Origin of the sequence: Neobacillus cucumis (genome assembly GCF_016908975.1) — a bacterium.
Taxonomy (GTDB): domain Bacteria; phylum Bacillota; class Bacilli; order Bacillales; family Cytobacillaceae; genus Neobacillus; species Neobacillus cucumis.
Window position 1 is genome coordinate 1 of sequence record NZ_JAFBEX010000033.1, and the last position, 46,635, is coordinate 46,635.

Here is a 46,635-nt window from a genome sequence, read left to right on the forward strand (position 1 = left end):
TCAGACGCTCCTACCCTTTTAAAAAAGTTGAATGAGCTGCGTCTATTTAAGTGTTGCCATTTTTCGGTCCTTACAGAAGTTAATTTTCATGGTAGCTTAATTACATTTCTTTACAAGCTTTTATAAAAATTAAGAACTGAAAAATCAGCTATTGTTCAATTAAGTTATAACGCCAATTATTGCATCGCATAAAGTTTCCTGGGGGATATTCAAATTCGCATTCAGAGATAAACTGAAAGTCGAGCTTCCGGCAAATTGCATTTGAAGATGAATTTTCAATCGATGGGAATGCGTGAATATATTTATATTTGTTCTGAATAGATGCTTCTTCAATTGCTAACTTTACCGATTCTGTAGCTATTCCTTTCCCTTGATAAGAGGGTAAAACGCTCCATCCAGTTTCATATACACTCTCATTATTCAAAGTAGTTTGCCAATAACCCACAGAACCTACTGGTTCTAATTCTGGTAATAATTTAATGCTGAACATACGTCCTCGATTACCAAGCTCAAGATAACGTTTATGTCGATTCAAAATCTGCTCTTTACTCTCTGGACCTCCGAGATGCTGCATCATTTCTGGAGCGTTTATTAGAAAAAGTAATTCAAGGTCATTATCCTCCCAAGGCTTTATCTGAATGGTATGGTTACTTGCTCCCAAATTTTCTTCATCCCCTCACTACTTATTATTTACTCTTTCTTTACGAAAGCTAAAAATCCTCTTTTTAATGATATTGTTGTTTAATTAAACTGCCCAAGCCCACTTCACCTAGCTACATACACGTTCAGGCTACTACCATTTCGTGCATGTAGGAGTATCAGATAACTCGTTTCAGCTCAACATGACGGCTTTCATTCCAGGTTTAGATTAATCAGTTGTAATACCATTTCGGCAATCCTCCTATTTCGTGCTTCGGCACTTATAAGAAAACGTTTCGCACAGGACAATTCTTCACCATCTACTTTGTAAGTTTAATCAAAATAAATGAAGTTCAGATTAAACAAAACCTAAAAAAGTGATTTGTATAAAAAATAATTTAATGTTATTAAAATCTTCATATATCACACAAATAATTATAATTTAGGCAATTACCCAAGACCTTTCTTCCGGGAATGAATATGCTCTAAAGTAAGATTAAATGAGGAGGATAATTGTGATTCCATATATAAATGAATATTATATTGCTTATCCAACAGATGAAAGGATTTATCCTGGCTTTGGTCTGGGTGGACCAGGCTCAGGTTATGGTTTTTATCCTGGTTTGGGATTTGGTGAACCTGGACTGGGTTTATGGTTTTATCCCGGAATTGGATTAGGCGGACCAGGCTCAGGCTATGGTTATTTTCCTGGTATCGGTTTTGGAGCACCTGGCATTCCACATCTATACCCACCATACCCAGTGCAGCTTCCAGCTCAACCACATCCACCACAGGGAGTGCAGCTTCCAGCTCAACCGCATCCACCTCAGGGAGTGCAGCTTCCAGCTCATCCGCATCCACCTCAGGGAGTACAGCTTCCAGCTCAACCGCATCCACCTCAGGGAGTGCAGCTTCCAGCTCAACCGCACCCACCACAGGGAGTACAGCTTCCAGCTCAACCACATCCACCTCAGGGAGTGCAGCTTCCAGCTCATCCGCATCCACCTCAGGGAGTGCAGCTTCCAGCTCATCCGCATCCACCTCAGGGAGTGCAGCTTCCAGCTCAACCACATCCACCTCAGGGAGTGCAGCTTCCAGCTCAACCGCATCCACCTCAGGGAGTGCAGCTTCCAGCTCATCCCCGTCCACCACAGGGAGCACTTTATTAATTACAATCAAGTCAAATCTCCATAGACTTCCCCTTACACATACATCTTGCTGATGAATGTTTCAGACACAAAAAAAGCCCACTTAAGGGCTTTTTTTGTATTTTTAATTAGTACCAGACCGTTGCTCCTACAATAATCAGCAAGATAAACAAAACAACGATTAAAACGAAACCACAGCCGTATCCCCAACCGCAACATCCGCCGTATCCGCCATAACCATATCCAAACAATTCATTTTCCTCCTTTCCTGTTCGCTTATCCAGTAACCTATACAGAAACAATCTAAAGGAACTACTCGTTGAAGATATTATCAAATTTTTAAATTTAAAAAATTAAGGGTGTCTGAACAAATTGTCATTTTATGCAGTATCCTTCAGCCATAAATCAAAAACCTTCAAATTCCCAACAAGAAACAGGCGATTCTACTCGTGTAGAAACACGCCTGTTTCGCAGAAGTTTCTGTTCCTTTTTATTTGAACGGCAAGTTTATTAGCAAATTTTAATACGGGTAGTGGTGGTGGTGGTACGGATAGTGGTAGTACGGATAGTGTTGATGATAGTACGGGTAGTGATGATGGTAGTACGGGTAGTGTGGGTGCGGATGCGGATAGCCTGGAGCTCCAAAACCAAGTCCTGGTGCAACACCAAAACCTGATCCTGGTCCACCTAAACCAACCCTCTCATTATAGGCGTTAATCATACAAGCATTCATCCTCCTCATTTCATTTTACATTAGAGCATATGCATGTTTGGGTAAAAGTTCTTGGGTATTTGTCTAGAATTATAGAAATTAAAGGGCAAATGCCTCATCCTCGTCGATTGCATGTGAAGCTCATCTGCTAAAATCAAAGATTTAAAGAGTTAAAAATTTGCATTCATTCATTATTTATTGAACATGTAAAAAAAAGAGAAATAGTAAGAATAACTCATATTTACACGTTTTCATGATGAATGTCAGCGTTTTTTTCATACATGTTTTCGTTTTCATCATGATTGCTAAAGAGACTCACAAGGTCCATTATTAAATTAACCAAATTATTCCTATGGAGGAATCATGATGAAAAGAATAATGGAATTCCTTAAACATACAATGCAATCTTTTAACAATTCAATGGATCATTATGGAGAGGCAAGGATCGTTTTTTATGAAAGTATGTCTGATTTAAGTAAAACAAAAATAATCTCATCTAACAAAGCCTATACAAAAAAACACGGAGCGGCCCTCTAGACCATCTCCGTGTTATGTTATTTATTTATTTTTAAGTTCAGCAACAGCATTTTTCTTACTCATCAAAGTGGTGTCAATTAGCACAAAATATAGTTGTTTTTTCATCCACAAACACTGAACGAAAACGTCCAGGTGAGATCTGCATCATCGTAGTAAAAACACGAGTAAAATATTGGACAGAAATAAAACCGGTTTCCTCAGCAATTTCTTTTAATGATAAATTCGACTTCTTAAGTAAGGTGACAGCTTTTTTGATTCTTTCATCCAAAACATACTTGGAATAACTTACGCCTAACTCTGACATAAATATTCGTGATAAATGCCTTCCTGATATGTGCAAATGTTTAGCTACTTCTGTCAGTTTTAAGGGACTTGATAAATTATCATGTATATATAATTTTGCTTGAGTCAGGAGTAAAGAATATCCCTCTGGAACCATGCGTTGTTTCATATGATTTAATGGTGGAACAAAATTTTCTATTATAGAAAGGATAAGGGAATGTGCCATGCTTGATAGCATTTCTTCGAAAAAAGAATGTTCTTTCATTGTTGCTTGGATCAGCAACGATTTCCAAAGTAAAGTAGTGGGTATATCATCACTATGATGTAAAACTACCACCTGTTGTTGTTTAGCCGCTTCTATAATCCTTATCCATTCTTCACTTGATTCAGATTCCATTAATTCAAATGCAACATAGAGTAGGAATAGACCTTCCTCACTTTTTATTTGATGTAAAACTTCTGGCCGTGATAAAAAAAGTGTGTTCTTATGGAGCGGATGACTACTATTATCTTCTATATAAGTTCCTTCCCCGTCAACCACAAAGCAAACTTCAAAAAAGGAATGTTTATGTAATGGATTGTCATAATGCTTCGGCATTACTCCCCAATAATGCACTTGAAAAGACGCACCATTTTGATTTAAATGATGAACATATTCATTCAGCGAACTTTTTCCAGATACAAATTTATTTAAATCCAACAAGAGCACTCCCCTTCAAAGATATAAATACTGAATGTCCCACCTAAAAAAGTAGAGATGTCATGACCATCTCTACTCTATTAGGTGTAATTCTATTTTAATAACTCCATCTAAATCGAGAATAAAGGTTAATCTCAAAAACTAAGAGTTTGTCTTAAAGCATCCACTGATGTTCTGATACCTGCCTCAACGGACATTGTTAGATCTTCCATTTCAAGTGACACTTCACCGTTATATCCCATCATGCGAACAACAGAGAAGAATTCTTTCCACCATTGCAAGTCCCGGCCGCAGCCGACAGCCACATAATTCCATGCTCTATTTGCTATATCCGTAACTTCTTTTGTTTCCAATACGCCATTTATAGCAGATAAATGTCTTTCAAGTCTTACATCTTTACCGTGAACATGGTGAATGGCAGCTCCTAATTCTCTTGCTGCAATGATTGGATCTGCCCCCATCCAGATTAAATGGCTTGGGTCTAAATTCAAACCAACCATAGGTCCGACTGCATTCCGCAATCTAAATAATGTTGCTGGATTATAAACTAATTGCGAACTAAAATTTTCCAGGGCAATTTTTTCAACACCGCATGATTCAGCTTTTTTCACTAACTCTTTCCAATATGGGATAGCTACTTCATTCCATTGATAATCCAAAATCTCTTTTAATACAGGGGGCCAGCTGACTGTATAAGTAATCCAGTTAGGGATTTTATCTTCCGGGCTTCCTGCCGGCAGACCGCTCATCATAATGACCTTCTTCACACCAAGTAAACCGGCTAATTCCATTGTTTTTTCAGTTACGTCTCGGTGCTCTTTGCCAAGTTCACCTGGATCTAAAGGATTCCCGGAACAATTCAATGCGCAAAGCCTAATATTCCGCTTTTCTAATTCACCTAAAAATTCACTTCTTTTTGCTTCACTTTCCAGCAATTCATTTAAACGCAAATGTGGAGCCGGTGACCAGCCTCCCGTTGTCATCTCAATAGTATCAATACCCATTTCAGCGACAGTATCTAACATTTTTTCAAAAGGCAAATGGCCTAAGCTATCCGTTACATATGACAATCTCATGTTAAAAACCTCTCTCAATCTAGTTTATTTTTATGCCAAAACTAAGCTATTTTTATATAAAGCTGGACATTCATCCAGTTGAATTTGTACACGTTCCCCGGTATCTCTTGCCTTTGAACAAGCCGTAGAAGTAATCGCCGCCACATATCCATCCCAAGCATTAGGTCCATTTAATTCATCTGCTTTCACGGAATCAACCCAAAGCTGAAACTCTCTATCATATGCCTTTACAAAGCGATCCTTCCAATCGGATGATACTTTTGTAAAATCTTTCCCTTCCGTACGAACACTTGAAAAAGCTGGATCGGTTAGAGATACCATTCCATTTTCACACATTACTTCACATTTGATATCATATCCGTAATGGCAATTTACAAAGATTTCAATATCAATATGGATGCCCGACTCTGTTTCTAAAATGACAATCTGAGGATCATGTAAGTCCTTATGTGCACTTGAGGTTCTTTTTGGCAATATCACTTGTGCCGCTACATAGTTCTCTTTCAGTAACCATCTTAATACATCAATTTCATGAACAACTGAATTTTCAACAGCCATAGGGGTCGTATAGCTTTCATCTACGCCAGGATTTCGGTGAGCACAGTGAAGCATTAATACTTCTCCAAGTTTTCTATTATCAAGCAATTCTTTTATTTCTTCGTATCCTTGGTCATATCTTCTCATATATCCTACTTGAACTAATTTTTTCCCTAGTTTTATTTCTTCATCAACGATTCTTTTACAGCCCTCCACTTCAACAGCTAAAGGTTTTTCACAAAATACATATTTTTTATTTTTTATAGCTTCTAAGACGTACCCCTCATGTGTTGGATCCCAAGAGGTAACGACTACTGCATCAACCTCAGGCAATCTGATTAGCTCTTCTCCAGATTCGACAAATTTAGCTCCAACCTCTTGAGCAATTTGTTGCGCTCTTTCCACATTAATATCAGAGACTGCAACGACCTTTGCTCCCTTTGTTTTATATGTAAGTCTTTGAATATGATCCATCCCAATTGCACCTGTACCAATAACTCCAATCTTTAATTCCACAATAAACACTCCTTATTAATAATTTTCTTATATTAAGCACTTTCCTATAAAAAATCTCACTAGTATTTTTATAGGAAAGTTAGCAATCTATCAAACACAAGATTTTTGTAGACGCATACATATTTATATGTAACTCGCCTTTTTTCTTTTTAGACAACAGAAGTTGTTATTTTGATGCTGCAGTTTTCTCATCAACATGAACTTCATCATAGGTGCGGAAATAACTTTCAATCTCCTCAAGAGAGCGACCCTTTGTTTCAGGCATCGTTTTCCAAATAAAAATGATAGATACCAACCCTATTGCCGCGAAAGCATAGAATGTTCCTGATAAACCAACTTTTTGGATTAGAATTGGGAACAAGAGACCAATGACGAAATTGGTTATCCAGAGAAAGAAAACGCTGATCCCCATGCCGAGACCTCTCAGTCTTAACGGGAATATCTCTGAAAGTGAGACCCATAATACCGGTCCAATGGCTCCTTGCATGATTGCTAGAAACGTGACGGTCAGGGAAAGGATTACATATGGAAGGGATTCATTCCCTTTCAGAAGGGAAGAAAACACCCCAATAAGTAAAAGTACCGTTGTTGTTCCAGTTAACCCCCATAACATCATGGATCGACGTCCCACTTTTCCAAGCAGCCAAATTCCGACGAAAGTTGCCAATACCGAGATGACTCCATTTGCAACATTACCGATAAGAGCGGCCTTTGTAGCAAACCCTGCTTCTTTCAGAATTTCGGAACCATAATACATAATCGAATTGACGCCTGTAAGTTGTGACGACATGGCAATTCCAATCCCAAGAACAACGATGCGTCGCACCCAAGGCACGTTTAAATCTTTCATTGTTGCTTTCTGGATTTCAGATTCTGTAGCAATTGCAGCTTTAATTTCTTGCAATTCTGCTTGGGCCCTATTTTCTTCACGTACTTGTTGGAGGACACGTAATGCTTCCCCTACTTTGCCATGCGCAGCCAACCAGCGCGGGCTTTCAGGTACGATTAGCATTCCAAACCAAAGGACAACTGCCGGAAGTGTTGCTACTACTAGCATGTAACGCCAAACATGATCATTTTCTCCTAGTGTTGAAGCAATCGTGGCATTAAGAGCAAAAGCTAGAAATTGTCCAGTTACAATCATTAACTCATTCTGAGTAACCAACCTGCCCCGCCTTTCGACTGGTGCCATTTCGGCTAAAAAGGTTGGGACTGTAACGGAGGCTCCTCCGACAGCCAGGCCAAGTAGAAAACGAAAAACAAGCATAATACCTGCATTGGGTGAAAAGGTACATCCTAGCGCTGCAATAAAGAATAATAATGCCAGACTAAGAATATTCTTTCGTCGGCCGTTACGGTCTGACAGCCTACCGCCAAACACTGCCCCAAGCGCAGCTCCGAGAAGAAGTGAACTCGTAACAAGTCCTTCTGTTAACGGAGTAAGATTAAGCTGGTCGGGTTTCGCCATATATGGAAGTGCACCGTTGATGACACCCGTATCATATCCAAACAGCAGTCCCCCGAATGTCGATACTAAAGTAATAATCCGTAAAAATGCCTTTGGAGTACGCCCCTTCTCAGTTACCTGATTTGCCATAAGTATTTCTCCCCCACATTTTAATGTTAAATATGAACTTTCGAGCCATTTATGTATGATTCTTAGGGTCTTCTTAGGCTCCATAACAATGATTTTTTTAAAATAAAGCTAGCTATTTTGACCACAACACATACGATACAATCAAACAATCATGATTACCCATCAAAGTATCCTTCATCATTGCGCATACGCTTGCATTTTTGATTTTAAAAAAACGGTTAATTTAATCATGCCTTTTTACTAGTTTTCATAGATATCCTTCTAATTAGCTTCGTTTAATGCATACGGTTGCATTTTGCTCCTTAAAAAATAGTAAGTTACTAATTTTCATCTATTAGAAGAATCTTAGGGGTTTATGCATACGCTTGCATTGTTAAGAGAGAAAAAGGAGTAAGTTAGACTTTTCCTCCGCAAGAATCTCTGATCACTAATGTAGGACTAATTTCTAGTTTTTGTTTCATGGTGGATGTCGAATTTAGTTTCTCTAATAACCGTTTACATGTTAGTGTGGCAATTTCTTTTATAGGTTGATGGATGGTAGATAGATATGGTTTATAGAAAGTACATAACTCAATATCATCAAATCCTATAACGGCTATCTCATTAGGAACCTTTATATCCTGTTCCTGCAATGCCGAGATTGCCCCCAGTGCCATCAGATCATTCTGAGCAAAAATGGCTGTCACATCTTTTAAAATATCCGCATTTTCCTTTATCAAATGGTACCCCGATTGAAATGTCGTGTCACCATAAAATAATTTCTCATCATCATACTGAAGATGATGGTCTCGAAACGCTGCTTTAAAGCCTTCAGTCCGTTGTTCAAACTCGCCGCCGCTGATATTAGCTGACAAACACATGATGTTCCTATGCCCTAGTTTAATTAAGTGATCACCCGCAATATACCCACCTTTATACTGATCAACACAAACAAAATCTACATCCTTTGTTTTATAAAAGGGTGGTAAATACTTGCAGAATATGAAAGGAACTTCCGTTTTTTCTAGTGCTTCTATGGATTTATCATCTAAAGACGGCTCCATAATAATCAGTCCATCTACTTTCTTTGCAACAATGAATCTTTCGATATTATTTTGTTCTGTAAACCTGTTCTCAAAAAATGAGCTAATAACATCCATTTGCATCTGTTCAAGAGTTTCGATAATTTCATTCTGCCATGAGCTAAAGTACACTTCTATACCCTGTCCAAATAAACTCTTGGGTAAGATGACACCTATTGTATTGGTTTTATTCGCGCTTAAGCTTCTTGCATTAGCATTAAATTGAAAGCCATGCTCTTGTGCGATTTTCCAAACTTTTCTCTTGGTCTTCTCTGAAATCATGGGACTGTCATTTAAACATCTGGAGACAGTAGATTGACTTACATTTGCCATTTTTGCAATATCTTTCGTGGTGATTACCATAATAGCATTTTCGCCTCTTTATGATCTATTTTTATTAGACTACGCATACGTATGCGCTTTTGATAATAGTTTATACTATTCAGTCTATAAAATCAATAAAGAGTTCACTTTATCCAGCCCCCCTCTCTAGCAATTTTAAAGAAAAGTGATTCAACAATTTACTTTTTGGTTAACTGTTGAATAATCTATGGGTAAATATTAATATTAAAAACGTTTTCAGTCAATAGTTGTTTTCAAAATTTATCAAAAAATTTAAAAAGGTCCTTTTCATGAAGACGTTTTTATTGTCTGCACGAAAGGGACCCTATTAAATGAACATGTATACGTTTAACTTTGAAACGTATACAATCACATGCTCCAATACTACTATTCTATGCCTTCATTTTAAAATTTTCTTCTATTTGTTCAAGAGAAAGACCTCTTGTCTCTGGTAAGTTTTTCGCTACAAACACGACCCCAATAAACCCAAACACAGCAAATAAGAAGAATGTTCCTGAAAGTCCGAGTGTGTTTAAAAGAGTAGGGAACAGTAGTCCTACTATAAAATTACAAAGCCATAAGAATAATGTAGCAATTCCCATCCCAACACCACGTATGCGAGCAGGAGAAGTTTCAGCAATAATCAGCCATCCTAAAGGACCAATTGCCCCTTGGAAGAAGGCTAAATATAGAACTGTCAATGATAATACGACAAATGGCAAGGCAGGTGAACCAGCAAGTGCGAAAGTAGAAATGCCAATCGTAATTAAAACAACTGTTACACCCGTTAAGCCTGTAAGCAGCATGGACCGTCTGTTAACTTTGTTCGTGAGGGACATACCAACGATTACCGCAACAACAGCGATTAAGCCATTTGCCACGTTGGCAATCAAAGCTGTTTTGGTTCCAAAACCGGAACTTTCAAGAATTTGCGTTCCGTAATACATAATCGAGTTAATACCAACTAACTGAGATATGGATCCAATGATAACTCCTATTAATACCATCTTTCGAATCCAAGGTATTCTTAAATCTTTTAGTGATCCTTTTTCCATTTTTTGCTCTGCTTGGATATGTGCTTTTATTTCATTTAATTCTTGTTGGGCGATACTCTCATGACGAATCATTTGAAGCACTTTTAGTGCATCAGCCATTCTTCCTTTTGATGCTAACCAGCGAGGACTTTCTGGTAAAATAACCACGCCAATCCATAAAGCTACTGCTGGTAATGTTGCAATGACTAACATGTAACGCCAAACATGTCCTGTATCACCAAAGACATTTCCGATAACGGCATTAAAGATATAAGCTAGAAACTGCCCCGTTACGATCATCAATTCATTTCGCGTAACCATCATGCCCCTTCGGTCCGAAGGAGACATTTCTGCAAGATAGGATGGGATGATTACGGAAGAACCACCAACAGCAAGCCCCAGCAAAAAGCGGAAAATAATCATGATGGATGCATTTGGTGCAAGAACGCAGCCTATGGTTGAAAATAAAAATAAGATAGCTAGATACATAATGAGGCTTCTGCGTCCTTTTTTATCAGATAACCGGCCGCCCGTTATGGAACCAAAAGCAGCACCTAAGATTAATGAACTCGCTACTAGCCCTTCTGTAAAAGCATTAAGATTTAATTGGTCTGGTTTGGCCATAAATGGAAGTGCTCCATTAATGACTCCTGTATCATATCCAAATAATAGCCCCCCAAAGGTTGATACAGTCGTAATTAATTTCAAGAACTTTTTTGGGTTCTTTTCCTGAACATGTTCCAGTTGAACTGGATTCTCTGAAACGTTGAGATTTGGCATGTTAAATATTCCCCTTTGTCTAATTGTTTTTTTAACAAATTTCTTCTGACAGATTCTTTGATGAAATCAGAATGGAATTCGGGATTATTTTAAAACGCTTTCATTTTGTGTAAAAAGATAAAAGATATATTTTATTCTAACCGGGGAACAAACTATGGTAATTGTCCCCGGTCCTAGAGGTCATTCTTTTATAACGATGCTGTTTAATTTACACTAGCTGAGGTTTTTTGCTTTCGTATTCCACCCAAACGGATCCATTGTCTGCAGAGCGCACACAGTTTTCAATCCAGCGAATCCCTTCAATTCCAGCATTAATATCAGGGTATACGAGATTTTTCAATGTTTCCTCATCACCGCGATTTTTGGCATCAATGGCAATGGCAAATTTCAGATAAATATTTGCCCAAGATTCGGTTAATCCTTCTTGATGCAATGCACCTAAACGCTCATCCGCATTACATGTTTCATCCAAGTATGGCATGGCACGAATTAAGGTTTGAATAGGTTCTCCCTGCACTTCGTATCTAAGTTCATTTGGTTTGCTATCCCACCATTCTAGGCTTGCTTTAGAGCCAACAATGCGAATTCTGTGACCGTCCATACATCCTGCATTGATCGAAGATGTCCATAGTCTGCCTACTGCACCATTTTCATATTGCATCATAACAAAAGCATTATCCTCTAGAGGGTAACGGCTTCCAACAAAGCTCTGCCGATCACATAATAATTTTTTAATCTTCATTTGCGGCATAATCAATTCGGACATATAATAAGTGTGCGTGGATAGGTCTCCCAAAACAAAGCTTGGTCCAGCAACCTTAGGATCCACACGCCATTTTTGGGCAGCATTTGTTCTATCCCCTTGTTCAGTTGCACTAAAACCATGAGTGTACTGTAAATCAACCACACGAATATCACCAATTTTGCCTTGTTCAATCATTGCTCGCATTTGAAGTAGCAACTGATTTCCAGAAAAACCATATGTAACTCCGACAATTTTTCCTAGTTTTTCTGCTAGAGCTTTAATCTCCTCACCTTCTGCCACGGTAAAGAACAAAGGTTTTTCACAAATCACATGTAAACCGGCTTCCAATGCTGCTTTCGTAATTTCATAGTGGGTTCCGTTAGGAGTGGCAATGGATACAACCTCAATACCATCCTCACGTTTCGCTTCTTCTGCAAACAATGTTTGATAATCAGGGTAACAACGGTTTTCATTTACTCCAAGATTGACACCAAAGTCCTTGCCTCTTTCAGCATCAATATCAAAGGCACCTGCTACTAATTGAAAAGCGGTATTATCTCTTAGTGCACCAATACGGTGTTTGTAACCAACCTGTCCCGTTCTTCCGCCTCCTACCATAGCCCAGCGTAGTGGTCTTGCAATCTTTTTCTCTCCATTTAACATCGTAAAAACTCCTCTCAATTAAACAATTTTTATTTGATTTCAGAAATTTCTGTGAAATTAAAAGCTAAGTGTTTGTTTTAAAGCATCAATCGACGTTTTAATTCCTGCCTCAACGGACATGGTTAGATCTTCCATTTCCAAGGAAACTTCACCGTTATAGCCCATCATGCGTACAACAGAGAAGAATTCTTTCCACCATTGCAAATCTTGACCGCAGCCGACAGCTACATAATTCCATGCTCTATTGGCTGTATCGGTCACCTCTTTTGTTTCCAATACACCATTAACAGCTGATAAATGTCGTTCAATTCTTACATCTTTACCATGAACATGGTGTATCGCTGCTCCCAGTTCTCTGGCTGACAAGATTGGGTCAGCACCCATCCATATTAAATGGCTTGGGTCTAAATTCAAACCAACCATAGGTCCAACGGCATTCCGTAATCTAAATAATGTTTCCGGATTATAAACCAACATCGAACTGAAATTTTCTAGGGCAATTTTTTCAACACCGCATGCTTCCGCTTTTTTCACTAACTCTTTCCAATATGGGATTGCGACTTCATTCCATTGATAATCCAATATATCCTTTAAAACTGGAGGCCAGCTCACTGTATAGGTAATCCAGTTAGGAATTTTATCTTCCGGGCTTCCTGCCGGCAGACCGCTCATCATAATGACCTTCTTCACACCAAGTAATCCGGCTAATTCCATTGTTTTTTCGGTTACTTCTCTGTGCTCTTTGCCAAGCTCACCTGGATCTAATGGATTCCCGGAACAATTTAATGCGCAAAGCTTAATATTCCGCTTTTCTAATTCTCCTAGAAATTCACTTCTTTTTGCTTCACTTTCCAGCAATTCGTTTAAACGCAAATGTGGAGCTGGTGACCAACCACCTGTTGTCATCTCAATGGTATCAATCCCCATTTCAGCCACCGTATCCAGCATTTTTTCAAACGGCAAGTGGCCTAAGCTATCTGTTACATATGATAATTTCATCGAATTCTTTCCTCCTTGTTATGATCGCTGTGTATGAATAAATCAATTTTTAACTACAAGTGTTTGTTTTTACATATAAGGACATCTTACAAAATAACTAGTTTCCAGAGAATTCGTTTTCATTTTTTCATGTCTTTATTTTTCAATGAATCACCTTCTACGATATTGGAATGACCTTGTTTACATAGCTAATTATATAAAAGGAGTCCAGAATAGTAATTAAATTTTAAAGACATGTTTTTATACTTTAAGGACATCTTTGATTTAATAATTTATTTTTCAATACAAAAACACCCCCAACATAAATGGAGGTGTCAGCTATGTGAATATGTAGTTGTATTTTTGTCTACAAAGATAGATCGAAACCTTCCTGGTGATGTTTGCATCATCGATGTAAACACACGGGTAAAATAATGAACATTCATAAAACCCGTTTCCTCCGCAATTTCTTTTAACGATAAATTCGATTTTTTGAGTAAAATCATGGCCTTTTTTATTCGTTCATCTTGAACATACTTTGAAAAACTGACTCCCAATTCAGATACAAAAATTCGTGACAAATGTCTTCCGGATATGTGTAAATGTTTGGCTACTTCTGTAAGTTTCAAGGAATTTGATAAGTTATCATGAATATATAACTGCGCCTGTGTAAGGAGTACTGAATGCTGTTCAGGATCATGTTTATGATTACTCCTATTCAAAGCGGGAACAAAGTCTTGCAAGATCGAGAGAATAAGAGAATAGGCAATAGTTGAAAGCATTTCTTCAAAAAACTCATTATGGCGCTTTGTCGCCTGGATAAGCAGCGATTTCCATAATAAGGCTGTTTCCATTTCATCACTACCATGTAAAATGACTTCGGTGCATTGTTTGGCAGTCTCCATGATTTTAATCCAGCTTTCATTCGACTCTGATTCGAGAAGGTCAAAGGCAACGTATAAGAGAGACAGCCCCTTTTCGCTTTTTATTTGGTGCAAAATTTCAGGTCTCGATAAAAAAAGTGTATTCTCTTGAAGAGTAAAGGTATTTTGGTCGTCTATGTAGGCTCCTTCCCCCTCCACTACATAACACACTTCGAAAAAAGAATGTTTATGTAATTGATTGTCATAATGTTTTGGCATGACTCCCCAATAATGAATTTGAAAAGAGGCGCCATTTTGGTTTAAACGATGAACATAATCATTCAAAGAAGTTTTTCCGGATAGATATTTATTTAAATCCAATATTAGCACTCCTTTCCAAAGTGTTGTAAACGCTTAATATTATTTCAATTAAAACTGAATAGCCTTAGGGACTAGTCGACTTATCTTAGTTATTCAATTTTTATAGTCTATTGATCTCTTCATTATTCCGTCTTCTCTTGTACACTTTTTATATAGTTTAAATACATTCTAGACGCCAGCCATATTTTTTTCAATAGATTCTTAGACGAATCATGTTGCAGATTCCCCTTGACGCACCTCAAGGAAGAACCCGTTAAGAGTTCTTCCTCAGCCCATACTCATCACTATCGTTCTATTATGAAATGTTATTTTGACATGAGAGATATTTTTTCCCTTTACAGCCCTGCAGTTTCTCGGATGTACTTCCTTGCTTTCACAGCATATTCAAATGGATTGGCAATGGCCGGATCCTGTTCGGCCTCGACTACAAACCATCCTTTATAGTCTGCTTCACTTAACACTTCAAATACTGGTTTGAAATCAATAACGCCGTCTCCTGGTACGGTGAAAACTCCTGCTTTTACTGCCTGCAAAAAGCTCATTTTTTCACTATGTACTTTTTCCACAACATCCATACGGACATCCTTTAAGTGAACGTGATGGATCCGATCAACGTATTTTTTTAACACTGCCAAATGATCCTCGCCGGAGAAAACCAGATGACCTGTATCGTAAAGAAGGGATACCTTTTCGGGGTCGGTTCCTTCCATTAAGCGGTCTATTTCTGTTGTGGTTTGCACACCTGTCCCCATGTGGTGATGGTAGACAATTTTCATGCCCTTTTCAGCGGCCAATTCTCCAAGGCGAGACAACCCATCTAACAAACGCTTCCATTCTTCTTCAGTATTTACAGGTTTATTTTCAAATAGCGGTGTCTCCATTTGGCCTTGGATGCTGTTGCCTTGCTCTGAGACAACAATGACTTTTGCGCCCATTTCATGAAGAAAATCACGATGTTCGATAAAAGCTTTTGCGGTTTCATCAAAGGGTTTTGAAGTTAAAAAGGAACTAAACCAAGCACTTGCAATCTCTAATCCTCTTAATGAAAGGGCCTTTTTTAAAACCTCTGTGTCTCGCGGATACTTGTTTCCCACTTCACTTCCAGAAAAACCGGAAAGCGCCATTTCACTTATGCATTGCTCGAAGGTCACTTCACTTCCGAGTTCAGGCATATCATCGTTCGTCCAGCCGATTGGGGCAATCGCCAACTTTACTTGATTTGCGTTAAACATTGTCTTATCCTCCATCATTCATTGTCCTGTGTTTTTCAATATTGACCTATTAGGTTCATTGCCTTGTAGGTTAATAGAAAACTTCCTAACTGCATCAGATTAAACGGATGGCTTTTCTACTATTAGGAGGTTCGTAGTTTATTTCTTTATTTCTATTAAATGACTGGAGCAGCCTGATTTAATTGAACAGGGGCACCCTTTTCAAGCGATTCTTTTGCTGCCTTTGCAATTTTTTGAGCTTGTAAGCCATCAAATCCTGTGCAGGCAACTTCTGTATTTTTGAGAATAGCGGAAGCAAATTCTACCACTTCATCGATATATGCTTGATTGTAACGCTCAAGGAAAAAGTAAAGCGGCTTTTCTTTCGTAACACTCTCTGCTGTTGATACTTCAACATTAGTGGCACGATTGTTATCGGCTTGTGCTGCCCCTTTGGCACCGAAAACCTCAAGGCGCTGATCATACCCGTACACTGCCTGACGGCTGTTATCAATGACTCCTAGTGCACCATTTGCAAATTTCAATGTAACGATAGCGGTATCAATATCACCAGCTTCACCGATTGCCGGATCCACCAACACTGCTCCGGCAGCAGATACCTCAACAACTTCACTACCCATTACATAACGGGCCATATCGAAATCGTGGATCATCATATCCATAAACAATCCACCGGAAGCCTTCACATAGTCAACACCTGGTGGCTCTGGGTCACGAGATGTAATTTTTAAAATATGAGGCTCGCCAATTTGGCCGTCTTTCACAAGTGTTTGAATTTTGCGGAAATTCGGATCATAGCGGCGGTTAAAACCAATTTGCAGTTTTACACCGGCTTTTTCAACAACTGCCAATGCCTCTTCTGTTTCCTCCACTGAAAAGCTAACCGGTTTTTCACAAAAGATATCTTTGCCAGCTAGAGCTGCTTCTTTAATGATAGTAGCGTGTGTATTGGTTGGTGAACAAATGAAAACGGCTTGAATTTCCGGATCATTTAGCAACTCATGATAATCCGATGTTAAAAACTCAATTTGTTTTTCTTTCGCCCATGATTCAAGGTGATCTATAAAAACATCTGAAACACTTTTAATGCGAATTTGTGGTATCTTTCTTAAATTATCTACATGTAATTTCCCAATCCGACCTGCGCCAATTATTCCAATTGTTAATGTTGTCATGAAATGATTCCTCCAAATAAATATATTATAGGGTTAAGCGCTTACCCAAAATAAAGGAAAATCCGACCTCAACCGGTTGGTTTTCCTTTATTTATTTTTTAAGCTTCTTACAGAATTACGTTCTACCAGCATGGGTGAGAGCATGATCCGCTGCTGAGGCATCATTGGGTCTTTCATTAATTTTAAGAGCTGATCAATCGCATAGTGGGCTAATTCTTCCTTCGGCTGAGCAATTGTTGTTAAACCTGGGTCTGCTAATTCAGCGTAAATCGTATTATCAAAGCCAACAATTGATAAATCTTGCGGAATACGAATATTTACTTTCCGTGACTCATTAATAAGGATAGCAGCAATCAAATCTGTTGAGGCAAACACTGCAGTAGGTCTATCCTTTAAAGAAAATATTTTCCTTGCTGCGATTTTTGCCTCGTCAATTGTAGACATCGCGTTGACCGTCCATTCTTCCTTTAACGAAATCCCTTCACCAGCTAACGACTGTTTGAATCCCTCTAAACGCATGCGCCCGCTGGCTCGATTTAATTCGGCTATGATCGCAATATCCGTATGTCCTTTATCTAATAAATAACGGCCTGCCATATATCCGCCTCTTACATCATCAGTAGTCACAATGTGTGATGAAAAACGGAGGTTATCAATTGAAAACATTAAATGGGGTATATTTTTTCTTTGTAGATTTTTATATACCTTCCAATCCTCCTGCTCTGTTGCGATAATGATTCCGTCAACTTGCTTTTTTAATAAAAGATCCAAATATTCCTTTTCGCGCTCAATCTGGTAATCTGTACTGCACATCATAATTGCATAACCCATCTCGCGGGCATTGTTTTCCAACGCCCGCCCAACTTCTGCAAAGAAGGCATTTGAAATATCAGGAACAAGAACTCCAATCGTATAGGTTTGCTTTCCTGTTAAGGCCGCTGCAACACTGCTTGGTTGATAATCAAGTTCCCTCATTATTTCAGTCACTTTTTTCCTGGTTTTTTCACTGATCCGACCTGAATTATTCACTACCTTTGATACGGTTGCAATGGAGACCCCCGCCTTTTCAGCTACATCGTAAATCGTCGGCTTCATCCACTTTCAAACTCCTTCTAAACTGTCCTATTCTGATACCATTTTACCATGAAGGAATTTTGGGGGTAATACCAGGACTAATTATTTTGAAATACTCTTTAAGAAATCAAGTTGTTTTTGAGCATTATCCTTCGTAATAACTTGAATTCCACTGTCGATACGGTTTGAGATTTTTTTGCCATCAGCTACTTTTAAAGCATTTTCAACACCTTGGTATCCCATATTATATGGACTTTGTGCAATAGTACCAGCAAGACCGCCGCTAAGAATGGATTGAACTGCTTCTTGAGTTCCATCAGTACCGATTACTTTAATATCCAAGTGTTTTGCCTGAACCGCACGCAATGCTCCAAGTGCCATATCATCATTAGCTGCAAATACACCTTTTACATCACTGTGTTTCTCAAGAATATTTTCCATTACAGACAACGCTTTTGCTTTGTCGCTATCCCCAGGCTGTTGCGCAACGACTTGTATTCCTTCTTTAATAAGTTCGTTCTTAGCACCTTTAATCCGTTGGTCAGTCGCAGGGTTACCGAGTGCTCCTGCAATAAGGACCACCTTATCACCTTTGTGAAGCATGGAACCAAGCAATTTACCTGCTTGAGCACCTGCTGTTGCATTATCCGTTCCGATGAAGGTAGTTTTGCCATCAAATGAAGCGTCTGAATCAATTAAAAGCACCGGTATTTTCGCTTTTACTGCACTAGTTAATACTGGTACCACCGTGGTTGGCTGCGATGGTGATACAACAAGTGCACTTGGTGACTGGCTGATTTGGTCTTGAATCATGTTAACTTGTTCCATAACTTGTGATTCAGCTGATGGTCCTACTACATTTACATTAACACCCAGCTTCTTACCTGCTGCCTCAGCACCAGCCTGGACATATTGCCAATAAGGGCTTGATAATGTTTTTAATACAACAGTGACGCTTTTATTACTGTTATTACTTGCCGATGCGCTGGTGCTTTTACTAGCACTTGATGAACAACCGGCGATAAATGTCATGCAGGATAAGGCTACAGCAGCACCAACTATTTTGATTTTCTTCGTATTCATTTATATATTCCTCCACTTTTCCTGTTTTTAATGATGTTTTATGATTACCTCATAGTGATTAAGCAGTCGCGTTTTGTATAGATATTTGTCGACAAGCTAGAAACAAATGAATTACTTTTTCTTTGCTCTGCGTTGACGGATTACGTCCACATAAACTGCTGCAATGATAACAATACCGATTACAGCCATTTGTGAGTCTGCAGAAACGTTCAGAAGATTTAAACCATTACGAAGAACAGCAATGGTTAATGCACCGATTAATGTACCGGAAACTGTACCAACCCCTCCAAAGAAACTAGCGCCACCGATGATAACAGCTGCAATCGCATCAGATTCATAGTTAAGTCCTGCAAGTGGGAATGCTGAGTTAACACGTCCTACCATTACTAACCCTGCAAGACCAGCCATCAAACCACTTAATGAATAAACGATCATCAGCACGCGATCTACCTTGATCCCTGATAGGCGAGCTGCTTCTGGATTACCACCAATCGCATAAATATAGCGGCCTGTCTTTGTTCTTGTAAGGAAAATATGAAAGATTACATAAACAACAATTACTAGAAGAAAGCTTACTGGAATCGGACCCACGAATTGATTTCCTGCAAATTGAATCATAAGCGGGAAACCGGCAATTGGTGCAGCTGCAGTTACAATAAGTGCGATTCCACGGCCTATAAATTGTGTTCCAAGAGTTGAGATGAATGGATGTGGTAAATGAAGTTTTGTTAATAAGATTCCATTTATCCAGCCGAAGAAAGTGCCAACACCAAGACAAACAATGATACCGATAATCGGATTCATGTGCATGTTAACGGTTACAATCCCCATAATCATGATTGATACTGCAAGAATGGCACCTACTGACAAGTCAATCCCTGCAGTCAAGATTGCCAAAAGCATTCCTATGCCAAGGAGAGCATTAATGGAAGACTGACTTGCAATATTCATGAGGTTATTAATCGTTAAAAACTTATCTGATAGGGAAGTAAGGATTACAACCAAGATGATAAGAGCTAATAGAGGTCCCAGCTTACTGATTACTTTTTTAAATGTGTTTTTTTCCTTAGTTAATTCGGTTTCTGATTTTGTTACTACCTGAACTTGACTCATTTTTTCATCCTCCTGTAGCCGCTTTCATTATTCTTTCTTGTGAAGCTTCTTGAATCGGCAGATCTGCCGTTAATTTTCCTTCACTCATAACTAACACTCGATCACACATCCCAAGAATTTCAGGAAGGTCTGATGAAATCATTATGACAATAGAACCGTTTTCAACTAACTGGTTCATTAAACGGTAGACTTCGACTTTAGCACCTACGTCAATTCCTCTTGTCGGTTCGTCAAAAATAAATACCTTTGCCTGGGTGCATAACCACTTGGCGATAACAACCTTTTGCTGATTTCCTCCACTTAAGTTCCGAGAGTGAAGTTCAATGTTACCTGGACGAATTTTTAGCTCTTTCACATAATTTACTGCTTCTCTACGCATTGCTTTTAGATCGAGCAATCCTGTATTTCCTTTAAACTTATCCATATTAGCTATGGCCATATTAAAGTCAAGCGTCATATCAAGCAACAGGCCTTCACTTTTGCGATCCTCTGTTATAAAGGCAATTCCTGCGTTGATAGCGTCTCGTGGAGATTTAATTCGGATTTCCTGGCCATCAATAAAGACCTTCCCGCCTTTATGGTGATCAACACCGAAAATCGCTCTGGCCAATTCGGTACGTCCTGCACCAACCAGTCCTGAAATCCCTACAATTTCGCCATATCGAACTGAAAAATTGATCGGCTCCTTTGTGCCTGCTACTACTAAATTTTCAACACGGAATCCTTCTTTTCCCAGTTTAAAGGATTGCTTTGGAAACTTTTCATCCAGCGAACGTCCTACCATTAATTCTATCCAGTGGTCGGTTTCAGTTGTTTTTACTGGTAAAGTTTCAATTTTGAATCCATCGCGCAGAATGGTAATCCTATCACCAAGGTGCCTAATTTCTTCAAGACGATGGGAAATGAAGATAATCCCAATTCCTTTTTTCCTAAGTTCTTCAACAACCTTATATAACTGTTCTACTTCCTGGGCGCTTAAGCTGGAAGTTGGCTCATCCATAATAATTAATTTCGCATCCAGTGCGATCGCTTTCGCAATCTCAATCAGCTGCTGTTGCCCAATGCCTAGTTTCCCAAGCTGTTCATCAGCAAGTTTTGGGTTCTGGCCAAGCAACTCCAGACAGCGCTCTGCTTCTTTTCGCATTGCTCTGCGGTTAAGTAAGGACATTTTGCCGCCATGTTTTAATTCTCTTCCAAGAAAGATATTTTCATATACTTTTAGTTCTGGAATAACATTCAGTTCCTGATAGATTGTCGCAATACCTAATGCCATTGAATCAACCGGGTTATTTAGGTGAACCAGGTTCCCTTCCCAATAAATTTCTCCAGCATCCTTTTGATATGCGCCTGTTAAAATTTTGATTAAAGTTGATTTGCCTGCTCCGTTTTCTCCAAGTAACACATGAACTTCACCAGCTTTTACATCGAGGTCGATCCCCTTTAGGACATGGTTTTGATTGAAGCTTTTTTTAATTCCTTTTATTTCGAGGAGGCTCCTTGTATGTACAACCATATCTGATCCCCTTTCTTCGTTTCCCCTTAACTATAACGAAAATTAATTAGGGTAAGCGCTTTCCCTTTGTTTAGAATTATACCATTATATTCCCAACATGCAATAATATTTTGAATATTTTTTGAACGTATTTTGGATAAATGTTGTAAAAACTTAAAAAAGTACTTTACTAATGATTAATATTTGTCATAACAGACCCGTTCGACAATGACCAGTAGGCTTTTTCCAGATAGCGTGCCATTTGAAGGGAGTGAACTGAATTATAAACTGGATTTTCCCTGCTAAGTATACAGTCTTGAAAATGTTCAACTTGTCTTAAATATTGATCATCTTTCAATCTTTCAAAAAGAATAACATTATTATTTTCATCTCTGACAGTAACTTTTCCAAATTTATCATCAGAAACGTCAGGTCGAAAAGAGGAATCTACCGTTATGGAACCTTTTGGTCCAATTACTTCATAGCGATTAATAAATGGAAGTTCCATCGAAGCGGACACTTCAGCAATTCGATTTTGTTCGTCTTTTAAAACACAAACGGAAGTTGTATCAACACCATATTCAGGATGAATCTTTCCGCTCATGGAGATTTGAATTGGATTAAAGTCGATTATTTGAGTTACTGCATGAAGTCCGTAGCATCCTACATCCCTCATAGCACCTCCACCCAATTCCTGATTTAATCGAATATCCCCCTGATCCTCGAGCATCCATGAGAAATGGGCTTTGATATGGCTATACTCACCGATGACTCCCGAGTTGAGTAACTCTTTTGCACGGTTATGTTGACGATGAAATTGATACATAAATGCTTCCAAAAAAACTACGTTATTTTCTTGTGCAGCATGGTGGATTGATTCCATCTCGGCTTCCGTTAATGTAGCTGGCTTCTCAAGAAGAACGTGCTTGCCATTTTTCATTGCTTTTACAGCCCATTCAGCATGCAACGAATTTGGAAGTGGAATATACACAGCATCAATGGAAGAGTCCTCAATTAGCTGTTCATACTCCTGATAAACAATAGGACAATTAAAGCGCTTAACCTTTTCAGAACTCTTTGAAGCAATAGCAGTTACCACTGCACGGTTTGAACGGCGTAAAGCCGGAACAAGCTCATCGTATGCTATATTGGCTGCACTTAAAACTCCCCATCGGATTTTCCTCATAGCTTTCCTCCTTATTTTAAATCTATTAAAAAATAAATTATTATAAATTCACCAGGTTAAGCGCTTTCCTTTTTAATAATAACCTCTCATAAGAGATAATTCAATATTTATTTTTTAAGTATTGGAAATCCTTCGAAAGTTTTATTGGAATAATAAAATAATAAGAACATCTGGTCAAAAAGCAGCCGTTTATTGTAAATATCATTAGCCTTTTGCCCTCTTGAATATCCTTTTAGTCTTCCTGATCCACAAAGCAAGAATTTACGTTTTTCTTTGTCCCGTCACCACTACAGTTAGCGCTTTTCCTTATTTTTTAAAAATTTAGAGTACTGGAATTTGAAATTTTTAAACAGTTAGGATGAACTAATTCAATGATTATTGTATATCAACATGAGCACCAGCCTATTCTCGTAAAATAACAAAGAGAATGGGCTGGTGTATTTTTCATGACCTTTCGTTCTTCTACGAATTGTAATATATCTCCATTCGCCCCTTTTAAATGGATAGTTTTACGGCATTATTATGGAAATATTTTATATTTCGGCTGTATTAAATTTAGCTGTTGATTGTCGAATAATTAATTCCGGAGAAAGTAACAAACGTTCCTTATTCGTCTTTTCCTCCTTCATTTCCCCGATTAACAATTCAACCGCTTTCGCTCCCATTAGTTTAATTGGCTGTGAAACGGTTGTTAACATCGGGGAGGTTGTGGTAGAAAGCACAGTGTTATCAAAACCAACTACCGATAAATCTTGAGGTACGTTTAAACCAAGTTCTTTGGCAGCTTGTAAAACCCCCGCTGCTAATAAATCATTGCATGCAAAAATAGCTGATGGCCTCTCTTTCATTGAGAGAATTTTTTTGCCGCTTTGGTAACCTTTTAGAATGCTTGCTTCTGTTTTTACAATAAAGCCATCCGGTATTTGTAAGTCCGCTTCAAGCATCGCTTCCTTAAATGCATCCATCCGCGCGGTGTTACTGCGAACATTTTCGATGATGATTGCAATTTTTTTGTGACCCAAGGATAGTAAATGGGAAGTTGCTAAATATCCCCCTTTATAGTCATCCACAGTCACAGTATTTACGGATAATTTTGGAATATCTGAAGCTATTAATACCATTGGAAATCCTTTATCCAGCATCTCTTCAAGTAAATCCGGACTTCGGAAAGCTGATGCTACAACAAGACCATCTATCCTTTGACTAGTTAGCAGCGATAAATAGCTCTTCTCTTTTTCAGAATCATTATCCGTATTGCACATCATCACGTTATATCCAAAATCATGACTTCGATCTTCAATACTCCTTGCAACTTCGGCATAAAATGGATTCGTAACATCCGGAACTAGTAAACCAAAAGCTTTTGTTCGTTTTCCCCTTAATGAGGCTGCAGCTACATCGGGAGAATAATTAAGTTTTTTCATTGCTTCCAATACTTTTTTTCTAGTCTGCTCACTAATGCTGCCAGTATGATTGATCACCTTCGAAACAGTTGTTGTCGAAACACCTGCTTCCTGGGCGACACTATGAATGGTTACCTTCATTATAGACCCTTCTTTCCCAGTAACCTTTTTTGTTGTGATTATAACACTTTAAAGCCATGAACATCAGAAAAATAGACAGTGCTGCCCTAAAGCAAACTGTCTATTAATAAAACAACCTATTTATGAAATTAATTAGATGAGGAAATTTTATAAGGTGATTGAACGGTTATCAATTCCCCTGTTTCAAACGACTCCTTACAAGCATAACCAAGAGCTGTTGATAATACTCCATCTTCAACCGTAACATTCGGCTGTCTCTTTTCTCTGACACAGGAAATAAACTCTTCGACCTCACTTAAATAGGCTTGTTCGAATCTCTCTAAAAATCCATCCGAGCATTCCTTTACAGCTCCGGATTCATCAAATACCGTGACCATATTTTTTTCAGGAATGGTTCCAATTCTTAATGTACCTTTTGTACCAATGATTTCTGTTTCAATATGATATCCATGTGCACAGTTACGTCCGGCAATAAAAACGCCCATTTTATTTTTTTCAAATTTCACTAAGGCAGTCCCTGTTTCTGCATCGTTCAAATCCGCTATTTCAGGATACCCATAGGCGCCGCCAATTGCCCAAACTTGTTTAGCTTCAACATTTAAGAACCATCTGGCAAGATCCAAATCATGAATAGCCATATCTAAAAACAAACCGCCACTGTAATTATTTTTTGCAAATTGCATAAATCCATGTATTGCCTTTGCTGGATCAAAACCATAACAGCGAATTAAGTATGGGTCACCAATCTTGCCTTCCTCTATTTTCTTTTTCGCATATGCATAGGACTTGTCATATCTTCTCATAAAACCCAGCATGAATACTTGGTCTTTATGCTTGTTCACGACTTCTTGAACACGCAAAGCTTCCTCCATATATAATCCAAGCGGTTTTTCACTGAATACATGAAAACCCGCTTGGATTGCTTTCTCGATTTGCTCGCAATGAAACCCTGACGGAGAAGCAATAAAGATTGCGTCCAGTTCTTTATTTTTTAGCATTTCATCATAACTGGTATAAGCGTATGGTATATCCCATTCCTTTTGGACTTGTTCAACTTCTTCTGGAATCACACTGCAAACAGCTGATAATTCGCAATTTGGAATACGAAACGCTAAATTCTCTGCATGTTGTTTCCCTAATCTCCCTAATCCTACCATCCCTACCCTAACCTTTTCCATCATAAATCCCCGCCTTTTTTTGAGTTTTCATTAAGTAAAACGTTTTCTTTTTTTCTTAAATATTAGGAATCTATTAAACCAATAAAGCAAAAAAATAATGTAGATTATACCTGAAAAAAATTAAGATATTTTTAGGTAAACGTTAACCCTATTTTTTACGATTATATTATCCTTTAATACTCAAGTCAACATTTTATTTAATAAAAAGAGAAAGAAGAAACTCCTGATTATAAGAGACTTTTTTAAACAAAATTTCCTACAGACAAAATTCTCATTATTTCATAGGAACAAAGTAAACGTTAACCTTATATTCAAAGAATATATTCTAATCTGGTCTTTAATATTTGAATGGCCTTTTCTTATGACTTAACGATTGGTTCCTACTGAACTCCTTTATACATTACACTCTTATCACATTTACTATTATTTATTGCTTTATACTTTTTCTTCTTATTATAATAAAAATACATATAAATCAGGCGATATTACTAAACACTTAATAATATTGCTTTTATTAATTAAAGGAGAGCCCTATGAAAATCATTGAAAAAGGTGTATTGCAAAAATCCGAGATTTTTTTCCATATTCCTAGTGAATTTGCCAAAAAGGCGCTTTACTGTTTGCATGATTCTGGCCTATTCTACTGTGATGATAAATATATCGTGGAAAGAAATATGTACAACAACTTTCTCATCATGTTGATTAGGAAGGGAACCATGACCATTAAATATAGAGATCAGGAATTTCAAGTTAGAAAAAATACACTAGTATTTCTTAATTGCCATGAACCGCATTCGTACTTGGCAAATGAAGATGTATTCTTTGAATGGTTTCATTTTTCAGGCATTGCGTGTCAACCTTATTTTGATTTTCTTTTTGAGAAAAGTGGATGCATTTTTTCAATCGAGAATAATATTGTCATTCCAGAATGCATGGATCAAATTCTCCATATGGCCGAAAAGGGGAATATCAATGAACATTTTGTTTCGATGAGCATCCATAAAATAATGTATGAGTTAAATGAGGTTTCCAATGAATCAACTGATATTCAAGAAAAAATTATCCTCCAAGCGATTGCCTATATTGAAAACCATTTTCATACGGAGATCAATCTAACGGAGCTAGCTCAATACGTCAATTTAACAGCATTTCATTTTTCTCGTGTATTTAAAAAATATACTGGATACTCACCATATGAATACGTCCTTAACTTTCGCATAAACCATGCGAAACAATTGCTTCAGAACACGAATCTATCAATCAAGAAGATCTCACTTACATCAGGATTTAATAGTGATACACACTTTATCACAACCTTTAAAAAGCATACAAACCTAACACCAAAACAGTTTAGGGAAATACAATTCTAGGAACCAACCCGCCTAGACGCCAATAAAAAAATCACTTCAAATTTTGAAGTGATTTTTTTATTGAGCCGATATTTCTTCCTATGAAGCCTTAAAATTATCTTCTATTTGTTCTAATGACAGCCCTTTTGTTTCAGGTAAGTACTTTGCTATAAAAATGACTCCCAAAACACCAAATACTGCGAATATGAAAAAGGTTCCTGATAGGCCAATTCCATTTAAAAGAACAGGGAAGAACATACCTACTAAAAAATTGCATAGCCATAAAAACAATACGGCTATTCCCATCCCCATACCACGTAAACGGGCAGGGAAAATTTCTGATAATGTCAGCCATGTCATCGGACCAATAGCACCTTGAAAGAAGGCTAAATATAGCACGGTCATTGATAATACTACATATGGCAACATTGGCGAACCAGCAAGGGTTAAAGTTGCAATCCCAATAGCTATCAGCGCAATAGTTGCCCCTATTAAGCCGGTAAGAAACATGGTCCGTCTATTCACTTTGTGCATGATGGACATTCCAACAATAACGGCAATCACAGAAATTAAGCCATTTGCTACGTTCCCAATTAAAGCTGTTTTGGTTCCAAAACCAGAGTTTTGTAGTATTTGTGTACCGTAGTACATGATCGAGTTGATCCCTACTAATTGCGATATAGCTCCAATCCCCATACCCAGAATGACAATCCGTCGAACCCAAGGTATCCCCAAATCTTTGAATGTTACTCTCTTTGCTTTTTTCTGTTCTAATAGATGGGCTTTAATGTCATCTAATTCTAGTTCAGCGACATTCTCTTGACGAATCTGTTTAAGTATTCTTAGTGCATCGCCAGTTCTACCTTTAGAGGCTAACCAACGAGGACTTTCAGGTAAAATCACGACTCCAATCCAAAGGGCAATAGCTGGTAATGTAGCAACCACTAACATGTAACGCCATACATGCCCTCCATCTCCAAAAACATTGCCAATGACAGCATTAAATACGTACGCAAGAAACTGTCCCGTCACAATCATTAATTCATTTTGCGTCACTAACCTGCCACGGCGTGCTGAAGGTGACATTTCGGCGAGATAGGATGGAACGACTACAGAAGCGCCGCCGACAGCAAGTCCTAATAGAAAACGGAAAATAACCATTACCGTCGTATTGGGGGCGATGACGCAGCCTAATGCAGAAAACAAGAATAAAATAGCAAGATACATGATGGCCTTGCGGCGTCCCTTATTGTCTGATAATCGTCCACCAAATAATGAACCAAAAGCAGCGCCTAATACTAAAGAACTTGCGACTACACCCTCAGTAAAAGGCGTTAAGTTTAATTGATCAGGTTTCGCCATAAAGGGAAGTGCACCATTTATAACTCCTGTATCATAGCCAAATAAGAGTCCCCCAAAAGTTGATACAATGGTGACTAACTTCAAAAACTTTTCTGGGTCCTTTTTCTTTGCGTGTTCCAGTTGAGCTGATTGATCAGTAACTCTGATACTTTCCATGTTAATATCCCCTTTGCATTAGTTTACATGTTAGTTCAGTTACCTTATGTCTTTAGCAATATTTCAGTCTAGCAATTCTGATCTTAAGAGGTCCAATCACATTCAAGCACTATTGTAATCGCTTACTAAGCATCATAAAAAATAAACTATTTTAGTATTATATTAGGTTTTTCATGATTTGAAAATAGCATTACACTATCATTTTAGAAGCACGAGAGCCTGTCGACCAGGCTCTCCAAGCTTAGCTCATCCCAATTGTTGTTAAGTATTTTCTGGTTCTTGCTGCGATTGGAAAGGGTTTTTCAAAAGGCGCAGGATACATATCCTGTTCAACGATTGCCCAACCGGTAAAGTTAATATCCTCTAATACTTGCACGAAAGCTTTCATATCGACAACACCAAGTTCTGGCTCACACATGATATCCTCACTCACTGCTTTTGCGAAAGACCAACCTTGTACTTGCATTTTTTCTCTTACTTTTAGATCACAGCTTTTCAAGTGAAGATAAGGAATACGCTTGTAATGTTTTTTCATAAACGCAACCGGATCGCCATCAGCGTACGCATGATGACCTGTATCCAAACAGAGATTAATATCCGTGTCATTCAAGAGTCTTTCAATTTGCTCTTCCGTTTCCACATGGCTTTGGGCATGAGGGTGAAAGACTACTTCCAAACCGTAATTTACTTTCGCATGGTCTCGGATTTTGATGATGTTGCTAATAAACTTGTCCCAGTCTGCACCGTTTAAAACTCGCGGTCTTAGTAATTCACCGGTAAAAAGATCGGTATAACAATCATCAATCAAGACAACATATTTGGCACTCTCAAATTTCAGTTGAAGACTAGACATCTCATCCAGCAAACCAATCAGTTCCTCCGTTTTGCGATCGGATGTAAGATCTCCCACAAGGGTTGTGGCAGTCAATTCAAGATTTCTTTTTTCAAGTTCTTCTTTTAATCGATCATATTTATTCGGGAGGTATCCCCAGGGTCCCAATTCAATCCCTGCATATCCGGCCTCTGCCATTTCATTCATACATCTTTCCCATGGTGTCTGTTTTTCATTTTCAGGAAACCATACTCCCCAGGAATCTGGTGCTGTTCCAATTTTGATATTCATATTCTCTCTCCTCCTTTAAATAACCTCTGCCACTTGCTTTTCTACTTCTACCCATTTTCTTTCTGCGGCAGATTCAAGAATAGCGCTTACAGTTCTATCAATTTTATAACCAAACTCAAAATCACACGCGTATGGTTTGCCTTCTGTAATAGCAGAAAGCAGTTCATGTGCCTCTAAAACTTTCATATCATTGTATCCGATTGCAATCCCGGATGCAGGATAGAAAGCATTATATCCTTTATGGTCAGGTCCAAGAAATACATTTCTGAAACCTCGATCAGCACTACTGTCGGACGTAAAGTAGACATTCACTTCGTTCATTCTTTCTAGCGAATAGTAGACTGAACCCTCAGTTCCTTGAATTTCAAATGAAAGATAGTTTTTGCGTCCTGTTGCCACACGACTTGCCCCAATTGTGCCAATTGCTCCATTTTTATATTCTGCAAGAATATTTATCAAGTCATCATTTTCTACTTCTGCAAGTTCCGATGAACCCGCTTGTTTTGGTCTTTTCGGAATAACGATCTTCGATAAAGCATTTACACTTTTGATATCTCCAAGGATAAACTGAGAAACGCTGAGTAGGTGTGAGCCAAGATCGCCAAGTGCACCGCTGCCTGAATGTTTGTTAATGTGACGCCATGTAATCGGCAATGTTGGATCTAGCAATCCATCCTGGTCGTAAGTTCCTGAGAATCTCATGATTTTGCCTAGTTTACCAGAAGAAACCAGTTCCTTAATATAAGCGTTTGCAGGATTCATCACATTGTTGTAACCAACATAATTAACGACTCCCTTTTGCTTAGCAAGTTCGGCTAATTCTTTTGATTGCTCTGCTGTAAGGGTTAGTGGTTTCTCACAGTAAACGTGCTTTCCGTTTTCTAACGCTGCTTTTGCCACCTCATAATGGAAGGCATTTGGTGTAGCAATATCAACCACATCCACATTTTGATCCGTAACAACCTCTTGCCAGCTTTCCACCCATCTTGAATATCCAAGTTTCTCGCACGCAACTTTGGCTGCCTCAATACTTACATCTGCTACCACTTCAAAAACGGGTTTCCCAGCGTCCGGTCCAAATAGCATTAAAGCATTTAAAAATGAATTAGTATGGGCCTTTCCCATCCATCCTGCACCAACAAGTCCTATTCTGATCTCTTTCATCTGTTTCTCTCCCTCTTAAGTTACTATTATTTATTGCTTTCTACACTTTTGATTTTATTACAATAAACACTCAATTACATTAAGTGATATTGCTCACTTACTTAAACATCTTGCTCTTTGTAAGGGCGTTCAAAACTTTATTATGTTTTGAGCGGGAGATCAAATTAAAAAGTGAAAAAGTTCCCGTTTTTACTAGTTGCATCCTCTATGAGAAAAAATTTCAGAGATGCAACTTTTGTATAAGCTATGAAATTATTGTCAATGCTTGAGCTATCAATACAAGGAGAGTGAAAGGATTGAAGTGGTTTGGCATCGGGAAGGAAAGGTCAAAACTGGGGCGATATATTGATCAGCACGGCATTAGTCAAAAGGAGTTAGAGAGATCAGGAGTTAGTAGAGCTACCATCAGCCGTTTATGTTCACATGAAGACCATCAACCAACTATGAGTACAGCCAGAAAAATTATTAATTTTCTTAAAAAACTGGATCCGAATGTGGATTACAATGACTTTTTTGACATGTAGGAGAGTGGTTATCGATGAGCATTGATGAATTAAATAAAATTATTGCTGTTAAAAAGATGGATTTAGAAGAATGTGAACAAGAACTTAATAATCGTTACTACCCTTCTATCGTAAGAATGGCAATGATGAATTACATATCAGTCCTACAAGAACAATTAGATCAATACAATAACGATCATATTAATTTGTAATTTTCCTAAAAATAGAAATTAGATGAGAATATTTTTTATAAAGACTGTGTTAAAGGGTATTGTTGATTTTGGAACGATGTTGATTGGAGCGGAAGGCGCTCGACTCCTCGAAAATGCTATCGCATTTTCTTCGTGCGTGGGCGGATTCGAGGAAGAATCTTCAAAGTCCTGCGGGAGTACGGGGCAGGGGAGACCCCACAGGCGCTTTCAGCGCCGAGGAGGCTCCCCGGCACGCCCGCGGAATGCGAGTGCCTGGAGCGGAAATCAACATCCATGTTTAACACAGCCTTATAAAAGCAAAAAGAGCAGACGATCTTTTCCATTTGCAAACAATCGTCTACTCTCTTTTATTGAATGATTTTTTTAACTACTCTAAATTACTATGCAATTGAAACGCCTTGCTGTTATCCATATCATTTAATTTACCGAAAAGTAAGCATACCGCATCAAATACGATATGAGAACATTGGTCAAATAAAGAACCAAGCGGCTGAATGGTTTGCCGTTCATGTTCCCTGCGGTATTTGGTCGCAGCGGGGACATGGAGAATTTCCGTTGCGGCTGCTCCTAATGGGGACTCAAGATTTGTTGTCACCGCAATCACAGCGCAGCCAAAGGATTTGGTTTTTTCAGCCGTCCACACCACACTCTTGGTTGTTCCTGATCCTGAAATAGCGACTAACAAATCTCCCTCTGCGATAGATGGGGTAATGGTCTCTCCAACCACATAGACAGTTGCCCCTAAATGCATTAATCTCATCGCAAACGATTTTGCCATTAATCCGGAACGGCCCTCTCCGATTACAAAAATCCGCTTCGCTTTTTGCAATTGGCCTGCAATTTCTTGAAGCTGCTCTTCCGCCACTTTACTAAGAACGGTATCAATTTCTTTTAAAATCGTTGATACTACTTTCATCATCTATTCACCCCTGATTGTGAAATAAGTTGTTTAAATTTCGCCGCAGCTTCGGATGGATCCTGGGCTTTTGAGATGGCAGAACCGATAATCACTACATCTGGATTTAGCGTCTCGATTAAATGGCCAATGGAATCGAATGTGATACCTCCCGCGGCAGCAAGTTGAATGGTTGGGTCCTCTCTCCTTGTCCCAAGATGACGTTCACCGGATTCTTCTTGCTGGTCCTTGCTGACATGATCACAAAAGATCGCGTCCTTACATCTCATTAATGCACTCTTTTGTTCATCAGAAGTATTCAATAAATCGATCATCACTTTTTTATTGTATTGCTTTGCTACATCCATGCAGGCTTCAATGGTGACCAGAGGCGATACCCCCATAACGGTGGCCACATCCGCTCCGGCTTGAAAACAAAGTTCAAATTCATAACGGGCATTGTCGATGGTTTTGATATCCGCAACAATCGTTTTATTCGGAAATGCTTCTTTGATCTTCCTTACACTGGTCATTCCAAATTCTTTAATGAGGGAGGTTCCCACTTCAATCCAATCGATGTGCTGCTCCACTTCCCTCGATAATTGAATCGCATCCTCTATTTTCATCCGATCCAATGCAAGTTGTATGTTCATGATTTTTGCTCCTTTTGAATAGATAAATCGATTTACTAAACCGGTTTATGAAAAGATTATACTTTATTTGTAAGCATTTTTCAATAATGGCAGGTGAATCTAGGGGCGTGACAATTTATCGCCCCTACACCATCCGGCTTGGAAAAACAAGCTTTTCCGGTTTTATTTCTTCTTTATTAATCTGCTCAAATAATAATTCCGCTGCCTTTTCTCCCATCTCCGCTGCGGGCTGAATAATAAACGAAAGAGGAGATTCCAGCAAATGGGCATATGGAATATTATCAAAGACAACGAATTCCAAATCCTTGCCAAGCTTAATTCCCTTTTCTTTTAAAAATTCCATAACAATCAAAAAAATACGATCATTTGCTGCAAATAAGGCTGTAGGCTTGTTCTCAGATGAAAAAAGCTTTTCTAGCTTGCTTTTCATTTCCGCTAAACTCGATTCAATGATTAGGTTTGGATTTACTTGCAATCCGGCATCTATTAATGCTTTTTTATATCCTTCCAGCCTGTCCCTCCGGGGGCTGATCGTTAGAGGCTGTACAGTGAAAGCAATGTTCTGATGACCTTTTTCGATAAATTGCTTGATTGCTTTATAAGTGGACGCTTCATTGTCTGTCAGAACAGAGAAAACATCAAGATTTTCTACTTTTCTATCCATAAACACAACTGGGTAGCCGTTCCTTATCATGCTTTCATATAGATCATTATTTTGCCCTGTCGGAAAGATAATGAGGCCATCCACCTGCTTCGCCCGCAGCATTTCAATATATTTCTTCTCTTTATCAGGGTCATCATCCGCGTTACATACGATGGCGTGCAAATCATGTTTTTGACAGAAATCCTCAATTGCATGAATGACCTCCATGGAAAAGTAATGGATACTATTCGCAACGATAATGCCCACCATAGAGGTTCGTTTTTGCTTCAGGCTTCTAGCAAGATAGTTTGGTTGATATCCGAGTTTTTCAATGGCTTCTTCTATTTTTAGTTTGGTCTTCTCGCCCATATATTCAAAACGTTTATTTAAATACTGTGACACTGTGCTTTTCGATACACCTGCCGCTTTCGCAACGTCAGCCATCGTTATATTTTCCATATCGCTCTTCCTCTTTCAACATACCTTGATGCTATCATTTTAGCGATAATACAATTATTTTTCCAGTTAGACGGCAAGTGTTAAGCAGCATTTAAAAAGAAAAGACACTTTCGTCTTTTTCGAAAAGGCTGTGTTAAAAGTCATTGTTGATTTTGTAACGATGTTGATTGGAGTGGATGGTGTGAGACCTCTCGGGAGTTAGGGGCAGGGGAGAGCCGCAGTCGCGATGGAGCTGAGGACACCCCTTGAATTTTCCCAGCTGGACCTGTCCGAATTACCTTATATTCGGACAGGTCTTGGCTTTTTCCAGTCAAGTCCACTTAATTGTGTAAAAGTGTCAACAATGATTATTAACTATTTAGAACAACTTAGCGTAGTGAACTATAATTTACTTCGGACAGCTTCGTATGATTTTTGGCTTGAGCTGTCCGAATTTGGCCTAACATCAGACAGCTCTATGTGATTTCTGGCTTGAGCTGTCCGAACTTTGCTAGACTTCGGACAACTCCGTATGATTTTTGGTTTGAGCTGTCCGAACTTGGCTTAACTTCGGACAACTCCGCATGATTTCCGGCTTGAGCTGTCCGAACTTGACCTAACATCAGACAGCTCTACGTGATTTCTGGCTTGAGCTGTCCGAACTTGGCTTAACTTCGGACAGCTCTGCGTGATTTCTGGCTTGAGCTGTCCGAACTTGGCTAGACTTCGGACAATTCCGTATGATTTCTGGCTTGAGCTGTCCGAACTTGACTAGACTTCGGACTGCTCCGTATGATTTTTGGCTTAAGCTGTCCGAACTTGACTAGACTTCGGACAGCTCCGTATGATTTTTGGCTTGAACTGTCCGAACTTGGCCTAACATCAGACAGCTCTACGTGATTTCTGGCTTGAGCTGTCCGAACTTGGATAGACTTCGGACAACTCCGCATCATTTTTGGCTTGTGCTGTCCGAACTTGGCTAGACTTCGGACAACTCCGCATCATTTTTGGCTTGTGCTGTCCGAACTTGGCTAGACTTCGGACAACTCCGCATGATCTCTGGCTTGAGCTGTCCGAACTTGGCTAGACTTCGGACAACTCCGCATGATCTCTGGCTTGAGCTGTCCGAACTTGGCTAGACTTCGGACAGCTCCGTATGATTTTTGGCTTAAGTTGTCCGAACTTGGCTTAACTTCGGACAACTCCGCATGATTTCCGGCTTGATCTGTCCGAACTTGGCTAGACTTCGGACAGCTCCGTATGATTTTTGGCTTAAGTTGTCCGAACTTGGCTTAACTTCGGACAACTTAAGCATGATTTCCGGCTTGAGCTGTCCGAACTTGGCTAGACTTCGGACTGCTCCGTATGATTTTTGGCTTGAGCTGTCCAAACTTGGCTAGACTTCGGACAACTCCGCATGATCTCTGACCTGAGCTGTCCGAACTTAGCTTAACATTAGACAGCTCTACGTGATTTCTGGCTTGAGCTGTCCGAACTTGGCTAGACTTCGGACAGCTCCGTATCATTATTGGCTTGAGCTGTCCGAACTTGGCTAGACTTCGGACAGCTCCGTATGATTTTTGGCTTGAGCTGTCCGAACTTGGCTAGACTTCGGACAACTCCGCATGATCTTTGGCTTGAGCTGTCCGAACTTGGCCTAACATCAGACAGCTCTACGTGATTTCCGGCTTGAACTGTCCGAACTTGGCTAGACTTCGGACAGCTCCGCATAATTTCTGGCTTGAGCTGTCCGAACTTGGCTAGACTTCGGACAGCTCCGTATGATTTTTGGCTTGAGCTGCCCGAACTTGGCTAGACTTCGGACAGCTCCGTATGATTTTTGGCTTAAGCTGTCCGAACTTGGCTTAACTTCGGACAGCTCTGCGTGATTTTCCAGCTGGACCTGTCCGAAGCACCCTGCATTCGGACAGCCCATGTTTTTTTTTCAACCCGCTCTATCCGAACAACCTTTGCATTCGGTTCCCCGGCACGACCTCGGAAAGCGAGCGCCTGTAGCGGAAATCAACATCCATGTTTAACACAGCCTTAGAAAAAAAGGTATCTCCTCCTTTATCTATGTTTAATTGTAAACCAGCCCATTTCGGACGGATTGAATCCCTTCCATTAGCTTTTTCGCATTTTGGGTTACTTCTGCTAAATACGCATCAGTTAATACTCGTCTTGGATCAACCAATGAACTGCCCAATCCCACAGCTACTACACCTGCTCGAATATAATCCAATGCATTTTCCAAGTTAATGCCTCCTGTTGGCATAAGTGGAATATGCGGCAGTGGCCCCGCTATATTTTTAAAATAACTTGGGCCCACATTACTTGCGGGGAATACTTTAATTGCATCAGCACCGTGTTCATAAGCATTCAGAATTTCAGTCGGGGTAAACGCTCCAGGAACACTGATGACTCCATAACGCTTCGTCATTTGAATCGTTTTCTCATTAACGGTTGGTGAGAAAATAAACTTTGATCCAGCTATGATCGCAGCTCTTGCTGTCTCAGCATCCAAAACCGTTCCGGCACCAACTAAAATATCATCCCCAAACACGTCTGCTGCTTTTTCAATAAGCGACAGCGCCTTCGGTGTTTCCATCGTAATTTCAAGAGCGGTGACTCCGCCTTCTTTCAGCGCTTCCGCCATTGGAATAATAGTCTCCAGCGTCGCACCGCGAACAACGGCGACAACGGCACGTTTCTTAATTTCTTCTACTCCCATTTTAAAAACTCCCTTAATATTTTTATGCACTTACTTTCACAGAAGACGATTGACTATCCTTTTTCGCAGCTTTTACCGCCCAGATGGTTAATAGAGCTGATAAAAATAGCGAACCTGCCATGAAGATGTAAGAAGCACCAAAGCCTCCTGTCGCTCCATTCAAATACCCAACTATATAAGAACCGACAAACGAGCCTAAAGCACCCATACTGTTAATAAGCGCCATCGCTCCTCCTGCAACATTACGAGGCAGAATTTCAGGAATGATGGCAAAGAACGGACCGTACGGAGCATACATGGCACCACCGGCAATGACGAGCAGAATAAAAGAAAGCCAGAAATGATTCGTTCCAATGGCATAGGAGATATAAAAAGCAACTGCACCAATTAACAGGAATGGCCAAACAAAGGCATTTCGGTTTAGGGTTTTATCAGAAAAATAAGAAGCAACCAGCATTAAAATTACTGCTAAAACATAAGGGACGGACGATAACCAGCCTGTGCTGACAATATCCATATTTGGCGCTGCTTTAATAATGGTTGGCAGCCACATGACAAAGCCATAAACCCCAATGCTCCATAAAAAATACTGGGCGCTTAATAAAATAACAGGCTTTGATCGGAATGCTTCGCCATAATTCTTAACCTCTTTTAAGCCTGCTTGTTCTTTTTCTAATTGTTGTTCAAAATCAAGTTTTTCTTGTTCTGTTAACCAGTTTGCATCCTTCGGTTTATCATCAACTATTTTCCACCAAATGAATGCCCAAACGACTGCTGGAAGACCCTCTATAATAAACATCCATCTCCAGCCAAAGGAATTAAGCAAGTAACCTGAGATAATTGACATCCATAATACAGTTGCCGGATTTCCTAAAATTAAGAATGTATTCGCACGGGACCGTTCTTGCTTTGTAAACCAGTGGCTTAAGAACACAAGCATCGCCGGCATAACCGCACTTTCCACAACACCAAGGGCAAAACGAAACACAAATAATAAGTTAATATTGGTAATAAGACCGGTAGCTGAAGCTAAACAACCCCATAAAATCAATGACCAGAAAATTAGCTTTTTCGCACTCTTTTTTTCCGCATAGCTGGCTCCAGGTACTTGGAAAAAGAAATAGCCTAAGAAGAAAAGGGAACCAAGCAATGATGAAGTACCCGGTGTGATGTGCAGGTCCTTCGCAAGTCCTGCTGCTGCACCAAATCCATAGTTCGCACGGTCGAGATAAGCAAGACTGTAAGTGATGAAAGCGATTGGAATAAGGCGCATCCATCTTTGTTTGGCAATGGTTTGTTTCATGTTACTTCACTCCCTGTAAGTTATTTTCTATATATTTTAATAACGCTTCTTTAGTCGGGTAGCCGTCGTTGTCCCCAGGTGCTTGAACGGCTAATGCTCCGATGGCGTTTCCTCTTAAAACCGCATCCTTTATGGAAAGGTTTTCAATTAATCCGCTAATGACCCCTACCGCAAAACCGTCTCCCGCACCTACTGTATCGATGACTTCTTTCACCTCAAAACCAGAAACGGTCCCTTCCTCATTTAACGTTTTATAGAAGGCTCCTTCTTCCCCCAACTTAATAACCACAAGCTTAACACCCATTTCCAAATAAAATGAAGCAATATCCCGAGGATTTTTAAAGCCGGTTAAGATCTCGCCCTCTGAAATTCCCGGAAAAACATAATCAGCTTGGAAAGCAACAGTATTGATTTGTTCCACCATTTCTTCTTGAGATGTCCAAAGAGAGGGACGTAAATTCGGATCAAACGAAACGGATCGCCCATTCTTTTTCATAAAGGATAAGGCATGTTTCGCGTATGCTCTTGCTTGTTCCGAAAGGGCTAATGGAATTCCTGTCATATGCAGGTGGCTTGCTGCTTTAAAATACCCTTCATTGAAATCATCAATACAGAGATGGCTTGCGGCAGACCCTTTGCGAAAATATTGTACTTCAGGATCGCCTTCAATCACTTTTGATTTCAACTGGAACCCAGTTGGATAATGATCAGCAACCAGAACGCTCTCGATGTCAACGTTTTCATTTTTGAGGCGTTCGATAATGAACGTCCCAAAAGCATCCCTTCCCACTTTACTCACCCAGCCGGACCGAAGGCCAAGCCTCGTAAGCCCGATGGCAACATTTGTTTCCGCACCGGCAAGTTCCCTTGTGAATTGATTCACCTCATGTAAGGAGCCAGGCTGATTAGCCATAAACATCGCCATTGCTTCCCCAAAGGTAATAACATCTAATGATTGCATGATGTGACCTCTCTTTCTATCATTGGTTCTGTAACAAAACGAATATATTGTTTTGTTTTCTCTTTTGGTTCAATGGGAAATTCCAGTGCTTTCACGGTTTCAGCAGAAAGGTTCTGCATGACCTGTTTCCAACTGAGATTTCCTTCCATTTGAAGTGGAACTGTGACAAGCTCACCATTTTGCCTTTCGACTTGTTTTAAATGAAGATACATGACATAGGTTCCAAGCTCTCTCAATGCCTCTTCTACATCCTGTTTAGCATAATACCAGTTCCCCGTATCAAACGTCATCTTAACCGGAATGGCCTGATGGGCAACGCTTTCAAAAAAGGACTTTAATTGCCGGACATTCCCGCCATATAGGGTTTGGTCATTTTCTACTAGCAATTGGATTTCTTGCGGCTGCTGAGTAAGAAAAGCATGGAGATCTAGAAGATGGGACTCCTCCTTCTTAAAATTCCCTAGCGACACCTTAATCCATTTAGCTCCTAGTATCATACCTTCCTGAAAAACTTCTGTTAAGCATTCTGTATTTAATTGGAAATCGTCTTTCCAACACTCAATTGGAGCGGAGTAGACAGTGAAAAGACCGTATTGCTCGATTTCACTTCTAATCTGTTCGAGCTGATGATACTCTTCCTGCAGCAATTCCCGGCGGATCTCCACTCCAAAGGCGCCGGATTGAGCAATCAATTTAATGAAGGATACCTGCCCTTTCTCTAATACTTCGAATCGATCAAACGCATTTAACGGGACAATCACGTTGTTCATATGGATGACCCTTTCCTTGATGTAATATAACTAAACCAACCTAATAAATCGATTTAGTAAACCGGTTTAGTTGTATTATAAACCCGATGTAAGCGTTTTTCAAGAAAAACTTTTCTTCTTACCTTACTAATTTTTATTACTCGATATGTTAGCTGTAAGATCCTTCTGGCGGCTGCCCTGATAATAGAATTGGAAACGTGGTATTGAAGTAACTGGGTGATTTGTGCAATAAGGCTTTGAAACTTCCACTTATGAATAAGTGGGTGCTAAAATAAACATGGACAACAACAACAACGACTACAACAACAAAATAGAGGTGTAAGAATGAAGTTAGATGAGTTTGCAATTGGACAGGTGTTTCAAACTAAATCATTAAAATTAACAAAAGGAGATATTATGAGGTTTGCAGGTGAATTTGACCCTCAATATATGCATTTGGATGAGGAAAAAGCAATTCAGGGAAGGTTTGATGGAATTATTGCTTCTGGTATACATACGTTAGCCATTTCTTTTAAACTTTGGGTTGAAGAAGGTTTATACGGTGAGGATGTCATTGCTGGAACACGGATGAATAATATTAAATTTATTAAACCCGTGTATCCTGAAGATGAATTGTATATCAATGTTGAAGTAATTGATAAGAAAGCAACTAAAGATGAAACAGGTATCCTTACTGTATCGTTATCTACTTTTAATGATAGAGATGAAAAAGTTTTTGAGGGCGACCTGTCCGTATTGATAAAGCGATAAAGAATAATCGAATGCTTCTCACCAATTTAAGAAACGATCATACTTCGATATTTAAGGAGTGGTAAAAAATAAAAACGAGAGAGGAAGCTATTAATTTCTGTTTGAATTTAGAAAAAACATATGAAGATTATCCATTTAAAGATAAGAATTGGACATTAATGCGACATAAAGAAAGCAAGAAAGTCTTTGCCTGGATTTTCAATAGAGATGAACATATTTGGATTAATCTGAAGTGTGAGGCAGGTTGGTTGGACTTCTATCGTCATAATTACACTTCAATAGTTCCTGCTTTCCATCTTAATAAAGAACATTGGAATTCTCTTATTCTAGATGGTACCATTCCAGAGGAAGTTATATCCGACCTGATTAGACGAAGCTATAATTTAACGAAACAAAAAATAAGTTGAGGTAGTTATCTCCTTCTAATTGATAAACTTAAAGAATAATGATTTGATTTTCAAAGGTTTGCTTCTTCGCATACCTTTTATTATCTGTACGTTTTAAGTTTGTGAAAGAATTTACTTAAGCAAACGGGGGCTTTACTTCAAGAGGGAATGCTGCGGCAATCCTTTTTTCTTCTTGCGCTAATGGAGTTTAGTTGGAAGAAGTGACTATACTATAATGGAGTTACATATTTCAAATTGGTGAAAAAAAATAATTCATTTTGGTTCTTAATTGCGTTTTGGTTTAGTTAAGAACTTTGTTTTCCCGATTATCTTTGGTTGTTTCAACATTTTTAGAGGGGGCTATGTGTAATTGGAAAAGAGTAAATCTGAAATTCTTAGTTGGATAAAAGCTATTGGAATAGCAGTTATTATTGCAATCATTATAAGGACTTTTCTTATTAGTAATTATGTGGTTGATGGTCCATCAATGATGCCTACATTACAGAACAACAACCGACTAATCGTGAATAAGCTTGTTTATGATCTTGGTCAGCCTCATTATGGTGACATAATCATATTTCATGCAACACCAACTCAAGATTTCGTTAAACGTGTAATTGGACTTCCTGGTGATACTATTGTTTATAAAAATGATCAATTATACCGTAATGGTACAAAAGTTCCCGAGCCTTACTTAAATGTCTATAAAAAAGAGTTAACCTCTGGACAGTTTACAGATGACTTTTCGCTTATGGGATTAACTGGAAAGTTAAAAGTACCTAAAGGAAAGTTATGGGTTATGGGAGATAATAGACCAATTAGTGAGGACAGTAGAATGATTGGTTTTATTGATGAGAAGAAAGTAGTAGGAAAAGTTAGCCTTCGATATTACCCTTTCACAGAGATTAAATATTTTAATAATAAGTCCTGACCTATTATTAAAATAACGGGGGATTGAAAAAGCCGAATTTCCTTTTTATGACTAGGATGATCGGCCTTCCCACCCCTCTGGTAAAAATCGCCCATATTTGCTTTAGCTAATAAAGGATGAAGAACCATACATCCTTTACAATTATCCTTACCGCAGCATAACGCCGGTAAGGAAGGTTAAAAATACATGCGTACCAAGTTTAACTGTCGGCTGTACCTGAAAATCCTTTAATGGATCCAGACAGACGATGTCCATTGCCTTGACCTTTGGATGGCGCCCCGCTGTTAGTACCCCTTCCAGCAGTTCTGATGATGTCATGCCTCCCGGTGTTGAAGCTGGCACCCCTGGAGCATAAGCAATATCAAGTACATCCATATCAACCGTTAAATAGATTGTATCCACTTTCGAAGCTAATTCTTCTAAACTTTGGAGAACCGTTTCTTTAATCCCTTTCTTCCTTACCTTACCAAGTGTTATATAGTTAACAGCATGTTCATCGGCATATTTTTTTAGATCCTTTGTATTAAAAAATCCGTGAAGACCAATATTGTACATATCGCTGCCACGGACGATTCCACTTTCAATCAAATTCCGCATCGGTGTGCCGTTGGAAGGTCCATTATCTGTCATATCCCTTAGATCAAAGTGTGTATCAAACTGCAGGATACCAATTCTTTCATTTGGCTTGGCCTGATGAAGCCCTTTTACCATCATTGCCGTAATGGAATGGTCTCCTCCAATCGCGCAAATCGTAGATGTTTGGAAATGGTGATAAAGGGACGCAGATGCCTCGATGATATTATCATGGCATTTTTTTATATCTGTTACATGCATCGGAACATCCCCGACATCAAGTGCCGTCCTATCCGATAAGTCCATATCCTCATCAAGATTATACGTAGAGAAGCCTTTCCATGCACGTCTGAAAAAGTCTGGAAATTCAGACGCACCTGACGCACTGATGGATGACCGTGAAAGCGGGACGCCGACTACGACGAAGTCAGTAGTTTTACCTTTCTCAGGATCGCTTTCGTTTGTTATTGGCTGAATCCATTCATGCACTTTTGACACCACACCAGATTCCGGTCTTACCCATGTAAAACTGGGAGGATTAATTTTTGGAAATAGATAGCTCTTCAACTAATTTTCCTCCTCTTACCACAACCCGACCGTTTTTCACAACGGTATCCGTATGATTCACGCCATAGGAATATTGAAGCCTCATATAATTTCCTACATTAAAAATAGTGATGTCACCCTTTTTACCAACTTCTAAACTGCCAATCTCTTTCCCGCGGTTGATAGCATTTGCTGCATTAATGGTTGCAGCCGTGATTACTTCAGCAGGAGTCATGCCCATCTTCATACAGCCTAGATTCATAATAAATGGCAAAGATACCGTTGGGGATGAGCCTGGGTTACAATCGGTGGAAAGTGCCACTGGTACTCCTAAATCAATCATTTTTCTTCCATTTGCGGACTCAGCCATTAAGAAATAAGCCGTTCCAGGGAGTAATACAGCGACAACGCCTTTTTCAGCCATTGCCCTCATACCTTGTTCTGAAGCTTTTAAGAGGTGATCAGCTGAAATGGCACCAATTTCTGCAGCAAGTTCCGCCCCTTGATAGGGCTCAATTTCATCAGCATGGATTTTTGGAATCAAACCGTACCTTTTGCCAGCTTCGAGAATTCGTTTGGATTGCTCCGGTGTGAAAACGCCATGTTCACAGAAGACATCATTAAATTCCGCTAAGCCGAGTTTTGCTACCTCTGGAATCATTTTGTTAATAAGAAGATCGATGAACGCCTCCGGATTTTCCTTATATTCTTTTGGTACTGCATGAGCGCCCATAAAGGTTGGAACCACGTCAATTACATGCCTCTCATTTAGGTCCCTCGCTACCTCAAGCTGTTTTAATTCCGTTTCCCACTCCATCCCGTAGCCGCTTTTCACTTCAACTGTTGTCACACCATGAAGGAGAAATTGATTTAATCGTTCAAAGCTTTCATTAAAGAGTTCCTCTTTTGTTGCGGCCTTAGTTGCTCTTGTTGTAGCGTGGATTCCACCGCCGCCATTCATGATCTCCATATAGGTAGCACCTTGGAGCCGCATATTAAACTCATTTTCCCTGCTGCCCGCAAAAACGAGATGTGTATGTGGATCGACAAGCCCTGGTGTCACGAGTTTTCCGCTTGCATCGATTATTTGTGCTTCATGAAGACACCCTTTATACTGTGCAACAAGATCTTCATCCTTTCCAACAGCCTGGATGACTCCGTCTTCGATCCAAACACTTCCATTCTCAATAATGGCAAGCTCAGACATCGCTTCCTTCACTCGGGGAGCATGAGCGCTCCCCTGTAAAGTAACGAGCTGAGAAGCATTTCTAATAAAAAGTGCAGTCATTTGCTTCTCATCCTCTCCATTTTAATCTTGTGGCAACATTGGCATTTTGATGCCTTTTTCTTTTGCCGTTTTGATTGCTAACTCATAGCCTGCATCTGCGTGACGAACAACGCCCATTCCCGGATCAGTTGTTAATACTCTTTGCAAGCGGATTTCTGCTTCCTTCGTACCATCAGCAACAATAACCATGCCGGAGTGTTGAGAATAACCCATCCCTACGCCCCCGCCGTGGTGAAGAGAAACCCAGCTCGCACCGCCGACAGCATTGATCATGGCATTGAGGATTGGCCAGTCAGAAACGGCATCACTGCCATCTTTCATTGCTTCGGTTTCGCGGTTTGGTGAGGCAACAGAACCTGCATCCAGGTGGTCACGGCCGATTACAATTGGCGCGGAAACTTCACCTGAAGCAACCAGATCGTTAATCACTTTGCCGAAGCGGGCACGGTCACCGTATCCTAACCAGCAAATACGGGCAGGAAGTCCTTGGAACGCGATTCTTTCCTGTGCCATTTTTACCCATTTACAAAGATGCTCATCATCTTTAAACTCTCGGAGTAAAGCTTCATCAATTTTACGGATATCTTCAGGGTCACCCGATAAGGCGGCCCAACGGAATGGACCTTTCCCTTCACAGAACAATGGACGAATATACGCCGGAACGAAGCCAGGGAAATCAAAGGCATTCTCTACACCTTCATCCTTAGCAACCTGACGGATGTTGTTACCATAGTCAAATGTAACGGCACCTTTTTGTTGCATGGTTAACATGGCTTTTACATGCGCTGCCATGCTTTGTTTTGAAAGTTGAACATACTTAACAGGGTCTGCTTTTCTTAATTCTGCAGCTTCCTTCAAAGAATAGCCTGCTGGTACATATCCATTCAACGGATCGTGAGCAGAAGTCTGATCTGTTAATACATCAGGGGTGAAGCCCCTTTCGATCATGAGTGGTAAAATTTCAGCTGCGTTTCCTAATAGACCAATAGATAATCCTTTTCCTTCTTTTTTAGCCTCAAACGCCCATTTAAGCGCATCATCTAAATTATGTGTTTTTACATCAAGATAGCGAGTTTCAATCCTGCGATCAATTCTTGTTTCATCTACATCAATCGCAATACATACACCATCATTCATGGTTACCGCTAAAGGTTGGGCACCGCCCATGCCGCCCAGTCCTGCAGTTAATGTAATGGTTTGTTTTAAGGATCCGCCGAATTCCTGTCGGGCAAGCTCAGCAAATGTTTCGTACGTTCCCTGGACAATCCCCTGGCTTCCGATATAAATCCAGCTTCCGGCAGTCATTTGTCCGTACATCATTAGGCCTTTTTTATCAAGCTCGTGGAAATGCTCCCAATTCGCCCATGCAGGAACTAAGTTTGAGTTAGCAAGTAAGACACGTGGTGCGTCTTTATGAGATTTCCAAATAGCAACTGGTTTACCAGATTGAATCAAGAGCGTTTCATCTTCTTCTAATTCTAAAAGCGATTTAATAATGGCATCGAAAGACTCCCAGTTACGAGCTGCCTTGCCAATCCCACCGTAAACCACTAAGTCTTCCGGTCTTTCGGCCACTTCTTGATCAAGATTATTTAACAGCATACGAAGGGCTGCCTCCTGAATCCAGCCCTTAGCGTGTAATTCAGACCCTTTGTAGTTTTTAATTAGTCTCTTTCCAACTGTATTCGCTTCCATCAAATTCACTCTCCTAGAATTTAAGTTTTCTATACTTGTAATTCTAAGATGTCAGTCTTTTTAAATAAATCATCCTGAGAATAGAAAAGTGATAATTTTCTTTGAAATTGATGCTTATCCTATAAATTAGAATGGTAAAAAAGATAATTTTATTAGAAAATTAGCATTTTCTTTGTTTTTCATCAATAGCTCTGTTAAATTTGATTGTTGATTTCCGCTCCAGGCACTCAGCGAACCCGCGAGCGTGCCGGGGAGCCTCCTCGGCGCTTAGAGAGAGGGCACTGAAAAAGTCCACATTTTAAGCAGTGGAAAGGTAGATTTTATCGACCTTTCCACTGCTTTTTTGTTTTATAATAAAATTATTAAATTTTACGGGTGGTATTCAGATGATTTCCGATCAAGAATCTTTTACTCTTAGTCCATATATAGCAATTTACGAGCTTGTTGTCCCACAAGAAAATATGCTTCGACAAATTAAAGAATTAGTGGATTTTTCGTTCATTCTTGAAGAATTAAAAACGAAATATTGCCTAGA

The 46,635-nt window shown here is 39.3% G+C and carries 47 protein-coding genes and 1 pseudogene; 9 read left to right on the forward strand and 39 right to left on the reverse strand.

Annotation, left to right across the window (positions count from 1 at the left end):
- Positions 1 to 148: 148 nt before the first annotated feature.
- From JOC76_RS26610 to JOC76_RS26620, 3 genes are all read right to left on the reverse strand, one after another.
- Positions 149 to 661, reverse strand: a complete 513-nt coding sequence (locus JOC76_RS26610) for a GNAT family N-acetyltransferase (protein ID WP_205181824.1) — start codon at positions 659 to 661, stop codon at positions 149 to 151.
- Positions 662 to 1,089: 428 nt separating this feature from the next.
- The gene (locus JOC76_RS26615) at positions 1,090 to 1,818 is read right to left on the reverse strand and encodes a hypothetical protein (RefSeq protein WP_205181825.1); all 729 of its coding nucleotides are present in this window, start codon (positions 1,816 to 1,818) and stop codon (positions 1,090 to 1,092) included.
- A gap of 97 nt (positions 1,819 to 1,915) precedes the next feature.
- Positions 1,916 to 2,038 (reverse strand): YjcZ family sporulation protein, encoded by a 123-nt coding sequence (locus tag JOC76_RS26620; protein WP_205181826.1) that lies wholly within the window; start codon positions 2,036 to 2,038, stop codon positions 1,916 to 1,918.
- A gap of 827 nt (positions 2,039 to 2,865) precedes the next feature.
- Here JOC76_RS26620 and JOC76_RS26625 point away from each other — a divergent pair.
- Positions 2,866 to 3,036 (forward strand): hypothetical protein, encoded by a 171-nt coding sequence (locus tag JOC76_RS26625; RefSeq protein WP_205181827.1) that lies wholly within the window; start codon positions 2,866 to 2,868, stop codon positions 3,034 to 3,036.
- A gap of 73 nt (positions 3,037 to 3,109) precedes the next feature.
- Here JOC76_RS26625 and JOC76_RS26630 read toward each other — a convergent pair whose 3' ends face one another.
- The 18 genes from JOC76_RS26630 to JOC76_RS26715 all read right to left on the reverse strand — a co-directional run bounded on the left by JOC76_RS26630 (position 3,110) and on the right by JOC76_RS26715 (position 25,668).
- Positions 3,110 to 4,018: an AraC family transcriptional regulator gene (locus JOC76_RS26630; RefSeq protein WP_205181828.1), complete on the reverse strand. Its 909-nt coding sequence runs from the start codon at positions 4,016 to 4,018 to the stop codon at positions 3,110 to 3,112.
- A gap of 134 nt (positions 4,019 to 4,152) precedes the next feature.
- Positions 4,153 to 5,094 carry a sugar phosphate isomerase/epimerase family protein gene (locus JOC76_RS26635; RefSeq protein WP_205181829.1) on the reverse strand — a complete coding sequence of 314 codons (942 nt, stop codon included), beginning with the start codon at positions 5,092 to 5,094 and terminating at the stop codon, positions 4,153 to 4,155.
- Positions 5,095 to 5,124: 30 nt separating this feature from the next.
- A complete protein-coding gene (locus JOC76_RS26640) occupies positions 5,125 to 6,147 on the reverse strand; it encodes a Gfo/Idh/MocA family protein (protein WP_205181830.1) in 1,023 nt (340 codons plus the stop codon).
- 166 nt (positions 6,148 to 6,313) lie between these two features.
- Positions 6,314 to 7,744 carry a sugar porter family MFS transporter gene (locus JOC76_RS26645; protein WP_205181831.1) on the reverse strand — a complete coding sequence of 477 codons (1,431 nt, stop codon included), beginning with the start codon at positions 7,742 to 7,744 and terminating at the stop codon, positions 6,314 to 6,316.
- A 395-nt stretch (positions 7,745 to 8,139) separates the two neighbouring features.
- Entirely contained in the window at positions 8,140 to 9,168 is a 1,029-nt protein-coding gene (locus JOC76_RS26650) for a LacI family DNA-binding transcriptional regulator (protein ID WP_205181832.1), read from the reverse strand.
- 371 nt (positions 9,169 to 9,539) lie between these two features.
- Positions 9,540 to 10,961: a sugar porter family MFS transporter gene (locus JOC76_RS26655; protein WP_205181833.1), complete on the reverse strand. Its 1,422-nt coding sequence runs from the start codon at positions 10,959 to 10,961 to the stop codon at positions 9,540 to 9,542.
- A gap of 208 nt (positions 10,962 to 11,169) precedes the next feature.
- On the reverse strand, positions 11,170 to 12,369 hold the full coding sequence (locus JOC76_RS26660) for a Gfo/Idh/MocA family protein (RefSeq protein ID WP_205181834.1): 1,200 nt from the start codon (positions 12,367 to 12,369) through the stop codon (positions 11,170 to 11,172).
- Between the two features lie 57 nt (positions 12,370 to 12,426).
- Entirely contained in the window at positions 12,427 to 13,368 is a 942-nt protein-coding gene (locus JOC76_RS26665; RefSeq protein ID WP_205181835.1) for a sugar phosphate isomerase/epimerase family protein, read from the reverse strand.
- 314 nt (positions 13,369 to 13,682) lie between these two features.
- Positions 13,683 to 14,591: an AraC family transcriptional regulator gene (locus JOC76_RS26670; RefSeq protein WP_205181836.1), complete on the reverse strand. Its 909-nt coding sequence runs from the start codon at positions 14,589 to 14,591 to the stop codon at positions 13,683 to 13,685.
- A 335-nt stretch (positions 14,592 to 14,926) separates the two neighbouring features.
- Positions 14,927 to 15,823, reverse strand: coding sequence for a myo-inosose-2 dehydratase (gene iolE, locus JOC76_RS26675; protein ID WP_205181837.1), 897 nt, complete (start codon positions 15,821 to 15,823; stop codon positions 14,927 to 14,929).
- Between the two features lie 155 nt (positions 15,824 to 15,978).
- A complete protein-coding gene (gene iolG, locus JOC76_RS26680; protein ID WP_205181838.1) occupies positions 15,979 to 16,998 on the reverse strand; it encodes an inositol 2-dehydrogenase in 1,020 nt (339 codons plus the stop codon).
- A gap of 87 nt (positions 16,999 to 17,085) precedes the next feature.
- The gene (locus tag JOC76_RS26685; protein WP_205181839.1) at positions 17,086 to 18,093 is read right to left on the reverse strand and encodes a LacI family DNA-binding transcriptional regulator; all 1,008 of its coding nucleotides are present in this window, start codon (positions 18,091 to 18,093) and stop codon (positions 17,086 to 17,088) included.
- Between the two features lie 81 nt (positions 18,094 to 18,174).
- A complete protein-coding gene (locus tag JOC76_RS26690) occupies positions 18,175 to 19,155 on the reverse strand; it encodes a sugar ABC transporter substrate-binding protein (RefSeq protein ID WP_205181840.1) in 981 nt (326 codons plus the stop codon).
- A gap of 111 nt (positions 19,156 to 19,266) precedes the next feature.
- The gene (locus JOC76_RS26695) at positions 19,267 to 20,268 is read right to left on the reverse strand and encodes an ABC transporter permease (protein WP_205181841.1); all 1,002 of its coding nucleotides are present in this window, start codon (positions 20,266 to 20,268) and stop codon (positions 19,267 to 19,269) included.
- 4 nt (positions 20,269 to 20,272) lie between these two features.
- On the reverse strand, positions 20,273 to 21,781 hold the full coding sequence (locus JOC76_RS26700; protein WP_205181842.1) for a sugar ABC transporter ATP-binding protein: 1,509 nt from the start codon (positions 21,779 to 21,781) through the stop codon (positions 20,273 to 20,275).
- A 169-nt stretch (positions 21,782 to 21,950) separates the two neighbouring features.
- Positions 21,951 to 22,946: a Gfo/Idh/MocA family protein gene (locus JOC76_RS26705; protein WP_205181843.1), complete on the reverse strand. Its 996-nt coding sequence runs from the start codon at positions 22,944 to 22,946 to the stop codon at positions 21,951 to 21,953.
- 533 nt (positions 22,947 to 23,479) lie between these two features.
- Entirely contained in the window at positions 23,480 to 24,490 is a 1,011-nt protein-coding gene (locus JOC76_RS26710) for a LacI family DNA-binding transcriptional regulator (protein WP_205181844.1), read from the reverse strand.
- 128 nt (positions 24,491 to 24,618) lie between these two features.
- On the reverse strand, positions 24,619 to 25,668 hold the full coding sequence (locus tag JOC76_RS26715) for a Gfo/Idh/MocA family oxidoreductase (protein WP_372442016.1): 1,050 nt from the start codon (positions 25,666 to 25,668) through the stop codon (positions 24,619 to 24,621).
- 533 nt (positions 25,669 to 26,201) lie between these two features.
- Here JOC76_RS26715 and JOC76_RS26720 point away from each other — a divergent pair.
- A complete protein-coding gene (locus JOC76_RS26720) occupies positions 26,202 to 27,038 on the forward strand; it encodes an AraC family transcriptional regulator (RefSeq protein WP_205181846.1) in 837 nt (278 codons plus the stop codon).
- 78 nt (positions 27,039 to 27,116) lie between these two features.
- On the opposite strand, the gene JOC76_RS26725 is transcribed toward JOC76_RS26720, so the two are convergent.
- From JOC76_RS26725 to JOC76_RS26735, 3 genes are all read right to left on the reverse strand, one after another.
- Positions 27,117 to 28,535, reverse strand: coding sequence for a sugar porter family MFS transporter (locus JOC76_RS26725; RefSeq protein WP_205181847.1), 1,419 nt, complete (start codon positions 28,533 to 28,535; stop codon positions 27,117 to 27,119).
- Positions 28,536 to 28,776: 241 nt separating this feature from the next.
- Complete coding sequence (locus tag JOC76_RS26730) at positions 28,777 to 29,658, reverse strand: sugar phosphate isomerase/epimerase family protein (protein ID WP_205181848.1); 882 nt, start codon at positions 29,656 to 29,658, stop codon at positions 28,777 to 28,779.
- A 15-nt stretch (positions 29,659 to 29,673) separates the two neighbouring features.
- Positions 29,674 to 30,822, reverse strand: coding sequence for a Gfo/Idh/MocA family protein (locus JOC76_RS26735; RefSeq protein WP_205181849.1), 1,149 nt, complete (start codon positions 30,820 to 30,822; stop codon positions 29,674 to 29,676).
- Positions 30,823 to 31,109: 287 nt separating this feature from the next.
- On the opposite strand from JOC76_RS26735, the gene JOC76_RS26740 reads away from it, so the two are divergent.
- Together JOC76_RS26740 and JOC76_RS26745 are read left to right on the forward strand one after the other, a co-directional pair.
- Positions 31,110 to 31,346: a helix-turn-helix transcriptional regulator gene (locus tag JOC76_RS26740; protein ID WP_372442017.1), complete on the forward strand. Its 237-nt coding sequence runs from the start codon at positions 31,110 to 31,112 to the stop codon at positions 31,344 to 31,346.
- A 14-nt stretch (positions 31,347 to 31,360) separates the two neighbouring features.
- Complete coding sequence (locus tag JOC76_RS26745) at positions 31,361 to 31,537, forward strand: hypothetical protein (protein WP_205181851.1); 177 nt, start codon at positions 31,361 to 31,363, stop codon at positions 31,535 to 31,537.
- 367 nt (positions 31,538 to 31,904) lie between these two features.
- Here JOC76_RS26745 and hxlB read toward each other — a convergent pair whose 3' ends face one another.
- The 3 genes from hxlB to JOC76_RS26760 all read right to left on the reverse strand — a co-directional run bounded on the left by hxlB (position 31,905) and on the right by JOC76_RS26760 (position 34,187).
- A complete protein-coding gene (gene hxlB / locus JOC76_RS26750) occupies positions 31,905 to 32,453 on the reverse strand; it encodes a 6-phospho-3-hexuloisomerase (protein WP_205181869.1) in 549 nt (182 codons plus the stop codon).
- The gene (hxlA, locus tag JOC76_RS26755; RefSeq protein ID WP_205181852.1) at positions 32,453 to 33,085 is read right to left on the reverse strand and encodes a 3-hexulose-6-phosphate synthase; all 633 of its coding nucleotides are present in this window, start codon (positions 33,083 to 33,085) and stop codon (positions 32,453 to 32,455) included. The genes hxlB and hxlA overlap by 1 nt, the downstream gene beginning before the upstream one ends.
- A gap of 124 nt (positions 33,086 to 33,209) precedes the next feature.
- Positions 33,210 to 34,187: a LacI family DNA-binding transcriptional regulator gene (locus tag JOC76_RS26760; RefSeq protein WP_205181853.1), complete on the reverse strand. Its 978-nt coding sequence runs from the start codon at positions 34,185 to 34,187 to the stop codon at positions 33,210 to 33,212.
- Between the two features lie 226 nt (positions 34,188 to 34,413).
- Between JOC76_RS26760 and JOC76_RS26765 the strand changes: the two genes are divergently transcribed.
- Positions 34,414 to 34,650 carry a hypothetical protein gene (locus JOC76_RS26765; RefSeq protein WP_205181854.1) on the forward strand — a complete coding sequence of 79 codons (237 nt, stop codon included), beginning with the start codon at positions 34,414 to 34,416 and terminating at the stop codon, positions 34,648 to 34,650.
- On the opposite strand, the gene JOC76_RS26770 is transcribed toward JOC76_RS26765, so the two are convergent.
- The 9 genes from JOC76_RS26770 to JOC76_RS26810 form a co-directional block, all read right to left on the reverse strand.
- Positions 34,643 to 34,789, reverse strand: coding sequence for a hypothetical protein (locus JOC76_RS26770; RefSeq protein WP_205181855.1), 147 nt, complete (start codon positions 34,787 to 34,789; stop codon positions 34,643 to 34,645). The genes JOC76_RS26765 and JOC76_RS26770 overlap by 8 nt on opposite strands.
- 96 nt (positions 34,790 to 34,885) lie before the next feature.
- On the reverse strand, positions 34,886 to 35,119 hold the full coding sequence (locus tag JOC76_RS26775; protein WP_205181856.1) for a hypothetical protein: 234 nt from the start codon (positions 35,117 to 35,119) through the stop codon (positions 34,886 to 34,888).
- Between the two features lie 215 nt (positions 35,120 to 35,334).
- Positions 35,335 to 35,556 (reverse strand): hypothetical protein, encoded by a 222-nt coding sequence (locus JOC76_RS26780; protein ID WP_205181857.1) that lies wholly within the window; start codon positions 35,554 to 35,556, stop codon positions 35,335 to 35,337.
- A 110-nt stretch (positions 35,557 to 35,666) separates the two neighbouring features.
- The gene (locus tag JOC76_RS26785) at positions 35,667 to 35,897 is read right to left on the reverse strand and encodes a hypothetical protein (RefSeq protein WP_205181858.1); all 231 of its coding nucleotides are present in this window, start codon (positions 35,895 to 35,897) and stop codon (positions 35,667 to 35,669) included.
- Positions 35,875 to 36,102: a hypothetical protein gene (locus tag JOC76_RS26790; RefSeq protein WP_205181859.1), complete on the reverse strand. Its 228-nt coding sequence runs from the start codon at positions 36,100 to 36,102 to the stop codon at positions 35,875 to 35,877. The genes JOC76_RS26785 and JOC76_RS26790 overlap by 23 nt, the downstream gene beginning before the upstream one ends.
- A gap of 144 nt (positions 36,103 to 36,246) precedes the next feature.
- Complete coding sequence (locus JOC76_RS26795; protein ID WP_205181860.1) at positions 36,247 to 36,897, reverse strand: bifunctional 4-hydroxy-2-oxoglutarate aldolase/2-dehydro-3-deoxy-phosphogluconate aldolase; 651 nt, start codon at positions 36,895 to 36,897, stop codon at positions 36,247 to 36,249.
- A 22-nt stretch (positions 36,898 to 36,919) separates the two neighbouring features.
- Entirely contained in the window at positions 36,920 to 38,200 is a 1,281-nt protein-coding gene (locus JOC76_RS26800; protein ID WP_205181861.1) for an MFS transporter, read from the reverse strand.
- Between the two features lies 1 nt (position 38,201).
- Entirely contained in the window at positions 38,202 to 39,161 is a 960-nt protein-coding gene (locus JOC76_RS26805) for a sugar kinase (RefSeq protein WP_205181862.1), read from the reverse strand.
- Positions 39,149 to 39,931, reverse strand: a complete 783-nt coding sequence (locus JOC76_RS26810) for a sugar phosphate isomerase/epimerase family protein (protein ID WP_205181863.1) — start codon at positions 39,929 to 39,931, stop codon at positions 39,149 to 39,151. Before JOC76_RS26810 ends, JOC76_RS26805 begins: the two co-directional genes overlap by 13 nt.
- A 324-nt stretch (positions 39,932 to 40,255) precedes the next feature.
- Between JOC76_RS26810 and JOC76_RS26815 the strand changes: the two genes are divergently transcribed.
- The 3 genes from JOC76_RS26815 to lepB all read left to right on the forward strand — a co-directional run bounded on the left by JOC76_RS26815 (position 40,256) and on the right by lepB (position 41,998).
- The gene (locus JOC76_RS26815) at positions 40,256 to 40,681 is read left to right on the forward strand and encodes a MaoC family dehydratase (RefSeq protein ID WP_205181864.1); all 426 of its coding nucleotides are present in this window, start codon (positions 40,256 to 40,258) and stop codon (positions 40,679 to 40,681) included.
- Positions 40,682 to 40,749: 68 nt separating this feature from the next.
- A complete protein-coding gene (locus JOC76_RS26820; RefSeq protein WP_205181870.1) occupies positions 40,750 to 41,088 on the forward strand; it encodes an MmcQ/YjbR family DNA-binding protein in 339 nt (112 codons plus the stop codon).
- A 349-nt stretch (positions 41,089 to 41,437) separates the two neighbouring features.
- Positions 41,438 to 41,998: a signal peptidase I gene (lepB, locus tag JOC76_RS26825; RefSeq protein ID WP_205181865.1), complete on the forward strand. Its 561-nt coding sequence runs from the start codon at positions 41,438 to 41,440 to the stop codon at positions 41,996 to 41,998.
- Positions 41,999 to 42,145: 147 nt separating this feature from the next.
- On the opposite strand, the gene JOC76_RS26830 is transcribed toward lepB, so the two are convergent.
- From JOC76_RS26830 to hutU, 3 genes are read right to left on the reverse strand one after another with little or no spacing between them, the layout of a single operon-like run.
- Positions 42,146 to 43,138 carry an agmatinase family protein gene (locus JOC76_RS26830; RefSeq protein ID WP_205181866.1) on the reverse strand — a complete coding sequence of 331 codons (993 nt, stop codon included), beginning with the start codon at positions 43,136 to 43,138 and terminating at the stop codon, positions 42,146 to 42,148.
- Positions 43,110 to 44,405 carry an imidazolonepropionase gene (hutI, locus tag JOC76_RS26835; RefSeq protein ID WP_205181867.1) on the reverse strand — a complete coding sequence of 432 codons (1,296 nt, stop codon included), beginning with the start codon at positions 44,403 to 44,405 and terminating at the stop codon, positions 43,110 to 43,112. Before hutI ends, JOC76_RS26830 begins: the two co-directional genes overlap by 29 nt.
- 21 nt (positions 44,406 to 44,426) lie before the next feature.
- Positions 44,427 to 46,100: a urocanate hydratase gene (hutU, locus tag JOC76_RS26840; protein ID WP_205181868.1), complete on the reverse strand. Its 1,674-nt coding sequence runs from the start codon at positions 46,098 to 46,100 to the stop codon at positions 44,427 to 44,429.
- Between the two features lie 386 nt (positions 46,101 to 46,486).
- Here hutU and JOC76_RS30280 point away from each other — a divergent pair.
- A pseudogene (locus JOC76_RS30280) lies at positions 46,487 to 46,635 on the forward strand (IS5/IS1182 family transposase); the annotation flags it as partial.

Coding starts and splice junctions, on each gene's coding strand:
- JOC76_RS26700 (WP_205181842.1), bottom strand. CDS start 21,781: ATGGTTGTACATACAAGGAGCCTCCTCGAAATAAAAGGAATTAAAAAA.
- hutU (WP_205181868.1), bottom strand. CDS start 46,100: ATGGAAGCGAATACAGTTGGAAAGAGACTAATTAAAAACTACAAAGGG.
- JOC76_RS26800 (WP_205181861.1), bottom strand. CDS start 38,200: ATGAAACAAACCATTGCCAAACAAAGATGGATGCGCCTTATTCCAATC.
- JOC76_RS26625 (WP_205181827.1), top strand. CDS start 2,866: ATGAAAAGAATAATGGAATTCCTTAAACATACAATGCAATCTTTTAAC.
- JOC76_RS26660 (WP_205181834.1), bottom strand. CDS start 12,369: ATGTTAAATGGAGAGAAAAAGATTGCAAGACCACTACGCTGGGCTATG.
- iolG (WP_205181838.1), bottom strand. CDS start 16,998: ATGACAACATTAACAATTGGAATAATTGGCGCAGGTCGGATTGGGAAA.
- hxlA (WP_205181852.1), bottom strand. CDS start 33,085: ATGAACATACAACTTGCATTGGATCGGATGAAAATAGAGGATGCGATT.
- JOC76_RS26790 (WP_205181859.1), bottom strand. CDS start 36,102: ATGGGCTGTCCGAATGCAGGGTGCTTCGGACAGGTCCAGCTGGAAAAT.
- JOC76_RS26645 (WP_205181831.1), bottom strand. CDS start 7,744: ATGGCAAATCAGGTAACTGAGAAGGGGCGTACTCCAAAGGCATTTTTA.
- JOC76_RS26770 (WP_205181855.1), bottom strand. CDS start 34,789: ATGTTAGGTCAAGTTCGGACAGCTCAAGCCGGAAATCATGCGGAGTTG.
- JOC76_RS26765 (WP_205181854.1), top strand. CDS start 34,414: ATGGAGCTGAGGACACCCCTTGAATTTTCCCAGCTGGACCTGTCCGAA.
- iolE (WP_205181837.1), bottom strand. CDS start 15,823: ATGTTTAACGCAAATCAAGTAAAGTTGGCGATTGCCCCAATCGGCTGG.
- JOC76_RS26715 (WP_372442016.1), bottom strand. CDS start 25,668: ATGGAAAAGGTTAGGGTAGGGATGGTAGGATTAGGGAGATTAGGGAAA.
- JOC76_RS26775 (WP_205181856.1), bottom strand. CDS start 35,119: ATGATGCGGAGTTGTCCGAAGTCTATCCAAGTTCGGACAGCTCAAGCC.
- JOC76_RS26795 (WP_205181860.1), bottom strand. CDS start 36,897: ATGGGAGTAGAAGAAATTAAGAAACGTGCCGTTGTCGCCGTTGTTCGC.
- JOC76_RS26785 (WP_205181858.1), bottom strand. CDS start 35,897: ATGCGGAGCTGTCCGAAGTCTAGCCAAGTTCGGACAGTTCAAGCCGGA.
- JOC76_RS26685 (WP_205181839.1), bottom strand. CDS start 18,093: ATGAAGCCGACGATTTACGATGTAGCTGAAAAGGCGGGGGTCTCCATT.
- JOC76_RS26810 (WP_205181863.1), bottom strand. CDS start 39,931: ATGAACAACGTGATTGTCCCGTTAAATGCGTTTGATCGATTCGAAGTA.
- JOC76_RS26695 (WP_205181841.1), bottom strand. CDS start 20,268: ATGAGTCAAGTTCAGGTAGTAACAAAATCAGAAACCGAATTAACTAAG.
- hutI (WP_205181867.1), bottom strand. CDS start 44,405: ATGACTGCACTTTTTATTAGAAATGCTTCTCAGCTCGTTACTTTACAG.
- JOC76_RS26665 (WP_205181835.1), bottom strand. CDS start 13,368: ATGAAATTATCATATGTAACAGATAGCTTAGGCCACTTGCCGTTTGAA.
- JOC76_RS26760 (WP_205181853.1), bottom strand. CDS start 34,187: ATGGAAAATATAACGATGGCTGACGTTGCGAAAGCGGCAGGTGTATCG.
- JOC76_RS26650 (WP_205181832.1), bottom strand. CDS start 9,168: ATGGTAATCACCACGAAAGATATTGCAAAAATGGCAAATGTAAGTCAA.
- JOC76_RS26655 (WP_205181833.1), bottom strand. CDS start 10,961: ATGCCAAATCTCAACGTTTCAGAGAATCCAGTTCAACTGGAACATGTT.
- JOC76_RS26725 (WP_205181847.1), bottom strand. CDS start 28,535: ATGGAAAGTATCAGAGTTACTGATCAATCAGCTCAACTGGAACACGCA.
- JOC76_RS26710 (WP_205181844.1), bottom strand. CDS start 24,490: ATGAAGGTAACCATTCATAGTGTCGCCCAGGAAGCAGGTGTTTCGACA.
- JOC76_RS26720 (WP_205181846.1), top strand. CDS start 26,202: ATGAAAATCATTGAAAAAGGTGTATTGCAAAAATCCGAGATTTTTTTC.
- JOC76_RS26815 (WP_205181864.1), top strand. CDS start 40,256: ATGAAGTTAGATGAGTTTGCAATTGGACAGGTGTTTCAAACTAAATCA.
- JOC76_RS26635 (WP_205181829.1), bottom strand. CDS start 5,094: ATGAGATTGTCATATGTAACGGATAGCTTAGGCCATTTGCCTTTTGAA.
- JOC76_RS26690 (WP_205181840.1), bottom strand. CDS start 19,155: ATGAATACGAAGAAAATCAAAATAGTTGGTGCTGCTGTAGCCTTATCC.
- JOC76_RS26745 (WP_205181851.1), top strand. CDS start 31,361: ATGAGCATTGATGAATTAAATAAAATTATTGCTGTTAAAAAGATGGAT.
- JOC76_RS26735 (WP_205181849.1), bottom strand. CDS start 30,822: ATGAAAGAGATCAGAATAGGACTTGTTGGTGCAGGATGGATGGGAAAG.
- JOC76_RS26705 (WP_205181843.1), bottom strand. CDS start 22,946: ATGAGGAAAATCCGATGGGGAGTTTTAAGTGCAGCCAATATAGCATAC.
- JOC76_RS26730 (WP_205181848.1), bottom strand. CDS start 29,658: ATGAATATCAAAATTGGAACAGCACCAGATTCCTGGGGAGTATGGTTT.
- hxlB (WP_205181869.1), bottom strand. CDS start 32,453: ATGAAAGTAGTATCAACGATTTTAAAAGAAATTGATACCGTTCTTAGT.
- JOC76_RS26805 (WP_205181862.1), bottom strand. CDS start 39,161: ATGCAATCATTAGATGTTATTACCTTTGGGGAAGCAATGGCGATGTTT.